The sequence below is a fragment of the Shewanella sp. SM73 genome, from assembly GCF_025653795.1.
Taxonomy (GTDB): domain Bacteria; phylum Pseudomonadota; class Gammaproteobacteria; order Enterobacterales; family Shewanellaceae; genus Shewanella; species Shewanella oncorhynchi.
Genome location: NZ_JAKKRY010000002.1, coordinates 288,357 through 346,027, shown reverse-complemented (window position 1 = coordinate 346,027; position 57,671 = coordinate 288,357). Strand labels below are relative to the sequence as shown.

47 protein-coding genes and 3 tRNA genes (2 of these 50 cut by a window edge) are annotated in these 57,671 nt (G+C 46.0%); 37 read left to right on the top strand and 13 right to left on the bottom strand.

The features are described from left to right. Both L5M51_RS04705 and L5M51_RS04700 read left to right on the top strand, forming a co-directional pair. On the top strand, window positions 1–1,980 hold the 3' portion of the coding sequence (locus L5M51_RS04705) for a response regulator (protein WP_263171804.1). 1,737 nt of this gene lie to the left of the window's left edge; 1,980 of the gene's 3,717 nt are visible here — the last part of the coding sequence; its start codon lies beyond the left edge, outside the window; its stop codon occupies window positions 1,978–1,980. 128 nt (window positions 1,981–2,108) lie between these two features. Further along, window positions 2,109–4,517, top strand: a complete 2,409-nt coding sequence (locus L5M51_RS04700) for a zinc-dependent metalloprotease (protein ID WP_263171802.1) — start codon at window positions 2,109–2,111, stop codon at window positions 4,515–4,517. A gap of 20 nt (window positions 4,518–4,537) precedes the next feature. On the opposite strand, the gene L5M51_RS04695 is transcribed toward L5M51_RS04700, so the two are convergent. Next, window positions 4,538–6,346 (bottom strand): protein kinase domain-containing protein, encoded by a 1,809-nt coding sequence (locus tag L5M51_RS04695; protein ID WP_263171800.1) that lies wholly within the window; start codon window positions 6,344–6,346, stop codon window positions 4,538–4,540. Window positions 6,347–6,595: 249 nt separating this feature from the next. Here L5M51_RS04695 and L5M51_RS04690 point away from each other — a divergent pair, with 249 nt between their 5' ends. Next, complete coding sequence (locus tag L5M51_RS04690) at window positions 6,596–6,937, top strand: hypothetical protein (protein WP_105250285.1); 342 nt, start codon at window positions 6,596–6,598, stop codon at window positions 6,935–6,937. 102 nt (window positions 6,938–7,039) lie between these two features. Further along, window positions 7,040–7,696, top strand: a complete 657-nt coding sequence (locus L5M51_RS04685) for a thiopurine S-methyltransferase (RefSeq protein WP_263171798.1) — start codon at window positions 7,040–7,042, stop codon at window positions 7,694–7,696. A 275-nt stretch (window positions 7,697–7,971) separates the two neighbouring features. On the opposite strand, the gene L5M51_RS04680 is transcribed toward L5M51_RS04685, so the two are convergent. Then, on the bottom strand, window positions 7,972–8,163 hold the full coding sequence (locus L5M51_RS04680) for a bacterioferritin-associated ferredoxin (RefSeq protein ID WP_076498521.1): 192 nt from the start codon (window positions 8,161–8,163) through the stop codon (window positions 7,972–7,974). Between the two features lie 261 nt (window positions 8,164–8,424). On the opposite strand from L5M51_RS04680, the gene L5M51_RS04675 reads away from it, so the two are divergent. Further along, window positions 8,425–9,999, top strand: coding sequence for a PAS domain-containing methyl-accepting chemotaxis protein (locus tag L5M51_RS04675; protein WP_263171796.1), 1,575 nt, complete (start codon window positions 8,425–8,427; stop codon window positions 9,997–9,999). A gap of 85 nt (window positions 10,000–10,084) precedes the next feature. Here the strand turns inward: L5M51_RS04675 and L5M51_RS04670 are convergent, their stop codons facing one another. Then, complete coding sequence (locus tag L5M51_RS04670; protein WP_263171794.1) at window positions 10,085–11,020, bottom strand: D-2-hydroxyacid dehydrogenase; 936 nt, start codon at window positions 11,018–11,020, stop codon at window positions 10,085–10,087. Window positions 11,021–11,112: 92 nt separating this feature from the next. Here L5M51_RS04670 and L5M51_RS04665 point away from each other — a divergent pair, with 92 nt between their 5' ends. Next, window positions 11,113–11,448, top strand: a complete 336-nt coding sequence (locus L5M51_RS04665; protein WP_113939153.1) for a DUF3392 domain-containing protein — start codon at window positions 11,113–11,115, stop codon at window positions 11,446–11,448. Window positions 11,449–11,468: 20 nt separating this feature from the next. On the opposite strand, the gene L5M51_RS04660 is transcribed toward L5M51_RS04665, so the two are convergent. The 5 genes from L5M51_RS04660 to rsgA all read right to left on the bottom strand — a co-directional run bounded on the left by L5M51_RS04660 (window position 11,469) and on the right by rsgA (window position 18,371). Continuing rightward, the gene (locus L5M51_RS04660) at window positions 11,469–12,191 is read right to left on the bottom strand and encodes a glycerophosphodiester phosphodiesterase (RefSeq protein WP_263171792.1); all 723 of its coding nucleotides are present in this window, start codon (window positions 12,189–12,191) and stop codon (window positions 11,469–11,471) included. Window positions 12,192–12,205: 14 nt separating this feature from the next. Then, window positions 12,206–15,409, bottom strand: a complete 3,204-nt coding sequence (locus L5M51_RS04655; protein ID WP_263171900.1) for a mechanosensitive ion channel domain-containing protein — start codon at window positions 15,407–15,409, stop codon at window positions 12,206–12,208. A gap of 68 nt (window positions 15,410–15,477) precedes the next feature. Further along, complete coding sequence (locus tag L5M51_RS04650; protein ID WP_263171791.1) at window positions 15,478–16,359, bottom strand: DMT family transporter; 882 nt, start codon at window positions 16,357–16,359, stop codon at window positions 15,478–15,480. Between the two features lie 6 nt (window positions 16,360–16,365). Further along, entirely contained in the window at window positions 16,366–17,244 is an 879-nt protein-coding gene (asd, locus tag L5M51_RS04645; RefSeq protein ID WP_028761759.1) for an archaetidylserine decarboxylase, read from the bottom strand. A gap of 62 nt (window positions 17,245–17,306) precedes the next feature. Beyond that, a complete protein-coding gene (rsgA, locus tag L5M51_RS04640; protein ID WP_105250279.1) occupies window positions 17,307–18,371 on the bottom strand; it encodes a small ribosomal subunit biogenesis GTPase RsgA in 1,065 nt (354 codons plus the stop codon). Between the two features lie 112 nt (window positions 18,372–18,483). Here rsgA and orn point away from each other — a divergent pair, with 112 nt between their 5' ends. From orn to L5M51_RS04505, 27 genes are all read left to right on the top strand, one after another. Then, the gene (gene orn, locus L5M51_RS04635) at window positions 18,484–19,029 is read left to right on the top strand and encodes an oligoribonuclease (RefSeq protein ID WP_131523968.1); all 546 of its coding nucleotides are present in this window, start codon (window positions 18,484–18,486) and stop codon (window positions 19,027–19,029) included. Between the two features lie 189 nt (window positions 19,030–19,218). Beyond that, window positions 19,219–19,294: transfer RNA gene (locus L5M51_RS04630), tRNA-Gly, on the top strand. Between the two features lie 42 nt (window positions 19,295–19,336). Beyond that, a tRNA-Gly gene (locus tag L5M51_RS04625) sits at window positions 19,337–19,412 on the top strand. A 42-nt stretch (window positions 19,413–19,454) separates the two neighbouring features. Beyond that, a tRNA-Gly gene (locus L5M51_RS04620) sits at window positions 19,455–19,530 on the top strand. A 787-nt stretch (window positions 19,531–20,317) separates the two neighbouring features. Next, window positions 20,318–20,773, top strand: coding sequence for a hypothetical protein (locus L5M51_RS04615; RefSeq protein ID WP_028761762.1), 456 nt, complete (start codon window positions 20,318–20,320; stop codon window positions 20,771–20,773). Between the two features lie 268 nt (window positions 20,774–21,041). Beyond that, window positions 21,042–22,526 carry an NAD(P)H-hydrate dehydratase gene (locus tag L5M51_RS04610; protein ID WP_263145510.1) on the top strand — a complete coding sequence of 495 codons (1,485 nt, stop codon included), beginning with the start codon at window positions 21,042–21,044 and terminating at the stop codon, window positions 22,524–22,526. Between the two features lie 102 nt (window positions 22,527–22,628). After that, complete coding sequence (tsaE, locus tag L5M51_RS04605) at window positions 22,629–23,087, top strand: tRNA (adenosine(37)-N6)-threonylcarbamoyltransferase complex ATPase subunit type 1 TsaE (protein ID WP_263145513.1); 459 nt, start codon at window positions 22,629–22,631, stop codon at window positions 23,085–23,087. 8 nt (window positions 23,088–23,095) lie between these two features. Continuing rightward, window positions 23,096–24,553, top strand: a complete 1,458-nt coding sequence (locus L5M51_RS04600) for an N-acetylmuramoyl-L-alanine amidase (RefSeq protein WP_212599647.1) — start codon at window positions 23,096–23,098, stop codon at window positions 24,551–24,553. 13 nt (window positions 24,554–24,566) lie between these two features. Further along, a complete protein-coding gene (gene mutL, locus L5M51_RS04595) occupies window positions 24,567–26,480 on the top strand; it encodes a DNA mismatch repair endonuclease MutL (RefSeq protein ID WP_263145514.1) in 1,914 nt (637 codons plus the stop codon). Further along, window positions 26,473–27,399: a tRNA (adenosine(37)-N6)-dimethylallyltransferase MiaA gene (gene miaA, locus L5M51_RS04590; protein WP_263145517.1), complete on the top strand. Its 927-nt coding sequence runs from the start codon at window positions 26,473–26,475 to the stop codon at window positions 27,397–27,399. The genes mutL and miaA overlap by 8 nt, the downstream gene beginning before the upstream one ends. 93 nt (window positions 27,400–27,492) lie before the next feature. Beyond that, window positions 27,493–27,765 (top strand): RNA chaperone Hfq, encoded by a 273-nt coding sequence (hfq, locus tag L5M51_RS04585; protein WP_006084207.1) that lies wholly within the window; start codon window positions 27,493–27,495, stop codon window positions 27,763–27,765. A gap of 23 nt (window positions 27,766–27,788) precedes the next feature. Then, a complete protein-coding gene (hflX, locus tag L5M51_RS04580) occupies window positions 27,789–29,096 on the top strand; it encodes a ribosome rescue GTPase HflX (protein WP_028761769.1) in 1,308 nt (435 codons plus the stop codon). A 36-nt stretch (window positions 29,097–29,132) separates the two neighbouring features. Further along, window positions 29,133–30,272: an FtsH protease activity modulator HflK gene (gene hflK, locus L5M51_RS04575; RefSeq protein ID WP_028761770.1), complete on the top strand. Its 1,140-nt coding sequence runs from the start codon at window positions 29,133–29,135 to the stop codon at window positions 30,270–30,272. Window positions 30,273–30,275: 3 nt separating this feature from the next. Beyond that, window positions 30,276–31,169 (top strand): protease modulator HflC, encoded by an 894-nt coding sequence (gene hflC / locus L5M51_RS04570; protein WP_113939145.1) that lies wholly within the window; start codon window positions 30,276–30,278, stop codon window positions 31,167–31,169. A gap of 370 nt (window positions 31,170–31,539) precedes the next feature. Continuing rightward, window positions 31,540–32,130 (top strand): ubiquinol-cytochrome c reductase iron-sulfur subunit, encoded by a 591-nt coding sequence (petA, locus tag L5M51_RS04565; RefSeq protein ID WP_006080059.1) that lies wholly within the window; start codon window positions 31,540–31,542, stop codon window positions 32,128–32,130. Continuing rightward, window positions 32,130–33,344 carry a cytochrome b gene (locus L5M51_RS04560; protein ID WP_105250274.1) on the top strand — a complete coding sequence of 405 codons (1,215 nt, stop codon included), beginning with the start codon at window positions 32,130–32,132 and terminating at the stop codon, window positions 33,342–33,344. Before petA ends, L5M51_RS04560 begins: the two co-directional genes overlap by 1 nt. Next, a complete protein-coding gene (locus L5M51_RS04555) occupies window positions 33,344–34,042 on the top strand; it encodes a cytochrome c1 (RefSeq protein WP_263171789.1) in 699 nt (232 codons plus the stop codon). The genes L5M51_RS04560 and L5M51_RS04555 overlap by 1 nt, the downstream gene beginning before the upstream one ends. Window positions 34,043–34,138: 96 nt before the next feature. After that, window positions 34,139–34,768: a stringent starvation protein SspA gene (gene sspA / locus L5M51_RS04550; RefSeq protein ID WP_006080065.1), complete on the top strand. Its 630-nt coding sequence runs from the start codon at window positions 34,139–34,141 to the stop codon at window positions 34,766–34,768. Then, window positions 34,768–35,205, top strand: coding sequence for a ClpXP protease specificity-enhancing factor (locus L5M51_RS04545; protein WP_263171788.1), 438 nt, complete (start codon window positions 34,768–34,770; stop codon window positions 35,203–35,205). Before sspA ends, L5M51_RS04545 begins: the two co-directional genes overlap by 1 nt. Window positions 35,206–35,384: 179 nt before the next feature. Continuing rightward, entirely contained in the window at window positions 35,385–35,969 is a 585-nt protein-coding gene (locus tag L5M51_RS04540) for an anthranilate synthase component II (protein WP_263171787.1), read from the top strand. A gap of 179 nt (window positions 35,970–36,148) precedes the next feature. Next, complete coding sequence (locus L5M51_RS04535; protein ID WP_263171785.1) at window positions 36,149–38,629, top strand: prolyl oligopeptidase family serine peptidase; 2,481 nt, start codon at window positions 36,149–36,151, stop codon at window positions 38,627–38,629. Between the two features lie 205 nt (window positions 38,630–38,834). Further along, complete coding sequence (locus L5M51_RS04530; RefSeq protein WP_263171783.1) at window positions 38,835–39,980, top strand: HDOD domain-containing protein; 1,146 nt, start codon at window positions 38,835–38,837, stop codon at window positions 39,978–39,980. A 54-nt stretch (window positions 39,981–40,034) separates the two neighbouring features. Next, window positions 40,035–40,946, top strand: coding sequence for an alpha/beta hydrolase (locus tag L5M51_RS04525; RefSeq protein ID WP_263171781.1), 912 nt, complete (start codon window positions 40,035–40,037; stop codon window positions 40,944–40,946). A 308-nt stretch (window positions 40,947–41,254) separates the two neighbouring features. Further along, entirely contained in the window at window positions 41,255–42,472 is a 1,218-nt protein-coding gene (locus L5M51_RS04520) for an aspartate aminotransferase family protein (protein WP_105250267.1), read from the top strand. Between the two features lie 127 nt (window positions 42,473–42,599). Further along, complete coding sequence (gene astA / locus L5M51_RS04515) at window positions 42,600–43,619, top strand: arginine N-succinyltransferase (RefSeq protein ID WP_113939140.1); 1,020 nt, start codon at window positions 42,600–42,602, stop codon at window positions 43,617–43,619. A gap of 9 nt (window positions 43,620–43,628) precedes the next feature. Further along, window positions 43,629–45,089 carry a succinylglutamate-semialdehyde dehydrogenase gene (astD, locus tag L5M51_RS04510; protein ID WP_263171778.1) on the top strand — a complete coding sequence of 487 codons (1,461 nt, stop codon included), beginning with the start codon at window positions 43,629–43,631 and terminating at the stop codon, window positions 45,087–45,089. A gap of 209 nt (window positions 45,090–45,298) precedes the next feature. Beyond that, window positions 45,299–46,102: a DUF1338 domain-containing protein gene (locus tag L5M51_RS04505; RefSeq protein ID WP_263171777.1), complete on the top strand. Its 804-nt coding sequence runs from the start codon at window positions 45,299–45,301 to the stop codon at window positions 46,100–46,102. Window positions 46,103–46,204: 102 nt separating this feature from the next. Here L5M51_RS04505 and L5M51_RS04500 read toward each other — a convergent pair whose 3' ends face one another. From L5M51_RS04500 to crp, 4 genes are all read right to left on the bottom strand, one after another. Beyond that, a complete protein-coding gene (locus tag L5M51_RS04500; RefSeq protein ID WP_131523982.1) occupies window positions 46,205–47,533 on the bottom strand; it encodes an ATP-binding protein in 1,329 nt (442 codons plus the stop codon). Further along, on the bottom strand, window positions 47,530–48,204 hold the full coding sequence (locus tag L5M51_RS04495; RefSeq protein ID WP_131523983.1) for a response regulator transcription factor: 675 nt from the start codon (window positions 48,202–48,204) through the stop codon (window positions 47,530–47,532). Before L5M51_RS04495 ends, L5M51_RS04500 begins: the two co-directional genes overlap by 4 nt. Beyond that, window positions 48,185–48,532, bottom strand: coding sequence for a PepSY domain-containing protein (locus L5M51_RS04490; RefSeq protein ID WP_105250261.1), 348 nt, complete (start codon window positions 48,530–48,532; stop codon window positions 48,185–48,187). The genes L5M51_RS04495 and L5M51_RS04490 overlap by 20 nt, the downstream gene beginning before the upstream one ends. 82 nt (window positions 48,533–48,614) lie before the next feature. Further along, complete coding sequence (crp, locus tag L5M51_RS04485) at window positions 48,615–49,250, bottom strand: cAMP-activated global transcriptional regulator CRP (protein WP_006080082.1); 636 nt, start codon at window positions 49,248–49,250, stop codon at window positions 48,615–48,617. A gap of 431 nt (window positions 49,251–49,681) precedes the next feature. Between crp and L5M51_RS04480 the strand changes: the two genes are divergently transcribed. Continuing rightward, the gene (locus tag L5M51_RS04480; RefSeq protein ID WP_131525482.1) at window positions 49,682–50,461 is read left to right on the top strand and encodes a tetratricopeptide repeat protein; all 780 of its coding nucleotides are present in this window, start codon (window positions 49,682–49,684) and stop codon (window positions 50,459–50,461) included. Window positions 50,462–50,568: 107 nt separating this feature from the next. On the opposite strand, the gene thpR is transcribed toward L5M51_RS04480, so the two are convergent. Beyond that, a complete protein-coding gene (gene thpR / locus L5M51_RS04475; RefSeq protein WP_263171775.1) occupies window positions 50,569–51,120 on the bottom strand; it encodes an RNA 2',3'-cyclic phosphodiesterase in 552 nt (183 codons plus the stop codon). Between the two features lie 200 nt (window positions 51,121–51,320). Between thpR and L5M51_RS04470 the strand changes: the two genes are divergently transcribed. The 3 genes from L5M51_RS04470 to mrcB all read left to right on the top strand — a co-directional run. Continuing rightward, window positions 51,321–53,540, top strand: coding sequence for a putative bifunctional diguanylate cyclase/phosphodiesterase (locus tag L5M51_RS04470; RefSeq protein WP_263171774.1), 2,220 nt, complete (start codon window positions 51,321–51,323; stop codon window positions 53,538–53,540). 127 nt (window positions 53,541–53,667) lie between these two features. Continuing rightward, the gene (gene hrpB / locus L5M51_RS04465) at window positions 53,668–56,214 is read left to right on the top strand and encodes an ATP-dependent helicase HrpB (protein WP_263171772.1); all 2,547 of its coding nucleotides are present in this window, start codon (window positions 53,668–53,670) and stop codon (window positions 56,212–56,214) included. Between the two features lie 91 nt (window positions 56,215–56,305). Further along, window positions 56,306–57,671, top strand: partial view of a penicillin-binding protein 1B gene (mrcB, locus tag L5M51_RS04460; RefSeq protein ID WP_168827694.1) — the 5' portion only. It continues 953 nt past the right edge of the window; the window shows 1,366 of its 2,319 coding nt (coding positions 1–1,366); the start codon lies at window positions 56,306–56,308; the stop codon falls past the right edge of the window.

The following is a 57,671-nucleotide window of genomic DNA, read 5'->3' as shown; positions in this document are numbered from 1 at the left end:
CTGTCCGAAGAGCGTTATCACTTAGCTATGGATGCGGTGGAAGATGGCCTGTGGGACTGGTATTTAGACTCTGAACAGATCATTTGTAACCCAGCCTATTATTCTATGTTGGGTTATAAAACCAATGAATTCCCCGCTTTAGTATCGACAATTGATGAATTATCCCACCCCGACGATCGTATTCGCGTCGAGGAATACCGTGCTCAGTATCTTGCTGATCCCGTCGGTGCTTTCGAAATTGAATTCCGTATGTTAGGTAAAAATGGCGGCTATCACTGGGTGTTATCCCGTGGTCGTGTGGTGGAGTTCACCGCCGAAGGTCAGCCCAAACGTATGCTTGGTACCCATAAGGATATTACCCGCCATAAGAGTAACGAAGTGGCGTTGCTTGAAGCCAAGCAAGACGCCGAACTCGCTAACCTCTACAAGAGTGAATTCTTGGCCAACATGAGCCATGAGATCCGCACACCGATGAATGCCATTATCGGTATGTTGCAGTTGGCACAGCGCACTTCGTTAACGGCGCAGCAGAAAGATTACCTCGAAAAAGCCGGTTTCTCGGCGCAATCGCTGCTGAGGATCATCAACGATATTCTCGACTTCTCTAAAATTGAGGCGGGTAAGTTGGAGCTTGAGCGGGTGCCGTTCCCGCTGGATAAAGTGCTCGATCACGCTCTGGATCTCAATGCGCTCAAGGCACAAGAACAAGGCGTCGAATTACTCTTATATGCCCCCGTGACGGCGGGACTCATTCTTAAGGGCGATCCGCTGCGCTTAGGCCAAGTGCTGATTAACTTGCTATCGAATGCGGTGAAATTTACCCAATCTGGCGAGATTGAGCTCGGCTGTGAAGATGTCGGCGAGCGGGATCATCGGATTACCTTGAAGTTCTGGGTGCGCGATACGGGTATCGGCATAGGTAAAGATCAACAGGATAAGCTGTTTGATGCCTTCGCCCAAGCCGACGGTTCGACCACTCGTAAATACGGTGGCACTGGCTTAGGTTTGTCGATCAGTAAGCATCTGGTGTCTATGATGGGCGGCAAGATGCAAGTGCAGAGTGAGCTTGGGGTCGGTAGTACTTTTAGCTTTACCATCAGTTTTGAAATTGCCGAAGCCGCTAAGATTGAGCCTTTGGTCGTGCCGGAAAAACTCAATAGTCTACGCACCTTAGTCGTTGACGATAACCCGACGGCACTGCAAATCTATTCGACCTTGATGCGAGATTTCCACTTCGACGTCGATACTGCCGCCAGCGGCGCAGAAGCGCTTTATAAACTGTCGCGGGCACCAATCGATCTGTTATTGCTCGACTGGATGATGCCAGAAATGGACGGTAGCGATGTGGTCAGCGCCATAGATACTATGGTTGCCGAAGGCCGCTTAGCGAAACGGCCTGTGATTATCATGATGACGGCCTATGCGGCAGAGCCCTTGCAGCATGAAGTCGATAGTGCCAATGTGTTTGCCGTACTGCAAAAACCGTTTAAGGCATCGAGTCTGTTCGATGAGATCATTGCCGCCTTTGCCGATGAACCGAGATTGAATGTGGTTCAGCCTATGGTTGAAGTTCAAGTTGAGGAAGGGGAGCACACAGGTTTAGTGCTGCTGGTGGAGGATAACTTTATCAACCAGCAAGTGGCCACTGAGCTCCTTAAGAGCGCTGGCTACGAAGTGGTGCTGGCCGACAATGGTCAAGTGGCGCTGGATACCATCGACTCGCGGCCGTTTGATGCCGTGTTGATGGATATTCAAATGCCAGTGATGGACGGGTTAACGGCCGCAAGGGCATTGCGTGAGCGTTTTAGTGCCGATGAACTGCCTATCATTGCCATGACAGCCCATGCCATGTCGGGCGACAGGGAAAAGAGTTTAGCAGCAGGGATGAATGCCCACATCACTAAACCCATAGTGCTCAACGAATTATTTGAAACATTAAATCACTGGATCAAACACAAGAACCAGCATCAGAATCGTTAATTTATTTGCTCGGGGCCAGTGATGGCCTCGCATTATTTACTTTAAATCAATCGCTTGAGATAAGCAGTTATCAAAGATGCCAATGACTTATAAGGTAAATAACGCAGCCAGCCGAATCAGGAGGAAAGATGAAACCCCAAAGTGTAGCCTTAGCCTTATTTATAACGCTGTTAGGATTTTCCACCGTTACGGTCGCGGCAGCGGCGCCTAGCGCCAAGATCATTAAGCAGGGCCAAGAGGCGAAAGGGTTTCTTAATCTCTATTACGAGGAGTCTGAGGGAGAGTTATATCTTGAGGTCAATCGTTTAAATCAACCTTTTATCTTAGTTACTAGCCTGCCACAGGGCGTAGGCTCAAACGACATTGGTCTCGATCGCGGCCAACTGGGTCAGACCCGTATGGTGCAGTTTGAGCGCCAAGGTCCCTATGTTTTACTCAAGCAACTCAATACTCAATATCGTGCGAATACCTCTGATGCCGCCGAGCAAAGAGCGGTTGAAGAAGCCTTTGCCGATTCTGTGTTATGGCAAGGCAAAGTGATTGAGGGCAAGCCAGATTTGGTAGCGATCAACGATCTGGTGCTCAATGATTTACACGGCGTGTCTTCCGTATTGCAACAAACAGAGCAGGGCAATTATCAGCTCGATTTGAGCCGTTCTGTCATCTTACCCAAAGGGATTAAATCCTTTGAGAAAAACGCCGATGTGGATGTGCAACTCACCTTTAAAGGCGATGTTGCTGGCGCGCAGGTCGCACAGGTAACACCCGATGGCACCTTAATGTCGGTGCGGATGCGTTATTCCTTTGTTGAGCTTCCCGATTCGGATTACCAACCGCGGGCTTATCATCCTATGAGCGGTTATTTGTCCGATGAGTATCGCGATTATGCCATGCCCTTTGACCAACCTTTAGTGCAGCGTTTTATCCTGCGCCACCGTTTACAGAAAGTGCATCCTGGCCCAGCGCCAAGCGAAGTCGTTAAACCTATTACTTATTATCTCGATCCTGGTGTGCCAGAACCGATACGTTCGGCGTTGCTCGATGGCGCGCGCTGGTGGGAGACGGCTTTTACTCGCGCCGGATTTATCAACGGCTTTAAAGTTGAGTTATTGCCGGTAGATGCCGATCCGCAGGATATTCGCTACAACATGATCCAATGGGTGCACAGGGCGACGCGGGGTTGGTCCTATGGCGCCGCACTGACCGATCCTCGCACCGGTGAAATTATTAAGGGTCAAGTCACGCTCGGCAGCTTGCGTGTGCGGCAGGATTACTTGATTGCCAAAGGCTTAACCGCTGGCTGGCAGGATAGAGTGGCGGCCGAGAAAGCGGCGACAGCCTTGTCGCTGGCGCGTATTCGCCAACTGGCCGCCCATGAAGTTGGCCATACGTTAGGGCTAGATCATAACTTTGCCGCTTCGACCAATCAGGATGCCTCTGTGATGGATTATCCCCATCCGAAAATCCAGCTAAAGGGCAATGATATTGATATTTCCGCACCTTACACTACAGGTGTTGGTCCTTGGGATGATTTTACTATTGCCTATGGTTATAGCGATCAAGGTGATGCCCGTACCCAACAAGCACTGCAAGTCGACTTGCTGGCCGATGTAGCCAAACGTGGCTTACGTTATATCGGTGAGGCCGATTCCCGCCAAAAGGATGCGAGTCAGGCCTATGCCAGTTTGTGGGATAGTGGTGACGATCCGATCGATCAGCTGGGTAAGTTAAATAAAATTCGCACTAAGGCGATTGCGGATTTCTCCAGTGCGGCCTTGTTACCCAATGAGCCACTGGGCGAGCTAGCCGATGCCTTTGCGCCAATTTATTTGCTGACGCGTTATCAAATCGATGCGGTCGCTAAGTTTATTGGCGGCACTGACTATAACTATCAATCTATTGGTGAAGGCAGCCGCTGGAGCTATATTGCGCCGCAGTTGCAGTTAACGGGCTTAGACGCGCTACTTAACACACTCGATGCGGCGAGTTTAACTGTGCCGCAAACCTTGCTCGACAGTTTAGTGCCAAAGGCGGGGAATTATCATGTCACGCGGGAATCCTTCGATTCAGGTCTAGGTGCAATTAACGACCCTCTCGGTATGGCTGAAGTGTTTAGCCGTCATACCGTGAGCTTGCTATTGATGCCTAAACGCTTGAATCGTGTCAGCCAAGCATCCATGGCAGATAGTGAGCAGTTATCGGTGACGACATTATTGGATAAGTTATTTGCGGCGACCTTGTATCAAGAGGATAAGCTCGCGCTGGTCGAAGGCGTATGGATGCGAGTTAACGCTGTGGTGATTGATGAAGTGCTGGCAACGCTGCACGATCCTCAAACCTCACCAGAAGTTAGGGCTGCGATTAACGATCGCGCTCAGTTTGTGATTAAGCAATTGAAAGCGAAGTCGAATCGAGCGAATGTGAGTCTTGCGGCGCACTATACTTGGCTGCAACAGGGTCTTGCTGCGGGTTTGACCGATGCTAAGGTTAAGCTTATTCCTAAGCCGTTAACCTTACCGCCGGGATCACCGATTTAATCCGATGAACATAGGCGCCATTAGGCGCCTATTTCTTTTGGGTTTTTCGGATAAAAGTGTTCGGCTTTACGCTCTAGATGAGTAAAGCGGCGGGTGTTTTTGTAGGGCAGTTTCATAAAGCCCGATACGCCGTGACCTTGGATTTTTCCGACATGATGCAAGATGCGATCGAGACTTGCGCGAAACGCCGCTTGCTTACGCGGATTGAGCAGCTTCAAGTAACTGTGAATTTTTAAGTGATTCGGCAGCGCCTCAAAAATGATGCAGCCTGTGTGGTGAATTTGGTTGATGCGGGCTAATTCCTCCATGATCTCCACCGGCAATTCGAGGTTTTCGTCGGGATCTTTACCGTCTTCAAAGTAAGAGTGCAATCGTGACTTATCTTCTAAGGTGGGTACGTCACCGACTTCGAAGGGCAACTGCAGTGCTGCACTGGCGACAAAAGGCTCGCTGGTGTCAGCTCGTTCGATATGCAGTGTGTCTTTGGCGTTAAAGAAGCAGGCCTTAAACACCCCTATACGTTTAATTCCCCGTGCAAGATCCACCATATTGTTGACTGCAATGATTAACGCACTTTTTTGCTTTGCATCGTAAATCGCAAGATTGGAGTCGATAAACACGCCGGTTTCCTGCCAATGAATAGCCAGACCACCCACGATCGGATATTGCGCTAAACGACCCACTGCGGCGATAAAGCCTTTTTCGGTATCGCCCATGCCAGCGAGGAAGTTGCGGTAATATTTTTCGAGCTGAATATCATCCATCTTAGCGATGGGATCTTGGGCGTTGTGCTCCTTTAAAAAGGATTTACGCGAACTGTAGCTGACGGTTTCAACATCTTTGTCGCGGGATTGTACCCAAACAGGAATTTCACCCTGTAAATCAGCTTTGGGCAGTTCAGGTAAATGTAATCTGTGGCTGTGGCGCATACTTTTTAAAAAGTAATCGCCGGCAATGTTGCGCTGCTGCGGATCAGTGCTGAGCATGCCTTCTAAGGTACGGGCTAATTCTATCGGTAAGCCAATGCTGGTGGGCGAGATCACCTGTGCACCGAAGCGGCTTGCTTGCCCAGAGGCGAGGGCATACAGAGTCGCGGCAACTCCTTGCTCGTCAAAGCGCGGGCTGGAGAGTGCTCCATTGAGTTGCTCTTCGCCGATAAAATACACATCACCCATGCGGGCGTTGGTATGTTGTTGATCGCTAGACATTAACGCCATCACATTGTCTTCGACGGGTTTGTTATGTTCATCCCGCTGCGCAAATACCGCTGAGCCCCAATCGATTAACGATAAGTGTTGTTGTTCAATATCGTAAACTAGATTCGAAGGTTTGATATCGCCGTGCACTAATGGCTTGCCCGTGCGCAGGTAATACAAGATATCGGCGAGTTGGCGGGCGATGCTCATGACCATAGCGGTAGGTAAGGCGCCCATGCGGCGGCAAAGTTGGTCGAGATCTTCCCCTTTTGCCCGTTCCATCACGAGTATTCCCTGTTTACCTACTCGCTCAAATTTGATCGCCCCCGGCACATTGGGATGCTTGAGTAAGGAGAGCATAAAGGCTTCTTCTTCGAGCCGATCTTGAATGTGTTGTGGCAGATTAATCCGTGAAAACTTAAACACATGGGCATCGCCAGCTTGATTGATACCCGCAAACACGAAACCGTAGGCGCCTTTGCCGACCAATTCGATATCGGTATAACCTAATTTGCTCAGCTGTTGTTTACAGAGGCGGATCCACGCCTTGTGTTTACGGGCATCATTGGCTTTGAGCAAGTAAATGGATTGCTCTTCAGAAATATAAAAATGCTGCAGCTGCGGTGTTTGCAAATTGTGCTCCTTGTTTTGTTCATTTAACCAGTAAGCGGGGGAGATAATCAAATAGCGGGTGGCTTTATTTTAGTATTTTGAATGGCATTGATGATCAGCGTCAGGCGCGGCTTACCTATACGATCATTTCGTCACTGACTTTGACTTACATCAAATTAAATCCTCGCGACTATAGGTAATCTTTGGGGCATTAGATGGAATCAATTTTTGTTAATTAACCCACAGACAAAGTGCAGCTAAGGAGGGCGTATGCCCACCCAATATAAAGCCTTGTTGATCGAACTTTTGGAATATCCGCGTAAGCGTATTTTACAGTCAATGGAAGTGACCCATTGCCCGCATGCGGTATTTTTTAATGATAGAGACGAGCAATGTTTAACTTGTCATCAGGGCATGGAATGTATCTGGATGAACCAGAATGACGAGCTGGTGGCCGTGAACGAAAAATCGATTGCCGAGTTAAAACAGCAGTTGTTGATCGCCGTGGACTTTATCGACTCATCTTTAAGCCCACATCATTTATCACGCCGTCAATGCCAATGCGATAACTGTGTTTGGCTGCGTAAAGTGCAAGCCACGTTAGATCAGTAAGTTAGTCTTTACATTGCTGAGTTTGCCGAATGGCAGGAGGCTTTGCATCCACTTTAAAATGTCATTAGAGTAAGGACAACATTAGCGAATAGAGATAAACCCATGGAACCCGGTTTTTGGCATGAAAAGTGGCAGCAGCAACAGATAGGTTTTCATCAGCAAGACATCAATCCTTCCCTCGTTAAGTATTGGCAGCAGCTTGCATTACCCGCAGACACCAAGGTTTTTGTGCCCTTATGTGGTAAGTCGCTAGACATGTGTTTCCTCGCAGAACAGGGGCATCAGGTCATAGGTTGTGAGTTGAATGAATTGGCAGTACAGCAATTTTTTAGCGATAACCAACTCGAGATGACGCAAACGGCCGTGGGTGAACACCAGCATTATCAAACCGAACAGATCAGCTTGTATCAGGGTGATATTTTCACCCTACCTAAGGCTATCACTCAAGACGTGACGGCATTTTATGATCGCGCGGCTTTGATCGCATGGCCAGAAAGTATGCGTGCACAATATGCCAAGCAGTTAGCGAGCTTATTACCTAGCGGCAGTGTCGGTTTATTAGTGACTTTAGATTATCCGCAAGAATCCCTTATCGGCCCGCCTTTTGCGGTATCCTCTACTTGGGTAGAGCAGCATCTAAGTGAGGATTTTGATATTGAAGTATTAGCGTCGCAAGATGTGTTGGCCGACAATCCACGTTTTATTAAGAAAGCAGTGCCTTGGCTTAATGAAGCGGCCTATTTGTTGAAACGTAAGTAGGCTTGACTCGGAAGTTGGATCTGTAACCCCATTGAATTATTCGCGGCTTTCGAGCTTGGAGTTCAGTGGGCTTGTCATTAAAACATCATATCTAAAGTCTAAACTGGCAAGATTATTTAAGACGAAGTGGCGGATAGAAGGCTTTGTTGTCGCGGGACTTTTTTGGATTGAGTTTGCTTGAGCTGGATTAAGTTTGCTTGAGTCAGCGTGTATTTAACTTGTCGGAAGTTTGTTGGTGAGTGACTTACCCTTTACCACGCTATTCGCGATGAACTCTATGCGACTTCGTAATAATTAGGCTCAAGCTCTAGTTGGTTTTGAATGATCTGCACTGCCATTCTGGCGCATTTACCACATTGATCGGCAACACCTAAGCGCTTTTTTACGTCAGCAAGCGAGCTATCGCCCTGGCTTACTGCGTTTTTAATTTGCGTATCAGTGATCGCATGGCAAAGACAAACGTACATATATTAGTCTCCAATCGAATTGTGCTAATTCTAAATGAAAACGCTTATCAAATGCAATCATGTTTTTTGGGTGATTTTCATACTTTAACTCTTTTGTTACATGGCGCACATTTTATCGTCTATGCTAGGTGTGTTTTAGCACTAAAAAGCTAGGCAGTTTTAGAAGTAGGTTTAGGAATACAGAGTCAGGGTGATGATGCCTCACGGATGGATAACTCATGGATGAATAACGAAGAATTAATCAAAGATCCATAAGGTTTCATGAGAACAAATCTACCAGTTACACAGCGAGAATATGATTATCCAGCGGATTGGATTTTATTGTCGACTACGGATACTCAAAGTCATATCACTTACGCCAATCAATCTTTCTGTACCGTTGCCGGTTACGACCTCGATGCCATGCTAGGCAAGCCCCACAACATGGTGCGTCATCCAGATATGCCTCCGCAAGCGTTTGAAGATCTGTGGCGATGTATCAAAAAAGGCGAGCCTTGGAAAGGGATAGTGAAAAACCGCTGCGCCAATGGCGATCACTATTGGGTCGATGCCTATGTCTCACCGATTTCAGTTAATGGCAAAGTCGTCGAGTTTCAATCTGTACGCACTAAACCCACACGCGATCAGGTTAAGCGTGCAGAAATAGCCTATGCGGAGTTGAACAAAAAGGGCAGCGTCAGTGCGTTAAAACGTACCTTGGATATGCCAGTTAAATTGCTGTTACTCGCATTGGTTGCCATGCTACCTATGTTTTACCTTGCTCTGCAAATTGGCTTAATGGGCTTTATTGCCCTAGCGATAAGTGTCCTAGTATTGCTGGTGGGCGGTAATCTGGTGCTGAGTCGTTACTATGCTTTAGTGACTAAGGCGAAGCATATCTACGATAACCCCTTGATGGCGCATATTTATAGTGGAAGCAGTGATGATCTTGGCGCGATTGATTTAGCACTGCAAATGCAGAATTCAGAGCTTAAGTCGATTCTTGGGCGTGCATCGGATTCCTGTTATAACGTGTCAGAACAGGCCAAAATATCTGCCGCCAAGGGCAAACAAATCCAGAGTACCAGTCAGGCTCAACTATCTGAAATAGAACAAGTTGCTACAGCGATGCAGGAAATGACCGCCACATTAGGCGATATGTCCTCCAATTGTGCCGATGCGGCGAGTGCCACGCAAATGGCATCCGCTGAAACTATCAATGGTGATAAAACGGTGTCGAGCACTATTCGCTCGATTCAAGCTATGGCGGAGCAACTGCAACAAACGTCAAAAGTAATTACTGAGTTAGAAGCCCACAGTAAAGATATTGGCACAGTGCTCGATGTGATTCAGAGTATTGCGGGGCAGACGAATTTACTGGCATTGAATGCGGCAATTGAAGCGGCTAGGGCGGGTGAGCAAGGTCGTGGCTTCGCTGTCGTTGCTGACGAAGTACGGGCGCTGGCACAACGTACTCACGATGCCACAAAAGAAATCCACAGTATGATTAATCTGTTGCAGCAGGGGACGAATAAAGCTGTTATCAGTATGCAGCAAGGAGTGGTTGCCGCTTCCGAATGTATTTCAACGGCGGATTTAGCGGGTACGGCATTACGTACGATTCGTGAGGCTATTTCGACCATTACCGATATGACGCACCATATTGCCAGCGCGGTTGAAGAGCAATCGAGTGTGGCAAATGAGATGAATCGCAGCGTGGTGAATGTGTCGCAATTTACCCATTCTAGTCATCAACTCGGCAGTGAAATGGTCGGCTTGAATGACGAAGTGACCCGCGAGATGGATTCTCACTCGGTATTGGTCGATCAATTCTTAAAGCGCAGTTTTAGGGTTTAACTGCCTAAAATTTAAGATAAAAAGGCAATAGTCTGATTATTGCCTTTTCTTTTACTGATTTCTAACTCAATTTCTTATCTCTGATCTAATAACCTTTACTAAAGTCGACTCGATTCTGCAGTGGTTTACCCATGATGTAGCGGCGATAGTTTTGGCTAAAGATATCGACGATTTGTGCAGGATGGCTTGGCGCCGAAATATGCGGCGTGATCACGGCATTTTCCCGTTCCCAAATAGGGTGGCTATTGGGCAAAGGTTCCTGAGCAAATACATCGAAGATCGCTTGCTGACTAGGATTAGCGATCAGCTGGGTATTTAGCACATCGAGATCGAGTACATCACCGCGGCCGACGTTAAACAGCACTGCATCAGTTTTTAACATAGCTAACATGTCAGCATTGAGAAGATTATGCGTTGCAGGAGTGCTTGGCAGTAGATTTGCAACCACATCGGCCTGTGTCAACACTTGGCCTAAATTGGCCATCGCTTCTATGGCATCAAAACCTTCTACGGCATTACCGCTGCTATTGATACCAGTAACATGCATGCCAAAGTGTTTTGCCGTTTTCGCTAAATGCTGTGCTATTGACCCTGTGCCAAGCAAGAGCAATCGCATGCCCTGTAAACTTGAGTGGCGGTGCTGGGGTTGAATCAGCCACTGTTTTTGTCCTTGTTGCTGGCGATAAAAACGATGGCCGCGGATATGCGCGAGTAAATAACCGAATAGATACTCGCTCATCAGCGGGCCGAAAATGCCTTTAATATTGGTGAGTTGATAGTCTTTTCTGCCCCTTGGGCTTATCAGGGCATCTATGCCAGCAAAGCTTGATTGTAGCCATTGCAGATTTTTAGCATGGGGCAATAGGGGGGCGGCGAGTTTCGGTTCGGCTAACCAAATATCTGCATCAATTATGCCCGCTGGATTATCATCGAGTATCTCTAAATCAGGGAGTTTCTGCGCCTCAATCAAATCGCGGTACTGTTGATTTGCCTTTGTTAGCAAGAGTAACTTGTGCCCCATGGCGTCTCCCTTTATGCTTGGTTATTGTTATTTTTCAATACGCTGTCGCGGCCACTAAGATGGATTGCGCTGCATCTTTTTAGGTTAAGTCTATGTTTGATCAATTAGTCGCCATTATTGCCCAGTTAGGTAATATGCTTCGCCCTTGGGCCTTCGATATTGCTACCGCTATGGTGGTGTGTCTTATTTTGGTTTTTTCAGCGGATGTAAATCGTATCTTAAGGCGTCATTTGTTGGGGCATTCTTTTGTGCTGCGAACATTTGTTTTTATTATTGTGAATGCCTTTGGCTATGGCCTATTAATCGTGAAAGCCACGCCTTGGGTGGCAAGACACATAGTGGCTATGCCATCCCATTGGATGTTTCTGTTAATTGTGGCCATGTTTATTTTTATCGGTTATTGGGCTCAGCGAAATAGCCAAGCTTAATATCATGATTATTTTGGCCGTTACTCAAAGTAGCCAGAGTAATTGGCCATTGCCTTTTGAGTTAAGGCTTGCATGGCGCGATCGGGGTAATTGCTGAACACGCCATCGACACCTATCTGCTTAAGCGCATGAATATCATCAATATGATCGACAGTATAAACATAAACCTTGGCACCTCGGTTATGGGCGTCGTCTACTAGCGCTTGGCTGATAAAACTCACATCTAAATGCAATGAATAGGCATTCAGTTCGCTTACTACCGCAGCCCCTTCGAGTGGAATACTGGCAAGCAGTGGTGCGACTAACGCATCCGGCAACGCCTGTTTAAGTTCATACAGATAGGGGTGATTAAAAGAAGAGATCAGTAACTGCTCCTTATTAAAACCAAGCTGACTCAAAGCCTTTGGATATAAGTCGATTAACGGCGTGACAGTATTAATGCCTTTTAACTCTATATTGACTATGCAGCGCCCCGCAATCAGCTCAAGTACTTGCCATAGCGTCGGAATGGATTCACCTTTCACATTGATGCTTGCTAGATAGTCCTTGCTCACTAAGTGAATGACGCCCGTACCCGAGCTTTTATTATCAAGCCTTCGGTCGTGGAACACGACTAACTCACCTTCGACATTATGTACATCGAGTTCGACGGCTTGTGCACCTAATTCTAACGCTTTAGCCATGGCGGCTAAGGTATTTTCGGCCTGATAACCGCTGGCGCCGCGGTGAGCAAAAATAAGCATGGTCTGCGATCCTATTAGCTTCTAATAATGCCTTGTTGCTCGCGATTTTGACCATTCTTAATATGGATTTCCATCTGCGGGTAGGCGAGTTCGAGATTGTTTTCTTTGAGTTTTTTAGTCACTCGTTTATGTAAATCATGGCGCAGTGGCCAGCGTGCCGACATATCTTTTGCATAGGCGCGCACTTCATAATCTTGGGTATGTTTACCAAAGCCGGCAAACCAGACTTCAGGTTCTGGGCTGGCAAGTGCATCTTCACACTCTTGCACCGCTTGATACAGGGTCGCTTCAACTTTGGCAGGGTCTGAATCCCGCGCCACCGACACATAAACAATGACCCGAGTAATAGGATCTGACAAGGACCAGTTGATCAGCTGCTCTGTGATAAAGGCCTTGTTAGGGATGATAATTTCCTTTCTATCCCAATCAATAATCGTTGTCGCCCGAATTTGGATTTTACTGACAGTCCCTGTTAAATCACGAATTGTCACTGTGTCGCCAATACGCACGGGTTTCTCAAACAAAATGATCAGACCCGAAATAAAGTTGGCGAAAATTTCTTGCAAACCAAAACCTAAACCGAGCGATAGTGCGGCAATCAGCCATTGCAACTTAGACCATTCCATCCCGAGATTAGAGAAGCCGATTAATAGTCCGAGGAAAACCACCAGATAACGACTGACGGTTGTGATCGCAAAACCCGTTCCGGGCGAGAGATCAAGCCTTTGCAGGATCATTAGCTCAAGTAGGCCGGGTAAATTGGTGGCAATCATTAACGAGAAACCCACCACTATCAGCCCAAACATCAGTGATTTCATGGTAATGGGCAATTGTTGCTCTAAGCCATTCACACTGGTATTAGTCGTCCACAGCGTAATGCCATCGAGGAAAGAAAACAGCGCCGTATGGGTTTGAGTCCACAGACCAATCAAACTGGCTAAAAAGGCCAATAATAAGAGTGAACGCACTAGGCCAAGGGATTGGCTCGAAATGGTTTCCAGATCGACCACGGGTTCTTCATAGGTATCGAGTCCATCGGCGGAGAGATGATGGGTTTCGCCTTTCTCTCTTTGGGCTAAGCGTTCGGCACGTTTTGCCTTGGCGCGATCGAAGGCGATACGCCTGCGTTCGATTAACATCCACCGTTTGATCAATTGGTATAAGAGCAAGAAACCCAGACCCAGCACGATAGATAATTGCAGTTGTAACAGCATTTGGAAAGCGGTGAAGTAGTAACCCCTAAAGGCTAAGCCTGCACTTAAAAGAGGCACAGAAATCAGCAAGGTCCAGAGCATTTTCTGAATAAGTTTTTTGTTTTTACCGTCTTTCTTGGCATCTGAGTTTTTACGGCTGAGGATTAAAATATCTTTATATAACAAGAATAAAACGATACAGAAAATAATGAATGCGCCGCGGCCTATGCTATTACGCACCAGTGATGTGTCGAGCACTTCGGTAAAGCCCATCAGACCCAATAATGGGCTAGCAATCAGCACAAAGTGTCTGAGCCGTGATTGTCCCGCTTGAATAAGTTTTGAGGGGCGTTTGAAATGGCCCACGAGTACGCCTTTGTCGAGCGTCAGAATAAAGATGAAGCGATATAAGAGATACACTAAACCAATCGCCAGTATGCCCATACCCACTGCTTGCACAAAATTGCGATCGGAATGATAGAAAATCAATCCCGCCATGATCACTGGGAAAGGTTTTATCAACGCATAGCTGATACTGCAGGCGAGCGCTTTGAGAGTGTAAATGAATTTATCTTGGGTCACATTGCCCACATAAGTGGTGTAATGATTTAGCAAGCGATTGAATTTAGGAGTGATCAAGTCTTGTACGACTAAACACAGTACCAGCAATATGATCCACCAAGACCAATAATCGTTTTGTTCATCCCAGGCTTTTCCCAGTTCATCCCACTGTGCTTGTTGCACAAGCCAAACCGTGCTGCGCTCAAGATCCGTAAGCCATAACTTACTGATACTTGCAGCGTTAGGCACCCAGAATAAATGTTCGTTAAGGGTATTTTTGAGGGTGAGATTCTGTTGACTCAGTTGTTGGTAATTGACCTTCAGCTTGCCTAATTCACTCAAGTATTGGTCATAGCTTTGCATCAACTGCGAGATCAAACTCTGTTGCGAGTGTAAGAGCTTAATCTGCTGCTCATTGTATAAGCCGGGTTGTTCTAATTCTTGCTCATTGAGGGCTTGTTGTTGCTCTAAATGGTATCTGTCTAAGCGCGCATCGGCGATCAGCGTTTGCAGTTTTTCGTGATTCGGTGGTTTAGGCAGTGATTGCAACATCTGCAAAAAGCGCTCACCAAAGGCGGAGTTCATTTTGACCCAAGTGATCTGCTCTTGGATGTTTGCCAGTTGTTTGGCTTGGGATTGATATTGGGTTTCTGCCTGTTCCTGCTGTTCGACCACATTATTGATCTGCAAAGTTAACGTTTGCAGCTTTTGGCCGTAAATCTGGTTAGTGTCGGCAATATTACGGGTGATAGGATCGATGACTTTTTCGGTATTAACTAAGTTTTTGGCTAGGGTGGCATCCGTTTGTTGCTGACGTTGTTTATTGATTGCCTTGTTGATGGTTTCGATCAAGGCTTCTTGCTGCACCAGTTGTTGGCGGACTAGCTGTAATTGTAATTGCGTCAGTTCAATGCGTTTTTGGCTGCTGGCAAGTTCTGCTTCATCGGTGGCAAGGCTTTGTTCAAAGAAGAGTCGTTGAGTTTGCTGTAACTCTCCCGTAGGGGTATCTAGCGGGGCGAGTTCTGCTTTTTTGTTTTGGGCGACAGTTTGCCTCGCGCTGGCGATAACGGTAGGTAAGTCATTGTGACGTAGCAATAAATCGTTAACTTGTCGGCCAAGGGTGGATTCGCTTTCTTTAAGTTCAGACAAGCGAATATAGGCCATGGAAGCCTGCTGGCTGAGGTCAGTACCTTTTTCCAGAGATAAAGGCTTATAGGCATCTTTCAGTGCTTGGTTAGTGCGCTTCTTATGTTGTTCAAAATCAATCTGCGCTTGTTGGAAACTGGCTGCGTTGGCGGCGAGTTTTTCTATGTTAATTTTTAGTTCGTTAATTTGTTCGTCAATGCTGAGATTTTGTTGCTGATCTTGCTTGTTCATGCCAAGACGTTTGTCCAACTGCAAAGGCGAATTGGCAAGTGCGGAAAATGTGAAAAAAGCAATAATGAACAATAAAATACGTGGCATATAGGCTAAAGACATTTAGGGGCGAAAGACGCTCCATATTAGCCAAATTGCGTTGAGATTGGTATGTTTCAGGCGTTCTTTTTTCGCCGCTGTGATTGGTGCGATTGATGGGTTTCGAAGATGGCGGTAGCGACTATGATAGTGCCACAAATTAGGGTGTTGAGATTGAGCTCTTCACCTAAAATGATCAGCGCTAACATGGCGCCATAAAAGGGTTGTAAGCAAGAGACTAGCCCAACCGTTTTGGCGCTGAGTTGCCTCAGCGCAGAAGTAAATAGCGCATGTGGCGCTGCGGTAAAGACGACGCCGAGTAAAATAATTAATCCCCACACTTCTAATGAGATACTGCCCAGTTCCGTTTGGTGCCACGGCATCAGGAACATCACAGCGACCAAAGTTTGATAGAACATGGCATGGGGGCCGCTGTACTGGGAAAAGTAGCGTTTGTGCAATAAGTTACGGGTGGTGAACAAGATGGCGGACACTATGCCGATGGCAATGCCTAGCGTAGTGTCGTTACCTAAATTGGCCTCAGGGATCAGTAATATCACCCCAATCAGCACTAACACACCACTGAGCATATCGTGTAATTTTATCTTATTACCTGTCAGTAACGGCTCGGCAATCACTGTCATCACCGGATAGGTGAAAAATGCAATCATGCCAATGGCGACCGACGATAATTGCATGGCCGCAAAATAAGTCACCCAATGCAGGCTGACGATAACCCCAAGCCCGATGGCGACTAGATAATCTTGTTTGCTTGCCAGCGTTAGCCGTTTACGGCTGAATTTGACTAGCAAACCTAACACTGTGGCAGCGACGATACAGCGCAGAAAGGTGATGTCGAGGGCACTGAGTGGGATTAATTTAGAAAACAAAGCTGTGCCGCCAAATAGCAGCACAGCCAGATGCAATTCAATTAATCCCGAAGGTTTAGCAGAACTCAAGAAAGCTTAATCCGCTTGCTTAACGTCTTTCAGGTTAGCGAAGGCTTGTCCCATACGTGTCACTGCTTCGGCTTCAACACCTTCAGCAAATGTCGCGATAGCATCTTTAGCAAACAACATCACCACAGTACTGCCTAACTTGAAGCGACCCATTTCCTCACCTTTGTCTAAGGTGATAGCATCTGGGCCTTGGGTTGGATATTCCCAAGTGAAGACTTGCTTACCTGTCGGCGGCGTGACTGTGCCTGCCCAGACGGTTTCAATACTGGCAACAATTGTTGCGCCAACTAACACCATAGCCAGTGGACCTAATTCGGTTTCAAAAATCGCCACGACGCGTTCGTTACGGGCAAACAGACCGGGTACGTGTCTCGCCGTTAACGGATTCACCGAAAACAGTTCGCCAGGTACATAGGTCATTTTTGATAACGTGCCTTTAATCGGCATGTGGATACGGTGATAGTCTTTAGGCGCCAGATAGATAGTCGCAAAATCACCGCCTTCGAAGCGTTTAGCATCTTCGGCTTGATCGCCAAGCAAAGTTAACGATGAATAGTGATGACCCTTAGCTTGGAAGATGCGACCGTTTTTGATTGGGCCTAACTGACTTACCGCACCATCGACTGGATGCACCATGATATCGGCGTCCATATCTAACGGACGAATACCGGGTTTAAGGGCGCGGGTAAAAAAAGCATTAAAGCTTTTATAAGCTTCTGGTTCGCTCTGCGCCGCTTCGCTCATATCAATTTTATATTGCTTGATAAACCACTTGATGGCGGCCGTGGTTAACGCGCCCGCTTCGGCGGCGGCGAGTTTACCCACTAAACGAGATAATAAGTGTTTCGGCAGCATGTACTGCAGCGCAATTTTGACTTTATCCAATTTCAATTCCTTTTCTTACTGCTCAATCTTTGCTGAGACTGTTGTTATTTATCAATAAGTCGTTATTCATCAGTGGCCGCACGGAAATGGCGGGCATGACGTTGTTCATCTAAGCTGGCGATAATTTTATGGTAATTATTAAAGCGATCTGCGCTGATCTTACCTTGGCTCAGGGCTTCTTGAAGTGCACAGCCGGGATCGTCACCGTGTTTACAATCGCGGAATTTACATGCGCCAAGATACTCGCGAAACTCGATAAAGCACCAGCCGACACGTTGTGCAGGAAGATGCCATAGGGCAAACTCGCGCACGCCTGGGGAGTCAATCAAATCGCCGCCACTAGGCAAGTGCAACAGCTTAGCAGTGGTAGTAGTGTGTTGACCTAAACCTGAGTTATCGGAAACATCGCCGATAATAAGCTCTGCATCGGGTAGTAATGCATTGATGATCGATGATTTCCCCACACCAGATTGGCCGGCAAACACGCTGACTTTATCTTTGAGTATGCCTTTGATGGTATCGATACCATCGCCAAGCTTGCTGCTGACCTTATAAACCGGATAGCCAATGTCTTTGTAGCGCTGTAGCGCTTCATCGATTGCCTGCGCTTCATCGGGATTGAGCAAGTCAATTTTATTCAAAATGATGATAGGCGGAATATCGGTATCTTCAGCGGCCACTAAATAACGGTCGATGATCTGGGTGGTAAAGCTGGGTAATACCGAGGAGACAATCAAAATTTGGTCGATATTCGAGGCGATGATTTTCACGCCATCGTATAAATCTGGGCGTGTAAGTGATGAGCGACGTGGATGAACGGCTTCAACAATACCTGCGATGCCGCTATTGGCTTGGCTCTCAATGGCTAAGCGTACGATCACTTTATCGCCAGTCACTAAACTGGTGACGGCACGGCGAATATTACAGCGCACAATTTGGCCGCTTTCAGTTTCTATGTCGGCATGTTGGCCAAAACGTGAAATCACAGTACCGGGCTGTTCTTGCCCCAATGAACTATCCTGTAACTCTGGCGTATTTTTATCGCCACTGTCACGATTGAGTCGCTTCTCGTGATTAGCGCGCATACGGCGTAATTGACCTTGGCTTAGGGGTTTCTTTTTACTCACTGATTCGTCTTCGTCAATTAGGTGATTTTTTGTGTCGGAAAAAAGCAGTATGATACACGCTCTTGAATAAAAAAGCCTGAATTTAGGCTAACTGACATGATAAGGCTGATTTATGACGGCAGATGTAAATAATCTCATTTGGATCGATTTGGAAATGACAGGGTTAGAGCCCGACGTCGACAGGATCATTGAAATTGCCACTTTAGTGACAGATCAAGAACTCAATATTATCGGTCAAGGTCCGGTTATCGCGATTCATCAGTCAGATGATGTGCTGGCCGCCATGGACGATTGGAATCAAAAGCATCATGGTGAGTCTGGGTTGATTGATCGCGTTCGTGCTAGCCAAGAAACCGAAGCGCAAGCCGTGGCTAAGACTATTGCCTTCTTAGAACAGTATGTTCCTAAGGGTGCTTCTCCAATGTGTGGTAACAGCATTGGTCAAGATAGACGCTTTTTAAATCGTTATATGCGCGAGCTGGAAGATTATTTCCACTACCGCAATGTGGATGTCAGTACGATTAAGGAGCTAGTGAAGCGTTGGAGTCCAGAAACGATGGACGGTTTTAAGAAGCAAAATACTCACCAAGCACTGCAGGATATCCAAGAGTCGATCGCTGAATTGCAGTATTATCGCAGCAAAGTATTTAAAATTTGACCGATCAGTAGATAAATATGCAAGAAGGGGTTGCAGCCGCATGAATTTTTCATATAATGCGGCCTCAACTTTTTGATGCGAACAGAGATGTTCGGTCATTTAGATTGAATGCGACATTAGCTCAGTTGATAAAGGTTAAAGGCGATACCTTTGTTAATGTTGAAGGTAAATGTAGCAGCGATGCAAAAAGCGACATTAGCTCAGTTGGTAGAGCGATACCTTGCCAAGGTATAGGTCATCGGTTCGAACCCGATATGTCGCTCCAAATTAAAAYTTAGTGATTTRCCAAATCATTAATACAGATTATGCGACATTAGCTCAGTTGGTAGAGCGATACCTTGCCAAGGTATAGGTCATCGGTTCGAACCCGATATGTCGCTCCAAATTAAAACTTAGTGATTTACCAAATCATTAATACAGATTATGCGACATTAGCTCAGTTGGTAGAGCGATACCTTGCCAAGGTATAGGTCATCGGTTCGAACCCGATATGTCGCTCCAATTTCCTAAATATTCCACTATCACATTACTCAATTGACATTAGCTCAGTTGCGGACTTGATATGGCTATACCTTCTTTTTTGCCAAGGTATAGGTCATCGGTTCGAACCGCTCTTGAACAAAATCATGTCGCTCCAATTTCCTAAATATTCCACTATCAGATTACTCAATTGGGATTAGCTCAGTTGCGGACTTGATATGGCGATACCTTCTTTTTTGCCAAGGTATAGGTTATCGGTTCAAACCGCTCTTGATCAAAATCATGTCGCTCCAATTTCAATAAATCCCCCAAAAACTACTTTAGCTAAGATCATTTCAATCGTGTAGCTCATATTGCTATTACTTACAATGCTTAGCCGTTGACTAAGGCATAGATCATTGCTCGAATCTCTCCCTATCAAAATCATTTCGCTGTACTTCCGTTAAACTCTCTAACAATGACTTTTTCGTGTCATTCCCTCAATTGGCTCATCTATATTTGTCTTGATTCACTGCCATCTACTTCAAGCACTCTATCTCAGATTCACCATGCACAACCAAAGACTTACGAATACCCTTTGGGAAAAGTGCGTTGAGATCTCTTTTGGCTTTTCTCTTTTATACAAAACAGTGTGATAGGATTAAGATGCGTGATCTATAGCGTGTTTCTTCAAGTTTTCCTAAATTAGATAGCTGCGTGAAAGTTAAATTATGACCTTGTTCAAATATTCGTAACGCTTTTACTCACATAATGGAATTAGACAAAATTAATAGCGCCAAGTAGTTGGCCTGACAATGGAGTGCATTATATGCGTATTCAACAATTACGTGATCTACTCGAGTATGTGGCAAATTGCCGCTTAGATATGGCGCAACTCTATGGCCGACTCAACAATCAAGCTGACTCGGCTCGTGTGAAAATGATGTTGGAGTATTTTGAATCACACCAAAAAACCATGGCAGAAAAACTGCGTGATTATATGGATGAAGCACCACATCGTATTCTTGATACTTGGTATAAAGACTTCACTTTTGAAGACTTTACTAAGCGTTGCCAAGATACTATGTTGCCCGCAAACATGAATGAAGATGATGTGCTCAACTTACATTTAGACCTAGAGAATCGTCTGATTGGTTTGTTAGAAAAAACAGTTAACTCAACCACGGCGGAAGATGCGCGCAATGCGTTAGCCAATTTGATCCGAGTAGAGAAAACTCAGCAGCAACGTCTAGTCCACAGTACGATTCGGATGGACGATATCTAAACCGTCATTTCTTCTTGATTCTCAAAGCCAGCCCAGCGCTGGCTTTGGTTTTTATGTCGACTTTGTATCGGCAACTTTTACTCTACTTTGCTCCATTTGGGCGGGTTTCTGCGCCTGAACTGATTTACGTCATAATTTCTCGCTGCTTTTTTTGCTACTTTCTTGATCTATTGGCTGATTTTTATTGGCCTTGCTCAATTCTGCCAAGACTTCTATGGTGAGATTACTCATTGTGAAATGGAGTCATTGGTGTCTAAGGAGATCCTTCATGGCACAAGATCTATCGCAATTTCCCAAAGCTCTATACACCCAAACACAAGTTCGCGAAGCGGAACTGAGTGCAGTGTCTCAGGGAGTATCTAGTCTCTATGAATTGGTCGAGCGTGCTGGCGCGGCGGCTTTTGAGTGTTTAGCGAAACATAGCTCCAAAGTCTTACCTGTGTTAATTCTTGCTGGCAGCGGTAACAATGGTGCCGATGCCTTAGTGTGCGCTCGTCTAGCCCGTGCCAGTGGTATGGACATTTCTGTGATGATGACGTCAGCGGCAGGCACGCCTGAGTGTCAGCAAGCATTGACCCATTATCTTGCTGAAGGTGGAAAATTACTGCCGTTAGAGGTTGAACCTATTCTCGCAGCGAAAATCATAGTCGATGGTCTGTTAGGTACGGGTGTACGTGATGCTGTGCGCGACGATATGGCTAAATATATCCGTGCCATCAATGACAATTCGGCTTGGGTATTGAGCCTTGATTTACCCTCTGGAGTCATTGCTGATACAGGCGCCGTAGTAGGTGTTGCTGTGATGGCGGATATTACCTTATGTTTTGGTGGTGTAAAGCAAGGTGTGTTAACAGGTAAGGCGCGGCATTACAGTGGCGAGCTTGAATTTGCAGATTTAGGATTAACGCCTTTCTTTGCTGAAGCGAGCGCACAAAGAGTTGGAAGAGAGACTCTTAAGGACTATTTTGCCGCCCGAGCACGGGATAGCCATAAAGGCCAATCGGGCAAAGTCACTGTCATCGGCGGTGATATAGGCATGGCTGGGGCTGTGAGACTGGCAAGTGAGGCTTGCTTACGTGCAGGCGCGGGATTAGTCACTGTGATCAGTCGACCTGAGCATCAACTGACGGTGAATGTCTCCCGTCCTGAACTGATGTTTTGGGGTTGTGATTTAGTCGATATGGAAGTGTATCTGCGCCTTGGTTGGGCGCAGGTTATCGTGCTTGGCCCTGGTTTAGGTAAGCATGACTGGGGGTATAATTTGTTTAAAGCCGTGGGCTTGAGCGATAAGCCTTGTGTTTTAGATGCCGATGCGTTGAATCTGCTCAGTAATGAACCAAGGCGCCAAGCGAATTGGGTACTAACACCACATCCGGGCGAGGCCGCGCGTTTACTTGGTTGTACCGTGGTCGATATTGAACTGGATAGATTTGCCGCTGTTCGCGCTATACAGCAAAAGTACGGCGGCGTTGTATTGCTAAAGGGCGCAGGAACGGTCATTTTTGATGGTCAGCAAATGGTAGTTGCACCAGTCGGCAACCCTGGGCTTGCCAGTGGTGGGTGTGGCGATGTGTTATCTGGTATTATAGGCGCGCTCATGGCTCAGGGAATGGATAATATGCAGGCAACTGTGCTTGGCGTAGTCGTACATGGTTGCGCCGCTGATCTTGCGGCAATACAGGGAGAACGGGGTATGTTAGCGAGCGATTTAATGCCTTTTATTCGCCAATTAGTGAATAGTGATTTACTCTAGGCGGAATGTGAGACTCAAGCGGGGCTGGACTTTGTTATGTGCCCTGTGCCTTTTTAGGATTGAGTCGCTTCTCCATCAATAACAGCAGTGATATAAGCGGATATGACAGAGTTAACTTTTTTCTTAGACAACGAAGACGACACTATTGCGGTTGGGCAAAAATTAGCCCGCCATGTCCAAGCGCCTTTGACTCTGTATCTTACGGGTGATTTAGGAGCCGGTAAAACGACGCTGAGTCGTGGCTTAATTCAGGGATTGGGCCATAAAGGTGCCGTTAAAAGCCCGACTTACACTTTAGTTGAACCATATGAGCTAGAAGATGTCGAAGTTTATCATTTTGATTTGTATCGTTTAAACGATCCAGAAGAACTCGAGTTTATGGGGATCCGTGATTACTTTACGGATAAGAGTCTGTGCATTGTTGAATGGCCAGATAAGGGAGAGGGTTTACTGCCCGCTGCCGATGTCCATATGCATTTAAGTTATCAAAATAGTGGGCGAGAAATACGTATAGAGGCCTTGTCTGAGCTAGGTGAAAAGTTATTAAAAGCGATAAAATAAAAACTAAAATGATAAAAAATAACCCGTATTTTCAAATTATTATTCTTTCTTTATGTTCTTTTTTCTCTGTGGTGGCCCATGCTGCTAATCAGTTAGAAAGCGTACGTATTTGGGCCGCGCCTGAGTCAACTCGAATCGTGTTTGACTTGAGTGGAGTGCCTGATTACACCTATTTCTCTTTAGATGGCCCTAATCGTTTAGTGGTGGATTTAAAAAAGACTACTGCTAAAGTTGTGCTTAAAAATCTTGAAAACAACAGTAAGTTAGTTAAGGGCGTGCGGATCAGTAAGTCACCCACTAAAGGTGATTTGCGCTTAGTGATCGATCTCGTAAAGCCATTGAATGCAAGCTTGTTTTCTTTGCCTGTTACTGCACCCTATGGCAATCGTCTAGTGGTTGATTTAGAAGATAAAACGTTAACTACGGCAACGGCTATCGTGTCATCTACACCCGTCAAAACTGTCACCCAAGCGGCGCAATCATCCCGCGATATTGTCATTGCTATTGATGCGGGTCATGGTGGCGACGATCCTGGCTCCATTGGTCCTTCTGGTGTTTATGAAAAAAAGGTCGCCCTAGAAATCGCCAGACGTGTTTCTAGCAAAATCAATGACACGCCAGGCATGCGTGCTGTGATGATCCGTACTGGTGATTATTTTGTGAATTTAAATAAACGCTCTGAACTGGCGCGCAACAGTAAGGCAGATCTGCTGATTTCTATCCATGCGGATGCCTTTACCTCGCCCAATCCACGTGGCGCCTCCGTATGGGTGCTATCAATGCGTCGTGCTAATAGTGAAATTGGTCGTTGGTTAGAGCAAAAAGAGAAACACTCTGAGCTGCTGGGCGGCGCGGGTGAGATTATCCAAAACACGGATAATGAACAGTATTTGGCTATGACGCTGCTCGATATGTCAATGAACAGTTCGATGGCAATTGGCCATTCTGTAGCGGGGGATATTTTAAAAGATTTAGGTGGCGTGACTCAATTGCATAAAAGTCGCCCTGAGTCCGCGAGTTTAGCCGTGCTGAAGTCACCGGATATTCCTTCAATCTTGGTTGAAACGGGCTTTATTTCAAACCCTAAAGAAGAGCGTTTACTGTCGAGTAGTCGCCATCAAGAGAGCATTGCCAATGCTATTTATAAGGGTGTGAGCCGTTACTATCACAACAATCCGCCAGCGGATACTTTGCTTGCCCAAAGAAGGGGAGGAAGCTCTAGCAGTGCTAAGCCGGCCAAAACCACAGCAAAAGCATCAGCAGAAAGAACCTCAACAGAAAGAACGCCTACAGCCTATGTTGGTGATGCGGTATCGACAAAGGTTAAACATAAGGTCCGTCGCGGAGAATCTTTATCTGCAATCGCGCAACGTTACAGTGTGCCTATGTCCAGCATCAAACAAGCGAATGGAATGAAGTCCGATGTGGTGCAGTTAGGGCAAACGCTAGTCATACCCCAGAGTTAAATAGGAAAGCATTATGGGCATTCAGATCCTGCCTCCGCAATTAGCCAACCAAATTGCGGCGGGGGAAGTGGTTGAGAGACCCGCTTCCGTAGTCAAAGAATTGGTCGAGAATAGCCTCGACGCAGGAGCGAGCCGAGTCGATATTGAAATCGACAAAGGCGGCAGCAAGCTGATTAAAATTCGCGATAACGGCTCTGGTATACCTAAAGATGAACTCGCGCTGGCCTTATCGCGCCATGCGACCTCAAAGCTGCACACTTTAGACGATCTTGAAGCGATCCTTAGTTTTGGTTTCCGTGGTGAAGCGCTAGCCAGTATCAGCTCAGTCTCACGTTTAACTTTAACTTCACGCACGGCTGAGCAAACCGAAGCGTGGCAAGCCCATGCTGAAGGTGCCGACATGGCAGTTAAAGTGATGCCCGCCGCGCATCCAGTAGGTTCGACGATTGAAGTGGTGGATTTATTCTTTAATACACCGGCTCGCAGACGCTTTTTAAAGAGTGACAAAACCGAATTTACCCATATAGATGAATGGTTAAAGCGCATTGCATTAGTGCGCGGCGATATTCATTTCACGTTGACGCATAACGGCAAGACAGTACGTAATTATCGTCCTGCCATGAATGAAGCCCAGTATTTACAGCGTTTGACGCAAGTGTGTGGCCGTCCATTTGCCGAGCAAGCGCTTAAGATTGAATGCCAACACGATGATTTACGCCTCAGTGGCTATTTGCAGTCACCTTGGTCACCAGTTATCAGCGATACCCATTACTTTTATGTCAATGGACGCCTTATCCGTGATCGCTTGGTCAATCATGCAGTGCGTCAAGCCTTTGCTCAAAAAGCAGAACTTGAACAACCCGGCTACGTGCTGATGTTGGATATCGATCCCCATCAAGTGGATGTTAACGTGCATCCCGCTAAGCATGAGGTGCGATTCCATCAGAGTCGCTATGTGCATGATTATATTCTGCAAGCATTGCAATCGGCGCTGGAAGAAGCAGGAGAGCTTAACTTCGTTCACTCTAGTTCTTTGGATGAGGTTGAAGATGTGTTTGTGGATGCCCCAACAAGCGCAGCTGAAATATCTGTTCCTTTTGCACTTGGCGCTGATTCAGCTCTAGTTAATGCGCAAACTGATACACTTGAGTCTGCTCAAGATTCAGTAGCCCCAGCAGTTCAAGTAAAGTCTGTAGGCGCAGGACGAGAAGGCGCCAGTTTTGGCACTCAAACCAATGCTTTTGGCAGCATGACAATGCCAAGAGACAGCAGCCGTGGCAGTTATTCTGTAGGTGAATCTCGACAACGTACTGAATTACCGTCAAAGGCGGCAATAGCAAGTTATGGTGCTTTACTGCAAACCCCTTCTTACAGTGTAAAAGATCAAGATTATCAGTCTGTGTTACCTATGCCATCGATATTAGATGGGCAATATTGGGTGATGACGTCGGAAGATAAACTCAGTTTATTATCAATAAAATCAGTAGCATTGGCGACGCGATGCCAAGAGATTGAAGCTAAGCTAGCGACTGGGTTAATTGGTCAGCCTTTATTGATGCCTGTGTCTGTCGCGGCTGATGCGGATTGGCAGGCTGTGCTCACTGAACATGACACGCTGATCCGCCAATTAGGTTTAGAACTAACAATTCGTTACCAGCAGTTGATTATTAAAAAAGTGCCCCCATATATCAGAGAGAGCCAGTTAGCCAAAGTGATCCCTGAATGGCTACAATCACTACGTTTTGAAACACCTGCGCCGAGCGCATTGGCGTTTTGGTTGGCAAAACACAGTTTAACGGGATTCGTTTCGGCACCAGAAGTCTGGGCAGCATTTTCGCAGTTAGCTGAAGAGAAAAAACAGCTTATTGCCAACAAAGCGATATTCTTACCTTGGCAATCGTGGCTAGAAGAGCAAGCAAGTGAATAAAGAATTACAGCCTAAAGTGTTATTTTTGATGGGGCCAACGGCCTCAGGTAAGACAGCTTTAGCATTAGAATTGGCCGAAAAGCATAACTGTGAAATCATTTCGGTCGATTCGGCATTAATTTATCGTGGTATGGACATTGGCAGTGCCAAGCCTTCAGCAGACGAACTGGCTCGTGGGCCGCACAGATTAATTGATATTCGTGATCCCAGTGAAAGCTATTCGGCAGCCGACTTTAGAGCCGATGCAATAGCCCAGATAGAAGAGATTGTCAGCATGGGGAAAACGCCAGTATTAGTTGGCGGAACCATGATGTATTTCAAAGCGTTACTCGAAGGTTTGTCACCTTTACCGAGTGCGGACGAGGCCATTAGGGCCGAGATCCAAGCGGAGGCGGATGAAAAGGGATGGGAAGCACTGCATGACCAATTAAGGGAGATAGATCCCGTGTCGGCAGAAAGAATTCATCCTAATGATCCACAAAGACTTTCAAGAGCGCTGGAAGTCTATAGAATAAGCGGCAAGAGCATGACTGAGTTGACTCAGACCAAGTCAGCCCCCTTGCCCTATGACGTAGTGCAGTTTGCTATTGCACCGCGCGAGCGCAAAGTGTTACATGACTTAATAGCGCAACGTTTTGCGCTTATGCTCAAACAGGGCTTTATTGAGGAAGTCACAGAGCTAAAAGCCCGTGGAGACTTGCATTTAGACTTGCCTTCAATGCGTTGTGTCGGTTATCGACAGTGCTGGCAATACCTAGATGGTGAGTTTGACTATGATACTATGGTCGAAAAAGCGGTTGCTGCTACTAGGCAATTGGCTAAGCGTCAATTAACATGGTTGCGGAGTTGGCCAGAGTTGAATTGGCTTGAAAGTGGTGCTGAGGGGAATTTAGTTATACTTATGCGTCAATGCCGCTAGCTTATTAGCCCTTGCTGTATAATACTAAAACTAAACAAAAAACTATCACTGATATCGATTTATTTTATATAAATTAAAAAAGGAAATAATAAAATGGCTAAGGGGCAATCTTTACAAGACCCATTTTTGAACGCATTGCGTCGCGAGCGCGTTCCTGTATCAATTTACTTGGTTAACGGCATTAAACTCCAAGGACAGGTAGAGTCGTTTGATCAATTTGTCATTCTGTTGAAAAATACAGTGAGCCAAATGGTTTATAAACACGCTATTTCTACTGTCGTGCCAGCACGCCCATTCAACGTTACTGGTCACCAAAATGCCCAAGGCGGATATGGTGCTCAAGATGATGCGCCTAGTGGCGAATAAGTATTATCTGAGGAGTTTGCTTCTTGTTTGATCGTTATGAGGCGGGAGAAACTGCGGTTCTTGTCCATATCGACTTTTCCGATGAGGAACGCCGAGAAGATTTAGTCGAGCTGCAGCTATTAGTAGAATCAGCTGGGGCAAGATCAGTCGGGGTGATTACTGGAAGTCGACGTTCACCGGATCGCAAATTTTTTGTGGGTTCTGGTAAAGCCGAAGAGTTAGCTGCATTAGTGGCGGCGACTGAAGCCAATGTGGTGATTTTTAATCATGCATTGAGTCCAGCCCAAGAGCGTAATCTTGAGCAAGTGTGTCAGTGTCGAGTGCTCGACCGTACGACACTTATTCTCGATATTTTTGCCCAAAGAGCGCGAACTCACGAAGGTAAGTTACAGGTGGAGCTAGCGCAATTGCGCCATATGTCGACTCGCCTGATCCGTGGTTGGACGCATCTTGAAAGGCAAAAGGGCGGTATTGGTTTACGTGGTCCAGGGGAAACCCAGCTCGAAACCGATAGACGTTTGCTCAGAGGACGGATTAAAAATATCAACAAACGCTTAGAGCGAGTTGATAAGCAACGTGAACAGAGTCGACGTGCACGTAAGCGTAGTGATTTGTCGACAGTTTCATTAGTCGGCTACACAAACGCGGGTAAATCAACGCTGTTTAATGCCCTAACATCATCTGATGTTTATGCTGCAGATCAGCTATTTGCCACACTCGATCCTACGCTAAGAAAGTTAGATTTACCTGATGGTGCCGTGATATTAGCGGATACTGTCGGGTTTATTCGTCATTTGCCCCATGATCTCGTTGCTGCATTTAAGGCAACCTTACAAGAGACAAGGCAAGCTGAGTTATTACTACACATAGTTGATTGTGCAGATGAAAACATGGCGGATAATTTTGATCAGGTTCAATCTGTACTGAAAGACATCCAAGCCGATGAAGTCATGCAACTCGTGGTCTGTAACAAAATCGATTTACTCGAAGATGTGACGCCAAGAATTGAATATAACGACATAGGCAAACCCGTTCGAGTTTGGGTTTCAGCACAGAAGCGTTTAGGATTTGATTTGCTATTGAAAGCCATCACTGAGCTTATTGGTGAGGTGATTAAAGAGCTAACACTTAGAATTCCGGCAACTGCTGGACATTATCTTGGCCAGTTTTATCGACTGGATGCGATACAGCAGAAAGAGTACGACGATCTGGGGAACTGTATTTTGTCTGTTCGTTTATCGGACGCCGATTGGCGCCGATTAACAAAACAGAGTCAGGGTGAGTTAGAAACCTTCATCTTCGAAGATTCGATAGATGAAGCTGTTTGTTAATAATCTAATTTATTTCATCCACTTATGGAGTGCTAAATGGCTTGGAACGAGCCCGGTAACAAGGGTAATGATCCTTGGGGAAATAAAGGTGGTAACGACAAAGGACCACCGGACCTTGACGAGGTTTTTCGTAATCTTTCAAAGCGCTTTGGCGGCAAAGGAAATGGCTCTGGCCAGTCTTTTAGTTCGTTTAGCCTAATCATCATTCTTGCTGTTGCTGTAGTTGTTTGGGGACTTTCGGGTTTTTATACAATTAAAGAAGCTGAGCGTGGTGTGGCACTGCGATTTGGTAAACACGCTGGCGAAATTGGCCCTGGACTTCATTGGAAAGCCACATTTATCGACCAAATTTATCCCGTCGACATTCAATCGGTTCGCTCTATTCCTGCGTCTGGTAGCATGCTGACATCCGATGAAAACGTCGTGAAAGTTGAGCTTGATGTTCAGTATCGTATTTTAGATGCTTACTCATATCTATTTAGTGCCGTCGATGCGAACGCCAGTTTGCGTGAAGCGACTGACAGTGCACTGCGTTATGTCATTGGACATAACAAGATGGATGATATTCTGACTACGGGCCGTGATGCTATTCGTCGCGATACGTGGAAAGAGTTAGAGCGCATTCTTGAACCGTACAAATTGGGTCTTGCTGTTGTTGACGTTAACTTCTTACCGGCACGTCCGCCAGAAGAAGTGAAAGACGCCTTCGATGATGCGATTTCTGCCCAAGAAGATGAACAACGTTTTATTCGTGAAGCTGAAGCTTATGCCCGTGAAATTGAACCAAAAGCTCGTGGTGAAGTTGAACGTATGGCGCAACAAGCGAATGCTTACAAAGAGCGTGAAGTCTTAGAAGCTCGCGGTAAAGTGGCTCGTTTTGAGTTGTTATTACCAGAGTATCAAGCTGCGCCTGAAGTGACTCGTAAGCGTTTGTATCTTGATACAATGCAGCAAGTGATGACAGATACGAATAAAGTGCTGATTGATGCCAAGAACAACGGCAACTTAATGTACCTACCGCTAGATAAGTTAATTCAGCAGAAGCCTGCGACAAATGAGCTGGAAGCTAAGCCACAGCAAAATGTTAATTCTTCATCTGTATCAACGACTCGCGCGAATGAGCCTTTGAGTGGACGTCCATCCCGCGATGATCGTACTCGCCAAGGGAGGGAGTAATCCATGGGTAGATTAAGCGTTATTCTTATCGCCGTGCTCTTAGGTATTGGTTTGTCATCTTTAATGGTGGTGAATGAAGGCGAGCGCGCTATTGTGGCGCGTTTCGGTGAAATTTTAAAAGACGACGTTGACGGTAAGCAAGTCACACGCGTCTATGGCCCAGGCCTGCACATGAAAGTGCCTGTGATCGATAAAGTAAAATTACTCGATGCCCGTATTCAAACACTCGATGGTGCAGCTGATCGTTTTGTAACTTCAGAGAAGAAAGACCTTATGGTCGATTCCTATGTGAAGTGGCGCATTATGGATTTCGAAAAATATTACCTGTCTACAAACGGTGGTATTAAGTCGAATGCAGAATCGCTATTACAACGTAAGATCAACAACGATTTACGCACAGAGTTTGGTCGTCGCACTATCAGAGAGATTGTTTCTGGTAAGCGTGATGAACTGCAAAATGATGCGTTATCCAATGCCTCAGAAAGTGCAAAAGACTTAGGTATTGAAGTTGTTGATGTGCGTGTAAAGCAAATCAATCTACCGGCTAACGTCAGTAACAGTATTTACCAGCGTATGCGTGCAGAGCGTCAAGCTGTGGCAAAAGAGCATAGAGCGCAAGGTAAAGAACAGTCTGAAATTATTCGTGCAACGATAGATGCCAATGTGACGGTGAAGATTGCCGAAGCCGAACGTAAAGCCTTAACCATTCGAGGTGAAGGAGATGCGTTAGCAGCGAAGATATATTCTGATGCTTACAACAAAGATGCTGAGTTCTTCGGTTTTGTTCGTAGCTTAGAGGCTTATCGAGCCAGCTTCTCAGGCAAGTCCGATATTATGGTGTTAGAGCCTGATAGCGAGTTCTTCAAGTATATGAAGAGCACTGCACCTAAGAAGTAATGCATTAAAAGTATTGATTTAATAGGTCCTGTTACTCAGGGCCTATTTTTTTATCTGGCGATTGTTAACTTAGCTTGAAAAGTCTGGGCTAATTTATATTAGCGATGCATGCTTTATGCCGATGTCACAGACAAGAAGCTTAAAATATGATCCAAATGAATTAAAATGGGTTAATAGTTGGGTCTTTTTTAGGCTTTTTTTAAAAAACACGCAATCTCCCTAACTTACTTGCGTGTTTTCACTATGATCTGCTTCTAATTTTTAGCTATAATGAGCCCCGCTTCAAACTTCGATTTTTGACCCTAGTGATGACTAAGGGCTGAAAGTCTTTGAAATATAAAAATTCCAACACCCTCTGGGAGATAAGTGGATGAGCAATGCGCCAGTCGATACCGGACGTCGCAGATTCCTGACAGCCGCAACCGCCGTAGTAGGTGGTGCTGGTGCCGTCGCTGTAGCGGTTCCTTTCATCAAGTCATGGAATCCGAGTGCCAAAGCGAAAGCTGCAGGTGCACCGGTCGAAGTAAATATCAGTAAAGTAGAGCCAGGTCAGCTGATCCGTGTTGAGTGGCGTGGAAAACCTGTATGGGTTGTCCGTCGCACAGATGCTGTGATCAATGAACTGCCAACACATGATGATAAGTTAAGAGATCCTGCTTCTGCTGAGATGCAGCAGCCTGATTATGCAACAAATCCTTTGCGCTCAATCAAGCCAGAGTATTTTATTGCTGTCGGTATTTGTACCCACCTCGGATGTTCACCTACTTATTTGCCAGATTCATTTGGTGAGCAAGTTGAAGGTGTCACTTCTGGTTTCTTCTGTCCATGTCATGGCTCTAAGTTCGATATGGCTGGTCGCGTTTTCCAAGGCGTACCTGCTCCATTGAACCTAGTTATCCCTCCACATCAATACGTTGATGATGGCACCGTGATTATCGGTGTAGATAAAGGAGTGGCGTAATGGTTAAGAATTTAATTAATTGGATTGATGCGCGTATCCCAATGACGGCGACTTATAATCGTCACGTGGGCCAATACGCTACGCCAACTAACTTTAACTTTTGGTATTTTTTCGGTTCGCTAGCGATGTTGGTATTGGTTAACCAATTACTGACAGGTATCTGGTTGACGATGAACTATGTACCAACAGCAGAAGGCGCATTTGCCTCTGTTGAATACATAATGCGTGATGTTGAATACGGTTGGTTGCTGCGTTATATGCACTCAACGGGTGCATCAGCCTTCTTCGTTGTGATCTATCTGCACATGTTCCGTGGTTTAATTTACGGTTCATATCAGAAGCCTAGAGAACTACTGTGGCTGTTCGGTATGTTAATTTTCCTCGTGTTGATGGCCGAAGCCTTTATGGGTTATTTGCTGCCATGGGGTCAAATGTCATATTGGGGCGCGCAGGTAATTATCTCTCTGTTCGGTGCAATTCCAGTTATTGGTGACGACTTAACCCTGTGGATCCGTGGTGACTACGTGATCTCTGGCGCAACGCTGAACCGTTTCTTTGCGCTGCACGTTATTGCTCTGCCGCTAGTATTAGTCGTACTCGTGTTTTTACACTTAATTGCGCTGCATGAAGTGGGTTCTAACAACCCTGACGGTATCGAAATCAAGAAGAACAAAGACGAAAATGGCTGGCCAGTTGACGGTATTCCATTCCACCCATATTACACTGTAAAAGACATCATGGGCGTCGCGGGCTTCCTGATAGTGTTCTGCTATGTGTTGTTCTTTATTCCTGAAGGCGGTGGTTACTTCCTTGAAAAGCCAAACTTTGAAGCGGCTAACTCGATGAAGACTCCTGAACATATTGCACCCGTTTGGTACTTTACTCCTTTTTACGCCATTTTACGTGCTGTGCCTGATAAATTGGGTGGCGTGATAATGATGGGTCTGTCGATTGCAGTGCTGTTCGTATTGCCTTGGTTAGATCGCTGTAAAGTGAAGTCAGTTCGCTACCGTAGTACTCTACATAAGCTGAATATTGCCCAATTTGCTATATCTTTCATAGTATTGGGTTATTTAGGGGTAGTGCCTGCCACACCGACGCTGACGATAGTTGCACAGGTGTTTACTTTCACTTACTTTGGTTTCTTTGTGGCGCTGTGGGTATACAGCAAGAATGAAAAAACTAAACCTGTTCCAGCGAGGTTGACACACTAATGAAAAAATTATTGATTGCATTAGTTACCTTGTTGCCGACGTTGGCTATGGCCGCGAGCGGACATAAAATTCATTTAGAAGATGCCAATGTTGATCTGCATGATAAAGCTTCTTTAGAGCGTGGTGTGGACCTGTTCCAACATTACTGTTCTGGTTGCCACAGCACTCAGTATCAACGTTATGAACGTGTAGCGACCGATATCGGTATCTCTGCGGATGATATGCGTAATAAGTATATGTTCACCGATGCTAAAATTGGTGAGTTGATGCAAAACGCTATTCCACCTAAAGATGCTGCTAAATGGTTTGGTGCTACACCGCCAGACTTAACTTTAGTTGCTCGCGTGCGTGGTGAAGATTGGGTTTATTCCTATCTGAAAGGCTTCTATAAAGATCCAAGTCGCCCATTTGGTGTGAATAACACAGTATTCCCATCTGTTGGTATGCCACATGTACTCGAAGAGTTACAAGGCACACCAGTTAAGCAAGAAGATGGCACTATTGTGGTGACTGGCGGTAAATTGAATGCGGAAGAATACGACCAAGCAGTACGTGATATCACTAGCTTCTTAGTTTATTCGGCTGAACCTGTTAAGCTAGAGCGTCAAGCTATGGGCTGGTGGGTACTCGGATTCCTATTTATATTCTTTATTGTGGCCTACCTCTTGAAGAAAGAGTATTGGAAAGATGTACACTAGGCACCAATAACGGGTAAAATGTAATATCCGCATAGTGTAAACGGGGGGCTTTGCCCCTCGTTTACTTTTGTTTTATTTCGATTCTGGAGGGTATCAATGGCTGTTGCTGCCAACAAACGCTCTATCATGACACTGTTTTCAGGTGCTGATGATCTGTATAGCCATCAAGTACGTATCGTGTTAGCTGAGAAAGGGGTTACTGTTGATGTTTTACAGGTCGACCCTAACGAAATGCCTGAGGATTTGCTCGAAGTAAATCCATATAACTCAGTGCCAACTTTGGTAGACCGTGAACTCGTTTTATACGAATCACGTATTATCATGGAATATTTGGATGAGCGTTTTCCTCATCCGCCTTTGATGCCAGTTTATCCAGTGTCTCGCGGCCAAAGCCGTTTGATGATGCACCGCATCGATACTGACTGGTATTCGCTCGTTGACCGTATCCGTAAAGGTGATCGTGTTGAAGCGGCTCGTAAAGAGTTGACTGAAAGCCTGATCGCAATTGCGCCTATCTTCGGTGAAGTGCCTTACTTCATGAGCGAAGAATTTGGTCTAGCGGATTGCTACCTTGGCCCATTGTTGTGGCGTTTACCTGTATTAGGTATTGAGCTAGATAGCCGTGTAGCTAAAGATATCAAAGCGTATATGACACGTATTTTTGAGCGTGAATCGTTTAAAGCTTCTTTAACTGAAGCCGAACGCGAAATGCGCATGGGTATGTAATGAAACCTTTGACTCCAAATCGTCCTTATTTACTAAGGGCTTACTATGATTGGTTGATGGACAACCAATTGACTCCTCACGTTGTGGTTGATGCCTTTGTTGAAGGCACTCAAGTACCGCAGCAATACGTGAAGGATGGCCAGATAGTGTTGAATATTGCTGCTGGCGCAGTGGGCAATTTGCAAATTAGCAATGAGTGTGTGGAGTTCAATGCGCGTTTTGGTGGTGTTCCTCAGGAGGTGATGTTGCCAATGGCGTCGATTGTCGCTATTTATGCCCGTGAAAACGGTGCTGGCACTGTCTTCGATATCGAAGATGCTTACCTGATGGACGATGAAGTCGATTCATCTTTATCCGTTGTTGAAACAACAGATAAAGCGTTTGAACCGACAGATGAGCCTCCTAAGCGTCGCAGTCATTTAACTGTGGTTAAATAACTGTGGTTAAATGCCCAAGTCGTTTTAAAAACTAAGCCAGTCTAATGACTGGCTTTTTTGTCGCTGTATTTTATCGCCGTAATTGGTTAAACCTTAAGTACAAGGTGTGATAGCATTTGCGCCCGCATTCATCCGTTAGATATGCGTTACCTTTACCCATTTAGACCAATGGATCTTGTATGTTGCTAATGATCGATAATTACGACTCTTTCACCTTTAACTTAGTGCAGTATTTCCAGCAGCTAGGGCAAGAGATAGTGGTTAAGCGTAATGACGAAATTAGCCTAGCCGACATCGAGGCGCTTGCGCCTAGTCATCTGGTGATTTCGCCCGGACCTTGCACACCTAATGAGGCGGGGATCTCCCTCGCGGCGATTGAACATTTTGCTGCGCGCATGCCAATCTTAGGTGTCTGTTTGGGACATCAGGCGATGGCACAGGTTTTCGGTGCCAATGTGGTGCGTGCCGAACGGGTAATGCATGGCAAGGTCAGCGTTATTGCGCACACTGGACAGCGGTTATTTAAGGGATTAAATCAGCCTTTAACCGTGACACGTTATCACTCGTTACTGGTTGATGCTGTGCCTGAAGGTTTTGTACTCGATGCTTGGTTTGACGATGCAATTCACGGCCGAGAAATCATGGCCATGAGCCATCAAGACTTACCGCTTTATGGGGTGCAATTTCATCCCGAATCAATTCTCACCGAGCAAGGTCTCGAACTGTTAGCCAATTTTTTAGCGCAACCGGCTGTGCCCGTATAATTTCCTCGCCTTAAAAACTCTCCACACTATCAATTTCTGTTACAAGATTTATCCTTCTTTTAAGCAAGTTTAGCGATTAACTATGCTATAACTGCCGCAAAACTACGCGAATAGGCGAAACCAGCAGATAAGTAGACTGGGTCATTTAGCCATTGCGATAACAATAAAAGGAAGGATAAATGAGAAGCGTAATGCGAAATTTGGGTTTTAGTGCGTTAGCGGTTGCCGTATTGGCAGGGTGCGCAGCGACATCGACTGAAACTGCAACTCCCGTAATAGCTCCGCCAGCATTCCAAGTTCCCTTAGCCCAACCGCCACAAGTTTCACAGGCGCTTACGCTTAATCAAATTATGGCAAATCCTGATTGGATGGGGATCTTTGCCAAAGAGGCTTACTGGAGCGACGATAGCCAAAGCGTACTGTTTGCCCGCCAAGCGAGTGCTTCACCTTTGCGTAGCTATTATCAGCAAGGCATCAATGACAGTCGCGCCGTAGAGCTAGCTCTCGATAAGTTACATGCGGCAGATCAGCAGTTTGGCGTGTTTGACCGCACTAAGTCCCACAAGGCCTATCTGTATCAAGGCAACATTTTTGTTAAGCAATTAAGCACGGGTAAAATCAGCCAACTGACTCGCCAGCGCACCGCCATCGATGGTGTGCGTTATCTCAATAATGGCGATATTGCCTATTGGCAGGGCGACAATGTTTTCCAAATTCATCAAGATTCTGGCTTAGTCGAGCAACTTGCTGAAATTAAAATGGCGAAAGCACCAGAAGCGGTAAAAGAGCCGACGTCTTATATTGCAAAACAACAGCACAGATTGATTCAGTATGTAGCGCTGCAGCAAGAAAATGCTAAAGCTAAAGCGCAGTACCAAGATGAATTACAAAAAAACGATCCAACGCTCGCCGCCAGCACTTGGTATTTAGGCGATAGCGAAGTGGTGTCAGAGCTGAGTTTATCACCCGATGGCCGCTATATTTTAGTCGCTCTTACAGATAAAAATTACACAGGTAGCAGCGAACACGACATCATGCCTAATTACTTAGGTAGTGAAGGTTATATCGACCCAGTGCCAGTGCGCGCGCGCGTGGCTGAAGATACGCCACCAGGGCAACGTTTTGTGGTGCTTGATTTAAACCAACATAAAAAAGTCGATATCACAATCGAGGGCCTTACTGGTTTTGATGAGGATGTGCTAGCCAAAGTGAAAGCTGAAAATGCTAAAGCAAAAGGTGAAACTTATCAAAGCACTAAATCGCCACGTAAAATTCAGTTGATGCAGGATTGGGGCTGGACTCAGAGTGCGATTCAATGGCATGAGTCGGAAAATAAATTAGCCCTGATGCTAGAAGCCACCGATAACAAAGATCGCTGGATCGCCAGTGTCGATCTTGCTAAGGGTAAATTCATTACCGAACATCGTTTGCATGATGATGCATGGGTGAATTACTACTACAACCAATTCGGTTGGTTACCGGATACGGATACCTTGTATTACTTGTCAGAAGAGTCCGGTTATTCGCAGCTTTATATTAAAGCTCAAGGCGAAAAGCCGCGTGCGTTAACCCAAGGCAAGTTTGTGGTGAGTGATATTACGCTGTCACCGGATGCCAATTACATCTATTACAAAGCGAACCAGAGTCACCCCGGCATTTATAACGTTCACCGCGTGAATCTTGCCACAGGTAAAAAGGAGCAACTAACCCAGTGGGATGGCAACTTAGATTACAGCTTAAGCCCCGATGGCACTCAGCTATTACTCAATGCCTCACGCCGCACACAGCCTAATGAGCTTTATGTTCAACCCATTGGCGGCGAGTTAAAGCAGCTGACGTCTTATACCAGTGATGCCTTCAAAAATTACCCATGGCAAGCGCCAGAAGTGGTAGCAGTACCTTCAAATCATGGTGCTGGCAATGTGTACGCTCGAGTTTATCTGCCGCAAGGCTATGATAAGTCCCGCGCTGAGAAATATCCTGCGGTGATTTTCAATCACGGCGCAGGTTATCTGCAGAATGCCGACTATGGTTTTAGCGGTTACTTTCGCGAGTTTATGTTCCACAACCTGCTGACTCAACAAGGTTATGTTGTGATGGACATGGATTACCGTGGCTCTAAAGGTTACGGCCGAGATTGGCGCACTGCTATTTATCGCAATATGGGTCATCCAGAAGTGGAAGACTTAAAGGATGGCGTAACGTGGATGGCGACTCATACCCATGTCGATACTAAGCGTGTCGGTACTTATGGTGGCTCTTACGGTGGATTCTTAACCTTTATGTCTTTGTTTACCGCGCCGGACTTGTTCCAAGCTGGAGCTGCATTGCGTCCTGTGGCGGACTGGGCACATTATAATGCGCCTTATACCTCTAATATCTTAAATACGCCTGATGTCGATCCTATCGCCTATGAGCGCAGCTCTCCTATTGAGCATGCTCAAGGATTAACTAAACCACTGCTTATCATGAGTGGCGTAATGGACGACAACGTTTTCTTCCAAGACAGTGTGCGTATGGTACAGCGCCTCATTGAACTGGAAAAACCAACCTTTGAAATGGCGATTTATCCTGTCGAGCCCCATGGTTTCCGTCAACCTTCTAGCTGGTTAGATGAATACCGCCGCATCTATAAGTTATTTGAACAAGAACTCAAATAATTCAGTTCGATTTCTTTTAAAGGTCTCCTAGTCGAGGCCTTTTTATTGGATAACTGACTAGGAAATATCCGATATAACTCTTTGTTTGCGTTCTGCGACTTTGCATTATTGCTAAGATTAAGTGTATGTGCTGAAATTGTAATGATTTTGAGAGTTTGATTGTGTTGACGTCACTCGGGCATTAGCGATATAGGAAAGATTCATAGTGGCGATTTCGGTTGCGGGCGGTGTAAGACCCGGCAAAATTATAGAGATAGAGCACAGACTCTATCAACAATTGATCCTCGGAAAGCAAAAAGCGAGCCCGACTCTTTTGGATGAACTCGACCTTGAATTAGAGGCCGATGCAAATAAGTTAGATGTTGAACGCGAAGCGATTTTGGTGCGTTTGATGAAACAAATTAAAGCTAAAGAAGTGTTTGAAGCCGTATCGAGCCAGTTGCATGAAACTGTCATTAACGCCATCGAGCATCAACTCGCGTCCCCTGAATCTGTTTTGGCTAAGTCAGATATCAATGAGTCGCAAATCCTCTTGCTGGAATTATTGCTGGCAAAAAATCTCGATGCAACACGATTAAGACCACTGATTAGTAACTTAAGTTGGTTGTGCCGCGACTTAACTAACTTGGTCAACAGCCCATCTTTTCGCGCTCGCCGGTCTCAGAGCTCAGATGTGCGGGTCACTGATATCAAATTAGTGATGAATTACATCGGTATCGAAAACCTTCGCACTATTATCCCTTACTTTTGTTTGCGAAATTGGCTTCCTAGTGGCAATGCTAAGTTGTTATGGACTACCCGTAAATTATGGCGCTACAGCATAGTCAGTGGCATAGCGGCAAATGCTTTAGCTCAGCTTCATAATACTGACTCAGCCTTGGTTTATAGTAGTGCCTTACTTAATCAGTTAGGTACATCCGTTGTATTGAGTTTAAGTGCCCGTTTATTCGACCAAACATGGGGATCTTGGATAAGAGAAGCCAGTAGCAGCCGTGATAAGGAAGTGTATGATGCGGTGATTGCCACTGAGTTTCCTGCTAAGGCCGTGTTTGAACAAGTGCTAAGCCATGGTCTTAAACTTAATTGGCAATTATTAGAGTTACTTAAGTTTGAAGCGAGTCCCTTAACTCGGTTGTTAAAGGAGTTAGATCAAACCTTAAGTTATCGAGAATTGTCGCCTCAGTCGGCATTAGTCGCGCGGTCAAACTGTTATGCTAAGGTGGTATTACTCGAAGAAATGCGTCAAATCGATCCCCAAGAAAAGCGCTTAATGTTTGATTATTATGAGTTAACTGAGCAAGAAGTACTGCGCTTAAAAGCACAAAACTATAGGAAGTTAGATCTGCTGTAATCCTCGGTCTGCTACGTAGCGCCATGATTGCGGCGTTTAAGTAGAGGAAGGGATATGCCAAGTTGGCAAGCATCTGTACTAAATACCATTTTATCCTATGTCGCTAGGCCATCCATCAGTCGTGGACAGGCCAAAATGCCTTTAGCGCAAGTGCGTGAAAAGTTGCTTGAGCTTGATAGACGTTGGCTCCCTTGGCCGGATAAGTTAGTCAGCGCTACCATCCCCTTACAACACTCAAACTTGTTACATTATGTGCTTCTCAACGAACCTCCTCGCCTTGGAAATCTATTTTATATCCGTGGCGGAGGCTTCTGTTTTAAAACGCCCCATGCCCATGCAAGACTGGTCGCAGATATCTGCCAGCGCTGTCAATTAGATGCTTATATTCCTGATTATCGTCTCTCTCCTGAGCATCCTTTCCCCGCACCATTTGATGATGTGCTTGAAGCCTATAGGCGGTTAATTGAGCTGAAAGGCTCGGAGAATTTGATCCTCATGGGTGACTCGGCGGGCGGCAATTTAGCACTGAGTTTGTTGCTGGAATTAAAGCGTTTAACCCTGCCTTTACCGACCGCCTGTATCTTGCTATCGCCCGCGTTAGACTTAGCTCTTACGGGGGATACTGAGTTGATACTCGCAGCCGACGATCCCTTCTTCACCATAGAGGCATTGCTGCGCTTACGTGGCGCTTATCTTGCGGGGGCCGATCCTATGTCGGCAAAAGTTTCCCCCTTACAGGGAAACTTGGCAGACCTGCCGCCTATCTTAGTAATTGCGGGTACGCGGGAGTTATTATTACAGGATTCTGAACGTTTAGTCGCCCAAATAAAAGCCTGTGGTGGTGAGATAACGGGCTGCTTTTACCTTAACATGCCCCATGTGTTTCCCTTGTTCAATTTATTGCCCGAAGCCCTTGAAGTGAGGTCGAAAATTGGCCATTTTGTGCTTTCACACTTGATTCGTTAAAATGGTGTAGTTATTCACATTCAGTGAATAGCTAGCAAAATGAGGGGCAAATAACTTTTTTTCTGACTAATTATGCTGCAAGCCATGGGCTTAACCGCTTGTATAGTTCTTAAACTGCAATCTTTATGCACTTTGGGTGGAAGTGCGTGGATTGATGTTTGTGAAAAACTGGTATTTTGATCACATTTTCGCTAATAATGGTTATTAATAGACACAAGCAATCCCAGTATCACTAACTCTAGATAAAGATACCTATGGGACTCTGACGGTGCAAGGCGCCGTTACACAAACACAAAGGACGAAGAAGAATGAGCGTTGATATGAAGTTGGACCGTGCCCAGTTTGACGCAGTGATGGTGCCTAATTATGCGCCTGCTGCCGTGATCCCTGTTCGTGGCGAAGGAAGCCGAGTTTGGGACCAAGAGGGCAACGAGTTTATCGATTTTGCTGGCGGTATTGCGGTAAATTGCTTAGGTCACTGTCATCCAGCCCTTGTGAATGCCCTTAAGACACAAGGTGAAAAATTATGGCATCTGTCAAACGTAATGACGAATGAGCCTGCCTTGGCATTAGCGACTAAATTAGTTAATAGCACGTTTGCCGACAAAGTGTATTTTGCCAACTCTGGCGCCGAAGCCAACGAAGCCGCATTAAAACTTGCCCGTCGTTATGCCTTAGAAAAACATGGCGTTGAGAAAGATGAAATCATAGCGTTCGATAAAGCTTTCCACGGCCGTACATTCTTCACCGTCAGTGTCGGTGGACAAGCTGCCTATTCTGATGGTTTTGGTCCTAAGCCGCAGAGCATTACTCACCTGCCATTTAACGATGTTGCCGCCTTAGAAGCCGCAGTGACGGACAAAACCTGCGCCATCATGCTTGAGCCGCTGCAAGGCGAGGGCGGTATTATTGATGCCGATCCTGCATTCTTGAAAGCTGTGCGTGAACTGGCTAACAAGCACAATGCGCTAGTGATTTTTGATGAAGTGCAAACGGGTGTGGGCCGTACTGGTGAACTTTACGCTTACATGGGTACTGAAATCGTGCCTGACATTTTAACCACAGCTAAAGCACTCGGCGGTGGTTTCCCTATCGCAGCTATGCTGACAACCGCTGAGATTGCTGAACATCTAAAAGTGGGCACTCACGGTTCTACCTACGGTGGTAACCCATTAGCCTGCGCTATCGGTAATGCTGTGTTAGACGTAGTGAACACGCCTGAAGTGTTAGACGGCGTTAAACATCGCGAGCAGTTATTGCGCGATGGTTTGAACAAAATCAATGAAAAATATCATGTATTTTCAGAAGTCCGCGGTAAAGGTTTGCTCTTAGGTGCCGTTCTTAATGAACAATACCAAGGCCGTTCACGCGACTTCTTGGTGGCCTCTGTCGCTGAAGGCTTAATGAGCCTGATGGCGGGTGCTAATGTGGTACGTTTTGCTCCTTCTCTGGTGATCCCTGAGGCAGATATTGCTGAAGGTCTAGCTCGTTTTGAACGTGCTGTGGCGAGCATAGCTGCCGCCTAAATGACCAAAGGAGTGCTGAATTTATTCGCACTCCTTTTTTGTCAGGGAATACTTACGTGCATCACTGCCTGTCTTTTTGAAGAGAGGTGCCTTGATGCACGGTAAGCCAAAGTGAGGAGACACTAAGATGTTAATCATACGTCCTATTCAGGCTGGTGATTTTGAGGCCTTATATCAAATTGCCGAAGAGTCTGGTCATGGCTTTACGTCATTACCTGTGAATGCGGATCTGCTCAGACATAAAATTGCTCGAGCAGAAGCCTCATTCGTCAAAGCCGTAGAGACTCCCTTCGATGAAGGTTATCTAATGGTGCTGGAAGATACCGATACCCGTGAAGTGGTGGGAACGTGCGCCATCGAAGCGGCGGTGGGAATGGAAGATGCGTTCTACCATTATCGACTCGGTACCGAAGTCTATCATTCTGAGCAAATTGACGTGCGTAACGAGGTCGAAACACTCACCCTTTGCCATGACTACACTGGCGCTGCTGAGATGTGTACGCTGTTTTTGCGTGAAGCATATCGCAAGGGCAACAATGGCCGCATGTTATCCCGCAGTCGCTTTCTGTTTTTAGCTCAACATGCGAAGCGTTTTGGCGAAACTGTGATTGCCGAAATGCGCGGTGTGAGCGATGCCGATGGTCATTCACCTTTCTATGGCTGGCTACAAAAACACTTTTTAGGCATTGATTTTATTCAGGCAGATTATCTTTCTGGTTTGGGTAAAAAGGCATTTATGGCCGAAATGATGCCTCGAAACCCTGTCTACGTTTGTCTGTTGCCGGAAGAAGCGCAGAAAGTGATTGGCGAAGTGCATACCAATACCCGTCCCGCATTAAGTTTGCTGCAGGCCGAAGGCTTTCGATGCCGCGGTTATGTGGATATTTTTGATGGTGGTCCAACGGTTGAGTGTCGTTTATCGGACATTCGCGGCGTGCGTGAAAGTCGTTTATTGACCGTCGATATTGGTGATATGGTCGAAGCCGACACTCAATTTATTATCTCAAATACCCAATTAGCCAATTACCGAGCGACGTCTGCTGCACTGGCCGTGGACGACAAATCCGAACATATCATCATTAGCCCTGAGCTGGCAGCGGGTTTGCTACTCGCAAAAGGCGATCAAATCCGTATTTTGGCAATGTAGGAATAACCAATGACACATTATATTCAAGGCCAGTGGCATGCTGGCAAAGGTCATGACGTGACCTCAATTAACCCTGCCAATGCACAATCTATTTGGACCGGTAAAACGGCCACTGCAGAACAAGTTAATACCGCCGTTGATGCCGCGCGCGCCGCACAGTTTGATTGGTTTATGTTAGGTTTCGATGCGCGTTTAGCCATAGTTGAAGCGTATCGCACCCAACTCGAAGCCAATAAAGCGGAACTGGCTGAAACGATTGCCCAAGAAACCGGTAAACCTCAGTGGGAAACCGCGACTGAAGTCGGTGCCATGATAGGCAAAATTGCTTTATCGGCTGCGGCTTACAATAAACGTACGGGCACAGATGCCAACGATACGCCAGCAGGACGTGCGGTTATCCGCCATAAGCCCCACGGTGTTGTGGCGGTGTTCGGTCCTTACAACTTCCCTGGTCATTTGCCGAACGGCCACATAGTCCCTGCGCTGCTGGCTGGGAATACCGTGATTTTCAAACCTTCAGAGCTCACGCCTAAAGTCGCCGAGTTGATGGTCAGCCTATGGGATAAAGCGGGTCTGCCTGCTGGCGTGCTTAACTTAGTCCAAGGTGAGGTTGATACGGGTAAGGCACTGGCTTCTCACCCGCAGCTCGATGGTCTGTTCTTTACCGGTAGCTCACGTACAGGTCATTTTTTACATCAACAATATGCCGGTCATCCGGGTAAAATTTTAGCACTTGAGATGGGAGGCAATAACCCACTGATCATCAAAGGTGTGCAGGATATTAAGGCCGCAGTGCACGATATTTTGCAGTCGGCTTATATCTCATCGGGTCAACGTTGCACTTGTGCGCGCCGTTTATATGTCGAGCAGGGCGAGCAGGGCGATGCGCTGATTGCCATGTTAGTCGATGCGGTTAAACAGATTAAAGTCGGTCCTTGGAATGCGCAGCCACAACCTTTTATGGGCTCAATGATTTCTGAAACTGCCGCCAAAGGTATGGTTGCGGCGCAGGCGAATCTGCTGAGCTTAGGCGGCGTGTCTTTGGTCGAGTTGACCCATCTAGAAGCGGGTACAGGCTTAGTGTCTCCTGGCCTTATCGATGTGACAGCGATCGATGCATTGCCGGATGAAGAATACTTCGGACCTCTACTGCAGCTGGTGCGTTACAGTGATTTTGATCAAGCGATCAAATTGGCTAACCAAACGCGTTACGGCTTGTCTGCGGGATTACTTGCCGATAGCCGTGAAGATTATGATTATTTCCTCGCGCGTATTCGTGCTGGCATTGTTAACTGGAACAAACAAATCACTGGCGCATCGGGCGCGGCACCTTTTGGTGGTGTTGGGGCTTCGGGTAACCACAGAGCGAGTGCTTTCTATGCCGCCGATTACTGTGCTTATCCGGTCGCTTCGGTCGAGGCTGATGCCGTGAGTTTACCCGCGACATTAAGCCCAGGTTTGAGCTTGTAAGCGGGTAGGGATTTGACTTTTATGCGGTAAAGAATATGTGGGAAAGAGGAGGAAGGACTAATGTTCTTCCTTTTTAATAACAAGCAGTGACGTTACTTAAGTTTCTACTGTGGGTATGTGTGACGCTGCAACAGTGGCATTTAGGTCGTTACATTTAGTGTTTGCGGCAAAATAACAGCAATAACCGCAGCACAATAAAAGGAGTTTTTATGCATACCGACATCAACGCGTTATTTGCCGCCCTGTGGCAAGACTATATTCAAATGACCCCTTCTGCGGCAAAAGTGCACGCGTTGTTGGGTCATGGTAAACCGATCATCAACGACCATATTGCCCTGCGTACTTTCAATATCGCTAAGGTGAATTTGGACGTACTGGCTAAGCATTTCACTTCGTTAGGTTATGTACCTTGCGGTGATTATAAGTTTGAACAGAAAAAACTGATCGCTAAGCATTTTGAACATCCAGACTCGACTCAGCCTAAAGTGTTTATTTCTGAGTTATTGGTTGAAGAATTTAGCCCAGCGTTGCAAAAAACTATTCAAGGCTTAATTGCTCAAGTGGATGTTGCAGCGACTACCGCTGACAACTTTATTTACTCAGGCCGTCATTGGTCTTTAGATGCTAAAACCTATCAGGACTTATTAACTGAGAGTGAATATGCAGCTTGGGTTGCGGCTTTTGGTTATCGCGCTAACCATTTCACTGTGTCTATCAATCACCTCGACGGTTTTGAGACTTTAGAGTCAGTGAATGAAGCTCTGAAGCAAGCGGGCTTTGTACTCAATAGTTCAGGTGGCGAGATCAAAGGTTCGCCAGAAGTCTTGTTAGAACAGTCTTCGACTATGGCTGATAAGATTGGTGTTGAATTTACTGACGCGACAGTGGAAATCCCAAGCTGTTTTTATGAGTTTGCGCTACGTTATCCTATGGCTAATGGCGAGCTCTACACAGGCTTTGTGGCGGCATCTGCCGATAAGATTTTTGAAAGCACCAATGTGAATAAAGCCTAACGTCCTCAAATTGCTTTCTGCATAAAAAAACGCTATCAATTCGATGGCGTTTTTTATGGATATTTCAAACAAGGTATTTAATACGATTGGCATAACCTGGGGCTAGCTAAAGGTCAGCTCGATCCTCAATCCACCTAAGCGAGTGCTGTGATTAAACTGCAGTTCAATCTCGTATTGCTCGGCAATTTCTTTCACTATTGATAATCCTAAACCGTGACCCATCACTGACTCATCAAGCCTTGTTCCTCTTTGTGTGAGCTTATCTAGCTCATCATCAGCAACCCCTGGACCATCATCATCAATACAAAGGCAGAGACGCTCTTGTTGACGCGATAGCTGAATGCTGACTCGGCTCTGGGCCCATTTAAAGGCGTTGTCTAGCAGGTTGCCTAAGAGCTCCATGCCATCTTCCCTGTGAATAGGCAGTCTGAGAATATTGGGATCGAGTTCGAAATCACATTCAATGGACTTGTTGCGGTGAACCTTATTTAGCGTGTTGGCTAGGCTATGTAAATCCCTAGGGATCACCAATTGCGCTGCGGGGAGCATGTCGCCAGTGATCCTCGCGGCAGCCAGTTTACGCTCGACCATCTTGTGAATCGAATCAAGTTGTTGCTGCAGGGCAATGGCAGTTTCAGGATCTTTGAGGCCAAGAGCTTCAACCTGTTGCTGCATCACGGCAAGAGGCGTTTTGAGCCCATGGCTCAAATTACCTAAGTTATTGCGGCTACGTTCAATTTGCTTGGCTGTGTACTCAAGTAGTTCATTATAGGTTTTTGCTAATGGTTGTACTTCGGGAGGAATATTATTGAGCTCCAGCGCGTTAATTTCCCCTTGTCTTAGCCGAGAAAGTGCGTGCTGTATGTGCTTAACTGGCTTAAATGATTGACGTAGGATCAAGAATATCCCCGCGATCATAGCAACTAACATCGCCAGATTGACACCAAGCTTAGTGCCATAAACCTCGCTAAACACGCGTCTACCGATACTCAAATCTTGCGCAACGGTTAAGGTAGCGCTGACATTGGCACTGCTGGAATTTAACCCTAATGATAACAACTGCATATCGTTATTTTTTGGCCCTTTAGCTTGCCAGACGCGGGTTTGATTCGGTGCTAGTGGCTCGATATCTAACTGCATATCCCACAGGGAGCGTGAGCGAATCACTTCATTTGGCAGGTTAAGCTGAAAATAACGGCCTGAATAGGCGGGCTTGTAGAAACTGGAAAGCTGGCTTTGATCTATGCTGATCTCCCCATCGTGGATATGGGTTGCCAGCATGATATGTTCGAGATCTTCTTCTAAGCGATTGATAATAGAGTCGTGGAAGGCCTGACGTAGCATGGACTCAAACAGTATCAGCCCAATCACAGTACCTAACACGAGTAAGCCAGTTAACCATAAACTGAGCTTAGTGCGGATCGAGATCATTCAATAATGCCGTGGAAGATGTAACCTTGGCCGCGACGGGTTTCGATCGTGGTTTTACCCAGTTTCTTGCGTAGATGGGTGACATAAACCTCGACCACATTACTCTCTTTTTCATCGTCAAACTGATAGAGCTTATCGGTTAGCTGCGTCTTAGATAACAGCTTCTTAGGTGACATGAGGAAGATTTTTAACAGCCTAAATTCCATTGCTGTGAGTTCATACAGCTGCTCGGCCACTTTTACTGTTTGCTCTGCTTCATCTAAAACCACACCACCATAACTCAATTGTTTACTTGAGGTGTTTAGACGACCATGTGCACGGTGGATTAAAGCTTGGATTCGGGCCAATAATTCCTGGGCGTGGAAAGGTTTACCTAAGTAATCGTCGGCGCCAGCATTAAAACCTTCTACTTTTTCATGCCATTGGCTGCGGGCTGTCAGCATGATGACTGGAGTGCTGATCCCTTGATTTCGCCAGCCTTCGAGCAGTTCGAGGCCGTTGCCATCGGGCAAACCTATGTCTAAGATTACGCAATCGTATTGGGTTTCTTTGATCAGATAATCGGCTTCAAGCGCTTTGTCTGTAATATCGGTTACATAGCCAGCGAGTTTGAGTTGTTTCTCCAGCTCGGTGACTAGCATTGGGTTATCTTCAACGAGTAACAGTTTCATGTTTTCGACATTCGCTCGGTAGTGCTATTGATTGATCGGCTTGACCATTAGTTGCATCAATACTGAGATTAACGATTTGGCCACGCTGAACTTTGATTTGCAAATCATAGCGCCATTTATGATCTTCTTGATAGAGATGAGCATCAATTAGTTCACCTTGGCAAAATTGGTTTACTACGGCTAGTGTACCGTTTAAGGACAATATTTGCCCAGAGTTAACTAACGCCTTGGCTTGATAATGTTCTAATTCAATAGGTTCGGCATGCAAGATTATTGGATGCACCAGCGTGAATAGGCTGAAAAAACAGATTAAAAACAGCCGTTTCATTTGAGCTCCCCAATAAAAAATGGCCTAGAATTTATTCTAGGCCACTTTAATAAGGCAGGCTTAAATCAAGCTGAAGACTAACTTAACGGGTACCGTATACCACGATTGTCTTACCATGAGCTTGGATCAAATTCTGTTCTTCTAACATCTTCAAGATACGACCCACAGTTTCCCGTGAACAGCCAACGATTTGGCCTATCTCTTGACGAGTGATCTTAATCTGCATGCCATCAGGGTGTGTCATAGCATCAGGTTGTTTAGCCAGATGTAATAGAGTTTGAGCAATACGGCCTGCAACGTCTAAAAATGCAAGGTTACCCACTTTCTGGCTGGTACTTTGTAGGCGATAGGCCATTTGTGCAGACAGCTTCATCAGAATTTCAGGGTTAACTTGAATTAACTGTCTGAATTTCTTATATGAAATCTCAGCGATTTCACAAGCTTGCTTAGCACGAACCCAAGCGGTACGTTCGGCTTGTTCTTCAAACAAACCTAGTTCACCGATAAAGTCACCTTGATTCAGATAAGAAAGGATCATCTCCTTACCTTCTTCATCTTTAATCAATACCGCTACAGAACCTTTTACTATGTAATAAAGGGTATCTGAGTCTTCACCAGCATGGATAAGAGTGCTCTTTGCAGGGTACTTATGAATGTGACAGTGTGATAAAAACCATTCCAAAGTTGGATCAGGTTTTGGCTTACCAATCAGAGCCATGTTGGTGTTCCTCGATTGATTAAAACGAAAGTAAGAGTATTCTAAATAAGCATTTTACGTCAATTAAACTCACAAAAACTTGATGGAAGTCTTAGTTTAGAATAAGTGAATAAATGCAATTAACCATCTAAAATTAGAGCTTATTTTGCTACTTTAGTGATTTAAGTCAACTAAATCGATATGAAACTCGCTGGATTCACTTAACTCTGTCGAGTTAATCACATCTTACCAGTCTATTTCAGCAGTTTTATTATAGATTATGAATAAAATATGCCACTAAATTACACAATAACATGTTTCACTTTTTAAATTTGACATTCCATTTGGCTTAGCTTCCCACATTATCCTGAGGTTTGTGCGTATTTAGGCTCGACTTATGGGGTTAATTCTGGCTAACTTTGAGGGCGGTTGTTTTTAAGAGAGGTAAGCAAGTGAAATACAGATTATGGGTTTTAGGTGCAGGTTTAAGCTTAACAATAGGGCTGAGCTCTGCGGCGCACGCATTTTCTATCCCGCAGCCAGCAGCTGAACTTGCGGCCAGTAAGTTTGTGCATATTCAGGTGACGGCAGAGCAAGGTGATGCCGATGCTCAATTTTTGCTGGGATTAATGTATCTCTCTGGACGTTTTGTGTCGCAAGAAGTGCCGACTGGATTGCACTGGATCTCACTTGCCGCCGAACAACAACATGAAAAAGCGCAGCAAACCTTAGCGGATCTGTCATTTGAAGGCCAATTGATCAAGCGTGACTTGTCAGTCGCTGAGCATTGGTATAAAGGGTTGAGTGAGCAGGGCAGTCGTTGGGCTCAATTCCGTTTAGGCTTTATTTATGCGTCTGGCGGTGACGGTGTGCAGCGCAACTGCGGTAAAGCGGTCGAGCAATTTTCCCAAGTGGGTGATGATGTTGCTTTGGGCAATGTGGCGTGGATTTTAGCAACTTGTCCCGAAGCAGAATATCGTGATGGCAATAAAGCGGTCGAGTTGTCCTTAAAATTACTCAAAGTGAATGAAAACGATCCTACAAATCTTGATAATTTAGCCGCGGCTTATGCGGAGTTAGGCGATTTTGGTGCTGCTATTTCGACGCAGCAGAAAGCGATCGAAGCGTTGAAAATGAATGCTGAAATGACTAAGACTGATGAGTTTATGCTGCGGTTACAAACCTACGAGCAAAAGCGTGCCTATCGCGAAACCTTACGTTTACTCGAATAGGTATTTCTTCATCATCGCTCTCTAGTTAACTGCTATTTTTATTTTAGTATTGATTCATAAGTTTAAAAATAAAGCCTGAGTGGATACTCGGGCTTTTTGTTTTTGATTTAAGGCTCACCGAGCGCCCAAGAATCTAGGATGTGATATTCGACACCCGTGCTTGTGCTTTTTGAATGGTATAAATGCAAATTATCGGGCGTTAACGTCAGCGTATTCATACCTTTGAGTTGCAATAAAGCCGACTCATCTAGTGTCCATTGTTTTGCTTTTCTAAATAAACTGATGTGCGGGCAAAAGCTGTGCTCATTCCGATGCAATTGCAGTCGGTCGGCAATTTCTTGCGTCTGTTTAGCTAATTGCGCTAACGGCGGCTCAACGTCATCGCCTTTCAAGCAACAAACTTGGGCATTGGGCCATAAGTCGAGCTGGTTAAGCTGAGTGTTGAATCTAGGCTTAGCTAAGCGGTCAATTGCATCAAGGAGGGCGATGCGTTGCCCGTCGTCCACTTGTCCTAAAAAGCAGAGCGTTAAATGCAGATTGCTGACACTCACCGCTTTCGCCTCCGGATTGAGGTGGCAAATCAGTTGCTGCTGTAAATCACTCAGCCTTGTCATTTGTGCAGCGGTAGGCGCGAAGCCGAGAAATAGCCTTTGTTGCATCGGTTTATCGTCCTTTTGGAGGGCTTAATATGGATTATCTCAGCGAACACTTTGACGTTAAGCGCATTTGAGCGTTAATCTAGCTGTTGAATTTATCAGCTAATTTGTGACTCAAGCAGACGTTTAATTCACTGTGAGCCTATACTTAATGCACGTCGATAATACCTTAAATGGATTTTTAGGTAAGGAAGAGACTTTTCATGTCAGTAGGTTTAGCTAATCCACTCCAACAGGCTTTGGTCAGTATTTTTAGTGAATCCCCGCTAGAAACCTTAGAGCAGAATGTTGACAGAGCGCTTGAGACTATTACTTTGCAACTGCATTGTGACGGGGTATTTGTATTAACCGGAAGCCAGTCACTGGATCGTTTACGCACGCGTAATCTGTATTTAAAACCTCAATTTGCCCAAGGCCAACAAACCCGAGTCTGGCCCTTGGCACGAATGCCATTTTTTCGCTCTCTTGTCCGTACTCCGCGTCTATTAAATCTGGCTGATGTGAATACCTTACCTGCCGATGCTCAGGCTGAGCGGGCTTTATTAAGGGATTGGGACGTCAAGAGTCTATTAGTATTGCCGCCAGTCGTGTTTGGCGAAACCCGTATTGCCTTGGGGGCTGTCAATTGCTCAGAATGTTGTGAATGGAGCGAAGAGTTTATAAGTGAGTTTAATCACGCTGCTGTGATGATTGGCTCTGCGATGGAATTGACGCGTATTGCTTTGAGCATGCTTGCCTGTGAACATAAATACTGTGAAGTATTCAACCAGTTGCCCTTAGCTTGCGCCTTGTTAGATAAGCATGATCAATTGACTATGCTGAATAAAGTCGCTCTGCAAACCCTGCCAATTCAACATGGCTATGATTTATTCGACATGGTGCGTGAGGAAGAACACGCCATGCTAACCGATACCTTACATGTGGTACGAGAAGGCGTGCTCGGCCAAGCTTGGTGTGAATTACCTTTAAAATCAATTCATCAATTAACTTGGTTGAAACTGAGTTTTAGCCAGATTAGCGGCGATAAAGATACTTTAGTCATGATTGCCGAAGATGTCAGTGAAAAGTACCGCTTAGCCGATGAGTTATCCTTCCATGCCAATTATGATGCACTTACGGGTTTACCTAATCGGCTACATTTTGAAGCCCTATTAGAAAACCTACTACATGCCCACGACGATATGCCTATTTGCGTGGCATTTCTCGATTTAGACCAATTCCAAGTCATTAACAATATCAGTGGCCATCAGGCGGGCGATAAGCTGCTTTGCCAAGTCGCATTACGTTTGAAACAGCTCGTACGTAAAGGCGATATTGTTGCCCGTTTAGGGGGCGATGAGTTTGGTATTCTGATGCATTACTGCAATGTGGATTCTGCGAAACAGATTGCTAAGCGGATTTGTACCCAGTTAGCAAATCATGAGTTTATTTGGGAAAGTCGTAGTCACAATGTCAGTGTCAGTATGGGGATTGCTAGGCTAGATAAAAAATCCGCCGATATTTATACCGTCATGAGTCAAGCTGACGCTGCTTGTCGATTGGCGAAGGATCAAGGCCGAAATGGCTGGCATTTATACAGTGCGAGCGATCCTAAAATGAACCGTCTCTACACCGAGATGATGGCCTCTGTAGATATCGTCGGCGCACTCGCGTTAAACCAATTCGAGCTTTATTTTCAAAGCATAGTGCCGTTAAACCGTGAGGAAACTGGCTTACATTTAGAGATCTTACTGCGTATGGTGCAGACTAACGGCACTATAGTGTCTCCTGCTATCTTCTTACCCGCCGCCGAGCGATACAACTTGGCTTCTAAGGTTGATCTTTGGGTGATCGATAATTTGCTCAAGTGGGGTGGTAGTCATTTAGATATTTGGCAGCAATTGGATCTTGTGTCTGTGAATCTGTCGGCAACCTCTTTGGGCGATCATGAGTTTATGAATTGGCTAGAAATGCGTTTGATGGCCGAACCTGAGCTGGTGGATAAGCTTTGCATCGAGATCACAGAAACCGCGGCTGTGAGTCAGCTCGATCAAGCCACAAAGTTACTCGAGATACTTCGTCCGCTCAATTGTAAATTAGCCCTCGATGATTTTGGTGCAGGCTTTTCTAGCTTTGCTTACCTTAAGCGCCTCAATGTGGATTTTGTAAAGGTTGATGGCCAATTTGTCGTCAATATTTGCCAAGACTCTGCGGATCAGGCTATCGTAAAATCTATCTGCCAACTTGGTCAAGATATGGGGTTTGATGTGGTTGCTGAATTTGTCGAATCCCAAGAAATAGGGTGGAAATTGCAAGCCTTAGGCGTCGACTATGCTCAAGGTTACGCCATCAATAAACCGATACGCTTAGCTGAACTACAGTCAGGGCTCAGTCAACCTTGGCTCGAAAAGCGTGAGATTTTTGCTCCCTATCCACAGCTGTAATCTTGGGCATGGCAGCCTTGAGCTGTTACTTATGTCAGCACTGACTTGATAATGTTTGCTGCGAAATGGTACTCAAAGCCGATTGTTAGTACACTGACGCCCTGTCTTGGCCGCTGATGTCTTTTTCTTGAACTCTCTACCTATTCATAGCTTATTAGCACCGCTGCGCGCGGCTTTTTCTCGTCACGCTCAAGTGATCCTCGAGGCACCGACAGGTGCGGGTAAATCAACGGCGTTACCTTTGGCTATGTTGGATTGGCCAGAAATCAGCGGACGCATTTTAATGCTCGAACCGCGGCGTGTCGCGGCGCGTAGTGTGGCGCACTATATTGCCAGCTGTCGCCAGCAAAAGGTGGGGCAAGAAGTCGGCTATCGCGTCCGCGGTGAAGCTAAAATCAGTGCCAATACCCGTTTAGAAATTGTCACCGAAGGCATTCTGACGCGAATGATCCAACAAGATCCCGAGTTAACTGGGATTGGAATGATCATCTTCGATGAAATTCATGAACGTCACCTCACCACTGATTTAGGTCTTGCCCTAGCGCTCGAAGTGCAAGCTTCACTGCGGGACGATTTAAAGATATTAGCTATGTCAGCGACTCTATCTGGTCTTGCCTTAGCTGAACTCATGCTAGAAGCGGTGACCTTGCACAGCGAAGGCCGGAGTTTTCCTGTAGACATAGAATATCGCCCTGTGCCAACTCAGCAGCATTGGATCGATCACCTTGGCCGCTGCGTGCTCGAACTGGTCTCGGCCAGCAGTGTCAGTGTTGATAAAACGGCTGCCAATAATGCCGTGCTCGTGTTTTTACCCGGTAAAGGGGAGATCTTACGATTACAGCAGTTTTTGCGCGAGCGCTTAGCGGACGATGCCTTTTTGATTTGCCCTCTTTATGGTGAACTTTCAGGTGCCGAGCAAGATAGCGCGATCGCTGCAACTATAGATGGCAGGCGCAAAATTGTGCTAGCGACTAACGTGGCGGAATCGAGTTTAACTATTGAAGACATAGGGTTTGTCATCGACAGTGGTTATAAACGACAAGCGAGTTTTAACCCTAAAACCGGTGTCACTCGCTTAGGCTTGAAACGTATTAGCCAAGCCTCCGCAACTCAGCGTAGTGGTCGCGCCGGGCGTTTATCAGCGGGTGTGTGTGTTCGCCTGTGGAGCCAAGAAGAACATGGCCGCATGCTCAGGGCCGATGAACCTGAGATCAGCCAAGCGGATCTGGTGGCTATGGCCCACGATTGTGCTTACTGGGGCGCAAAATCCTTTAGCGACTTGATGTTATTAACGCCGCCACCAAGTGTGCATGAGGCGCTGGCGTGGAAACTGTTACAAGATTTAGGCATGGTCGATACTCAAAATAAACTCACTCCCCACGGGAAAGCGGCCTACGAGCTAGGGTGTCACCCAAGGCTTGCTCATATGTTATTGGGCGCAAAAAGTTTGGGCGCAAACAATGGGGGAGTCAATAATGCTAACGAACAAGCAACGCAATTGGGCAGTTTGGCCTGCTTGTTGTCGGGGGTTTTAGAGGCGCGTGGTTTGCCTAAAAAGGGCGCCGATATCATGAATTACCTGCACTTTGCCTGTCATGGACAAGCTGGGCAACAGGCAAAACAGTGGCAGAAAAAGCTAGGATTAGCAGCGGATTTGTCTAAGATAGCGACCCATGCACACCACAGCGATGTGGGGTTATTATTAGCACTTGCTTATCCGGATCGTATCGCTAAAGCCCGCGGTGTTGAGGGCTACCAATTAGCCAATGGTACTGGCGTCGTGCTCGCAGCCGATGATGCATTGGCGCAAACGCCGTGGATGGTGGTGGCGGATTTTCAAGAAACTGAAGGCAGAAACGCTGGGCGGATTTACTTAGCGAGTCAGCTTCAGCCAAGCTTGTTCGACGGCGAGCTAAAAGGTTTGCTGGACATTCATGAGATCTGTGGCTGGGATGAAGCTAAAGGTCGAGTGATTGCGCAGCGCCAATACAAGGTCGGACAAATTTTAGTAAAAGCCGAGACGATTGCTAAGCCTGAGCGCAAGCAAATTGTCGCGGCCTTACTGGGCTATATTCGCCAGCAAGGATTACAAATCCTCAATTGGAACGCTAACTTAGAACAGTTTCAACACAGGCTCAAACTGGCAACTGAGTTTGACGCGGGCAGTGACTGGCCCAAGGTTGATGATGAAGCATTATTAGCGAGCCTAGAAACTTGGCTGGCGCCTTACCTCGAAAATGTGAATAATCTGCCGCAATTAGTTAAGCTTGATTGCTTTGGTTTTGTGGCAAACTGTTTGAGCTGGCAGCAGAAACAGCGACTTGACGAGTTATTGCCAACCTCTTGGCCGTTAGTGACTGGTACCTCTGCGCCAATAGTATACGACGAGTCTGGGCGTGCGCTGCTGCGTGTACGTCTGCAAGAAACCTTTGGCATGGCGCAGAGTCCTATGTTGGCGCAGGGCAAACTAAAGGTGACGATGGAATTACTCTCTCCGGCGCAGCGTCCATTAGCCTTGACGGCAGATTTAGCCAGCTTTTGGCAGGGACCTTATGTGGAAGTTAAGAAGGAAATGCGCGGTCGATATCCAAAACATCTGTGGCCAGACGACCCTGTGAATACACTGCCGACAAAATTTACCAAGAAGAAAACCTTGGGTTTAGCTCAGCCCTAGCACCACGCCGCTGGTTTTATAACATTTTGTTATGAAACACTTTGATTCGCACCACGTTAGCTTTGTGCCTATGGCTGATGTCTTTAAATGCATGAATGATGAAGTAGATATGACAACTAAGACGACAAAAAAATCACCCGCTTCCCGTCGGGCTAATCATGGCCGCGGTTTATTTCGACGAATTTGGTCTATCAGTTGGAAATTAGGCTTGGCTGGATTAGCTGTAGTGACTTTTTACAGCATTTATCTTGATCAAATTATTGCGCAAAAATTTGAAGGCCAAAAATGGCATTTGCCAGCACAGGTGTTTAGCCGCTCTATGGCGCTGTACCCTGGTGCGGCAGTCAGCCATCCGCAAATGATGGCTGAGCTTAAGTTGCTCGGCTATCGCAAAGTCGCTAACCCGCGCCAAGTGGGAGAGTTTTCGGCATCGAGCACTCGTATTGAATTGTGGCGTCGACCGTTTTTGCATCCAGAAGGCGATCAAGTCGAACAAAGAGTCATGATCAGCTTCGACAGCAATGGCATCAGTTCGGTCACTCGAGTCTCAGACAAGCGTCAACTTGCCGTATTCCACCTTGAGCCAGTATTGCTCGACCGCATTATTACTGGCGACGGTGAAGACAGGCTGTTTGTGCCGACCGAAGAAATGCCAAAGTCGATCGTGCAGGCGTTACTGCTGGTGGAAGATCGTAGTTTTTATGAACACCATGGTGTGAATCCATTCGCGATTGCGCGCGCGGCTTTTGTGAACATCAGCGCCGGTCGCACTGTGCAAGGTGGCTCGACGTTAACTCAGCAGTTAGCGAAAAACTTTTTCCTTTCGAGTGAGCGTTCCTTGCTGCGTAAGGTGCGCGAAGCCTTAATGGCGGTCATTATTGATTTTCGTTACAGCAAAGACGAAATCCTCGAAGCGTATCTTAACGAAGTGTATATGGGGCAGGATAAATCCCGTGCCGTCCATGGTATGGGGTTGGCCTCACGTTTCTATTTCGGCCGTCCTATCAGTGAGTTGACTATTTCCCAGCAGGCATTCTTAGTGGCTGCGATTAAGGGACCGTCTTACTACAATCCATGGAAATATCCGGATCGTATTCAAGAACGTCGTGATCTGGTATTGCGTTTGTTAATGGATGCGGGGGATTTAACCACGGCTGAGTACAAGGTGGCGGTAGAGTCACCCTTAGGGATCCGTAATCTCAATAAACCAGCACATCAAAAATTGCCGTCCTTCTTCGCTCTGGTAAAACAGGAAGTGAACGAGCGTTATGGCGATGCGCTATTAAAGCAATCTGGGGTGAAAATCTATACCACGCTCGATCCTATGGCCCAAGAAGCCGCCGAAATTGCGGTGACTCAAACCCTCAAGAGTTTAGATAAGAGCAATAAATCATTGCAGATTGGTATGGTCGTGACCGACAAATACACTGGCGGTATTGCGGCTATGGTCGGCGATA

Bases quoted from the DNA above. Each gene is read 5' to 3' on its own strand.
- astD (WP_263171778.1), top strand. From the start codon at position 43,629: ATGACACATTATATTCAAGGCCAGTGGCATGCTGGCAAAGGTCATGAC.
- sspA (WP_006080065.1), top strand. From the start codon at position 34,139: ATGGCTGTTGCTGCCAACAAACGCTCTATCATGACACTGTTTTCAGGT.
- L5M51_RS04700 (WP_263171802.1), top strand. From the start codon at position 2,109: ATGAAACCCCAAAGTGTAGCCTTAGCCTTATTTATAACGCTGTTAGGA.
- hfq (WP_006084207.1), top strand. From the start codon at position 27,493: ATGGCTAAGGGGCAATCTTTACAAGACCCATTTTTGAACGCATTGCGT.
- thpR (WP_263171775.1), bottom strand. From the start codon at position 51,120: ATGCAACAAAGGCTATTTCTCGGCTTCGCGCCTACCGCTGCACAAATG.
- L5M51_RS04500 (WP_131523982.1), bottom strand. From the start codon at position 47,533: ATGATCTCGATCCGCACTAAGCTCAGTTTATGGTTAACTGGCTTACTC.
- L5M51_RS04610 (WP_263145510.1), top strand. From the start codon at position 21,042: ATGGCACAAGATCTATCGCAATTTCCCAAAGCTCTATACACCCAAACA.
- L5M51_RS04555 (WP_263171789.1), top strand. From the start codon at position 33,344: ATGAAAAAATTATTGATTGCATTAGTTACCTTGTTGCCGACGTTGGCT.
- L5M51_RS04525 (WP_263171781.1), top strand. From the start codon at position 40,035: ATGCCAAGTTGGCAAGCATCTGTACTAAATACCATTTTATCCTATGTC.
- tsaE (WP_263145513.1), top strand. From the start codon at position 22,629: ATGACAGAGTTAACTTTTTTCTTAGACAACGAAGACGACACTATTGCG.
- L5M51_RS04520 (WP_105250267.1), top strand. From the start codon at position 41,255: ATGAGCGTTGATATGAAGTTGGACCGTGCCCAGTTTGACGCAGTGATG.
- orn (WP_131523968.1), top strand. From the start codon at position 18,484: ATGACGGCAGATGTAAATAATCTCATTTGGATCGATTTGGAAATGACA.
- L5M51_RS04490 (WP_105250261.1), bottom strand. From the start codon at position 48,532: ATGAAACGGCTGTTTTTAATCTGTTTTTTCAGCCTATTCACGCTGGTG.
- L5M51_RS04685 (WP_263171798.1), top strand. From the start codon at position 7,040: ATGGAACCCGGTTTTTGGCATGAAAAGTGGCAGCAGCAACAGATAGGT.
- astA (WP_113939140.1), top strand. From the start codon at position 42,600: ATGTTAATCATACGTCCTATTCAGGCTGGTGATTTTGAGGCCTTATAT.
- hflK (WP_028761770.1), top strand. From the start codon at position 29,133: ATGGCTTGGAACGAGCCCGGTAACAAGGGTAATGATCCTTGGGGAAAT.
- L5M51_RS04560 (WP_105250274.1), top strand. From the start codon at position 32,130: ATGGTTAAGAATTTAATTAATTGGATTGATGCGCGTATCCCAATGACG.
- crp (WP_006080082.1), bottom strand. From the start codon at position 49,250: ATGGCTCTGATTGGTAAGCCAAAACCTGATCCAACTTTGGAATGGTTT.
- L5M51_RS04675 (WP_263171796.1), top strand. From the start codon at position 8,425: ATGAGAACAAATCTACCAGTTACACAGCGAGAATATGATTATCCAGCG.
- L5M51_RS04470 (WP_263171774.1), top strand. From the start codon at position 51,321: ATGTCAGTAGGTTTAGCTAATCCACTCCAACAGGCTTTGGTCAGTATT.
- petA (WP_006080059.1), top strand. From the start codon at position 31,540: ATGAGCAATGCGCCAGTCGATACCGGACGTCGCAGATTCCTGACAGCC.
- L5M51_RS04545 (WP_263171788.1), top strand. From the start codon at position 34,768: ATGAAACCTTTGACTCCAAATCGTCCTTATTTACTAAGGGCTTACTAT.
- hflC (WP_113939145.1), top strand. From the start codon at position 30,276: ATGGGTAGATTAAGCGTTATTCTTATCGCCGTGCTCTTAGGTATTGGT.
- L5M51_RS04665 (WP_113939153.1), top strand. From the start codon at position 11,113: ATGTTTGATCAATTAGTCGCCATTATTGCCCAGTTAGGTAATATGCTT.
- L5M51_RS04495 (WP_131523983.1), bottom strand. From the start codon at position 48,204: ATGAAACTGTTACTCGTTGAAGATAACCCAATGCTAGTCACCGAGCTG.
- L5M51_RS04505 (WP_263171777.1), top strand. From the start codon at position 45,299: ATGCATACCGACATCAACGCGTTATTTGCCGCCCTGTGGCAAGACTAT.
- L5M51_RS04615 (WP_028761762.1), top strand. From the start codon at position 20,318: ATGCGTATTCAACAATTACGTGATCTACTCGAGTATGTGGCAAATTGC.
- L5M51_RS04540 (WP_263171787.1), top strand. From the start codon at position 35,385: ATGTTGCTAATGATCGATAATTACGACTCTTTCACCTTTAACTTAGTG.
- L5M51_RS04660 (WP_263171792.1), bottom strand. From the start codon at position 12,191: ATGCTTATTTTTGCTCACCGCGGCGCCAGCGGTTATCAGGCCGAAAAT.
- mutL (WP_263145514.1), top strand. From the start codon at position 24,567: ATGGGCATTCAGATCCTGCCTCCGCAATTAGCCAACCAAATTGCGGCG.
- L5M51_RS04655 (WP_263171900.1), bottom strand. From the start codon at position 15,409: ATGCCACGTATTTTATTGTTCATTATTGCTTTTTTCACATTTTCCGCA.
- L5M51_RS04690 (WP_105250285.1), top strand. From the start codon at position 6,596: ATGCCCACCCAATATAAAGCCTTGTTGATCGAACTTTTGGAATATCCG.
- L5M51_RS04600 (WP_212599647.1), top strand. From the start codon at position 23,096: ATGATAAAAAATAACCCGTATTTTCAAATTATTATTCTTTCTTTATGT.
- L5M51_RS04670 (WP_263171794.1), bottom strand. From the start codon at position 11,020: ATGGGGCACAAGTTACTCTTGCTAACAAAGGCAAATCAACAGTACCGC.
- L5M51_RS04680 (WP_076498521.1), bottom strand. From the start codon at position 8,163: ATGTACGTTTGTCTTTGCCATGCGATCACTGATACGCAAATTAAAAAC.
- L5M51_RS04535 (WP_263171785.1), top strand. From the start codon at position 36,149: ATGAGAAGCGTAATGCGAAATTTGGGTTTTAGTGCGTTAGCGGTTGCC.